Source organism: bacterium (genome assembly GCA_023145965.1).
Lineage (GTDB): Bacteria > UBP14 > UBA6098 > UBA6098 > UBA6098 > UBA6098.
On the sequence record JAGLDC010000029.1, the window covers coordinates 1 to 57,671 of the forward strand.

Below are 57,671 nucleotides of genomic sequence, written 5' to 3' on the forward strand. Positions count from 1 at the left end.
CATGCCCCGGCGTATCAATGAAATTTAAGTGAAAGACCTCCCCGCTGCGCGCCTTATAATCCAGCGATACGCTTTGTGCTTTAATCGTAATGCCTCGTTCTTTCTCAATATCCATTGAATCAAGCACTTGCGCCAACATTTCGCGATCAGACAAGCCGCCACACACTTGAATGAAACGGTCTGCAATCGTCGATTTACCATGATCGATATGCGCTATTATCGAAAAATTTCTTATCTGTTTATCAAGTTTCATATATTGCCTTTAAGTTATTTAATAACCGGCGATTGATTTTCGAAATCGAGTGCGAGGTCCGCGAGTTTTAACGATATCGCTTTCGATATTCCATGCTCTTGCATAGTTATACCATAAAGGAAATCTGTTGCCTCCATAGTCTTCTTATTATGCGTAATAAGTATGAATTGCGTATCCTGAGCAAAGCGACGTATAAGCCGTAGGAAGCGGTTAACATTCGCATCATCGAGAGGAGCATCTACCTCGTCGAGCATGCAAAATGGGCTTGGTTTAACCTTATATAATCCAAAAAGAAGCGACAGAGCGCACAGAGCCTTTTCTCCTTGAGAGAGTTTATTAATCGATAAGAACCTTTTCCCGCGAGGACGCGCTGCTATTTCAATATCGGCTTCCAAGACATCGACACCCTCTTCAAGTTTGAGATCAGCCTCGCCGCCTTCGAATAACTCTGTGAATATTTGACGAAAATTGAGTCTTGTTTTTTCGAAGGTCTCGAGGAATTCCTCCCGCGCGATATTATCAAGCCTGCGAATAGTCTTTTTTAGCTCCTGTCCGGCATCGAGAAGGTCTTTTCTTTGCGTGGTCATGAATTCGAATCGGTTTAGCTCTTCCTCATACTTAACCTCAGACTCAGGATCAACCCCGCCGAAATCAGCGATTCTTCCCTTTAAACGGTCGAGCTTGTTTCTCGCTTTCTGTTCTTCGACCTCAGACAGTTTCTCTTGGTGATCGATTTTTTCAATATCTATGGAGTAATCAGAAAGCAGGTTCTTTTTCAACCAACCGATTTGTATTTCTTGATCGTGTTTTTCCATGGTCTTTTCGTGAACAATCTTCTCCAAAGCTGTGAAGTTATTTGTTGTCTCCCGCAATTCGACATCGACCTTTCGAAGCATATCGTTGACCTCTCGTGCATCCTCCATGGTTTTGTTGAAGGAATTTTCCGCCTCTTCCTTTTCACCGAATAGCTTCCTAATCCGCTCTCGATGTTTCTCCTGAGAATTCCTATAATCACCGAGTTCAACCTCGAGTTGCTCTGCCCTCTGTTTCGCACGATTCACAGCCAAAGAAGCTTCTTTTCTCTGCAATTCCAACCTCTCCAATTCGCGCGATATACCCTCTATTACACCTTTCGCACGCACATATTCCATTTGGTAGTTTGTCGCAAGCCGAGTGCAATCTCGCACCTCGACCTCAGCCTTTTCCTGCTTCTCGAGCATTTTTTTAAGCTGAGCGTTTCCCTGTTCTGTTCTGGAATGAAGATCGGATAAGGAGCTTTCGTATCCCGTTATAGAAGCTATTGTCCTGTCTCTTTGGGCTATAAATTCCCCAATCCTCGAATCGGCATTCTTTATTGAACCTTCGAGTGTTCTAATATCGAATTCACGCTCCCGATGTTGTCTTTCGGCGCTATAGAACCTTTTTTCGCTTTCGCCAAGCAAATTTTTAGACTCATCGAGTTTTAATCTAGCTCTTTTCTCCTTTTGCATCGAGTCTTTAAGGTTTTCATTCGCCTGAAAATCGATTTTCTCTATTTCCGCGAGCGTCTTTCTCAGAGATTTTAGTTCTGTGAAGCGCGTAACCGGCGAAGTCTTGAGTTTTCCTATTTTCCTGATGCCCGGAGCGCGTAAGTAATCACCATCGACAGCTACAAAATTGTCCGATACTTCATCTGAGGAAAAGCCATCGAGTAATGAAAGAACAGCTTCAAAGCCCGTTTTCACAACGGCGGCATTAGATTGAGCTTTCGGGAGCTCTTCAAGCACTATTACTATCGCCGATGCTTTTGCCTTATTTATTATTTCAGCGACTAAAGCGGCCGATTTTTTGTCCTGCACCACCCATGCTCTCGAAAGATCGCCTAGCACCAGATCGATTGCCTGAGCGCTAAGCTCTGATGGTTCAAGCAGGTCTGCAACCTGCCCAAAAGCGCCTCCGATAGAAATTATTTTATCACGAATAGGCTTCGCAAGCTTACCCCTTTCGGCGTTTTCCTCGAGCGCTTTGAGTTTAGCGCGCAAGCCGCTAACCTCGCCACCGAGTTTACCAACCTCCTCGTAAAGCATGGATTTATTCGTTCTTATTTCGGCTAATTCTGATTGAGAGTTCTCGAAATGTGTTTTAGCTCCAACGTATTCTTCCTTAAGCTTTCCCTGTTGCTTTTCAGCTATCTCGAATTGCGCCTTTTTTTCTTCGAGAATTTTTATTTCTGAAGCAGATTTCTTTCTTGTCTGGTCAATTTGCCCATCGATTGTAAGAAGCTGCCTTTTTGCGGAATCGATGTTTGCCGAGGTTCTCGCAAAGGCTGATTCAGCCTTCCCAAGGCCACCTCGAAATTCGATTACTTCTTTTCGTAAAACAGAATAGCCCTTTTCAGAATCAGTCTGGCGCGCGATTAATTCGTCCGTTTTATTTTTGGTTTTTTCAAATTCGCTTTGCTTTTGTCCCAGAATTCCCGAGGTTTTATTTATTTGTTCAACAAGCTCTTTTTGATGCGTTTCTTGTGTTTTCGCAGTTAGATTCGAGGTTTCAATGCCACTTTCCGCATTGATAATCCTTTCCTGAAGAACCGCAAATTCTTTCTCGCCAGAGGCCATCTCAGATTCTATCTTCCTAAGCACCTCGCCGGTCTTTGAAACTTGCACTTCCTTTTCGTCTCGATCCACAGAGAGCACTTGACGGCGTGTCTCAAGTTCCGTCTTTTTCGCATGTATTACTGCTGTTTCTTCCTCTTTTAAGGACAATTTCTTTGCGATTTCCGAAAGCGAATTACTAATATGGTGATATTCATTATCGGCTATTTTTACAGCGAGACCAGCAGCGCGTTTTTTCAGCCTTTTCAAGTCTTGCGCACGGCGCATTTGCCGTTTTAGAAAATTCACATTATTCTCAACTTCGGTTATTATATCACCGAGTCGAGTTAGATCGTCCTCCGTGTTTTTGAGTTTACTCTCCGAGGCGCGGCGGTCAAGCTTATACTTCATTATTCCCGCTGCTTCTTCAAAAAGCGCCCTGCGATCATCCTTACGACCGGAAAGAATGCGCTGAATCATCGATTGCTCGATAAGGGCATAAACCGAATTTCCAATGCCCGTTCCCATTAAAATGGACTGGATATCCTTTAGGCGAACCTGCCTTCCGTTAACGAGATATTCCGAATCACCTGTGCGGAAATATCTGCGCCCAATAATCACCGTCTCCTCCATGGGATCATATGGAAGCAAACCCTTGCAATCTTTAAGCTTGATCTGGACTTCTGCCATACCCATAGGCTTCTGCTCACGTGTTCCCTCGAATATGACATCTTGCATCGAGGTAGAACGTAGTGATTTTACTTTTTGTTCGCCGATAACCCAGCGGATAGCATCGAGAATATTTGTTTTCCCACATCCATTCGGCCCGACAACAGCAGACAGTCCCTGACTGAACGAAAGCTCGGTCTTGCGTGCAAAACTCTTAAAGCCATGTATTGTAAGTTTCGCGAGAAACATCTATTTGCTGTCTTGGTTGGGCTGTTTCTTCCTGGGACGACGTCTTCTGTTTGTAGATTTTTGAGGCTTCTGTGAAACTTCACCATCTCGATTATTTTGACTTGTATTTCTAGGGTTCTGAGAAGAGGAATCCCTGTTTTGTTGGGAAGATTTCTCTTTTGAGTCGCTTTTCTTAAATCTACCGTGCGTATCGCTTGATGAGCGTCTTCTCGATGGGAAAATCTTGATGTGATTAGAATAAATCCAGCCTTTTTCGCCTTTTAATACCTCTACACGGTAAACACCGTCACCTTTTATTGGGAATTCGGCGGTCGAGCCTTCGGCGGTATCGACTACTTCGCCTCGGTAAACAAGGCGGATCGTCCCCGGCTCCGGCGCTTTTACCTTAAAGACTATACTTGGATGCCAACTCATAGACTCGCCCATATTAGCAGTGAATCTCTTCGATTCACACCAGAAACGAAATCCCCTAGCATTGCCCCAACGGTAATTAGAGAAAAATGCACTGGTTTGTTTCAGTGCGCTGATAAATTTCTTTTTAGCGGAATTAAAATCGTCTATAGGAAGCGGAGAATTGATTAAAACATGGGTTCTCAAAGATTGTAATTGCACTTTGTATGGGAAAAGTGTAAGCCTAATTGGACCTAATTTGTATGATGCTGCATGGGCATCGAGGGAACCTATGCCGAGTATCCTACGCTTCTCGGCGCTCTTGTCCCAGCGAGCAAGCGTCTGGGGTGAAGGCGTCCCGAGAATGCTTCTCGGATGCATGAGAGATCTAAATCGGGTGTTTTTATCGAGCCCTTCCAGCCACGCAGACATATGATTCCATACCTCAATGCCATCGAAGACATCGACACCCCACGCAGTCCAAGGATATGCGCGAACCTCGGGGATATCGCGAACCTCATCTGGGTGAGCAATTATGCCAAATCCACCCTCATCTCGGACGCGACGAACATATTCCGGCGCGGATAATCCTTTCGGTAAAACATTTTCGAGACCAAAAGCAAGGTAATGATTCTCGTCTTTTTTATCCTGAATTTCATAACCAACCATAGCAAGTAATCTTCCATGCCAGCCCTCGCAAGACTTATGTAGCATGGTCATATGATCGGTAAAGATAAGAAAATCCAGGTGGTATCTATCGGCTATACGGATAATCTCCTCATGGCTTTTACTGCCATCGGAATCCTTTGTGTGTATGTGTATAGCGCCAACATATTCAAATAGTTCGGGAAGTTTTGTCATTTATTATTTTTCCATTATTGTAGGTCCATATGGCGGCAAGACCGACAAGAACGATATCTGGATCGACCATGTGGGGAACGGCAAGCTCCGGCGCTATCCAAGCCGCTGAAGCACCGGTTAAAAGCATAAATGGATGTTCCCGGTGAAAGTCACAATATCTTTTATATAGATGTTCGATAGCTCCAACAACTGCGGATCGAATTCCCACAAGCATACACTCTTCTGTGCAGGCTCCGATATATGCTTCAGTGGGGTAATATTCAATTTTTTCTAGATTCGCCGTTCCGGAAGCAAGACATTCAAATGCGAGACCGTCACCGGGTAGAATCGCACCACCAACAAATATTCCACCCTCGCTAATAAGATCAGCAGTAACAGCTGTCCCCGCATCGACAATCATAATCGCTCTTTTTAAGGCTTTTCCATAGACATGATAAGCACCAACTGCAGCAGCAAGTCGGTCTGGGCCGAGGCTTAATTTTGGTTCATATTCTACAGTAATCTCGCTCGGAGTTTCACCCGACACTACCAGCAGAGGGTAATCCGAAAGCAGTTCTTTAACCGCTTTAACTGCATGCGGAACCGATGAACCCATCGTTATCCCATTCACTCGAGGATCGTTTGCAATCTTAACGATAACTTCAGCATTATTTTGCAATTCGGAAGTTGGGAAGTGCATTCTATGCACTATTTCATCCTCGACGGAGACTATAGCAAGCTTCGCCCTTCTATTACCTATGTCTATAGCTAATGTTGCCATATGCACCATAACCGGATAGCGCCGTTTCCGGTCTTATTATTTTAACAAACGTCGGCGCAACGCTTTAGCTTTATTATACTACTAAATTATAAATCACAAGTCAAGGTAAATGGGCGCTCGACATCGAACGCCCAAAGCTTTTTACCTAAGTAGAGTTATCGTTCCATTACACACAACCCGTCCATTCGATTCCACAACATAAAGATACAACCCTTGAGGCATCAGAAGCCCATTTTTGTCCCTGCCATCCCAAGCACGCCCGATTACATCCTCATAGTTGGTCTGAACCGAAAGCTCATAGCTTCTCACAAGCACATTCCGTATTGTGAAAATGTAAATCGTCGCGCCCTCGGTAGTCATATTCGGCCAATCGAAGATGGCTATCTCATTTATGTTGTCACCTGTTGGGCTGAATGGATTAGGCACAACCAAACATGGCGTCCACGGTTCAACATAGAAGATGTAATCCGCAAGATGAATATTTGGCCCGCAAAGGTCCGGTGCATCGCCGACAGACAGGCTAACATTGACTGTATCGCCCGCAATAAACTCGACTCCGTTCTCATCGGGCATCCAACGGATCTTCCCTCCGAGGCCGTCGGGCAACCAATCAAAGTCACTGTAGGTATATTCCTCGCCATCGATTACAAGGATAACCGTGTTGGGATCGACACCAGCAAGTGCATCATCGACATCAATGATAACCTGCTGCCTTAAGTTGCGCGTGTAACTCGATGCCGGCTCGTCCATCGAGCTGATCGGTTCGACTCTATCGATGTAGAATATCCACGAAAGCGGCGCATTGATGCACGGATTCCCGAAAATATCGTCCGCAACAAGCACCGAAGCATAAACTGTATCGTGGTCGTTCCATTCGGGATCGGGTTTATAAGTCAAATACGGATCGAGCCAGTCGATTTGATAATCCGATGTCCGATATGAAGTTCCATCGACGGAAAGCACAATAGTCGATTCGACTATCGGATATGCCGATACCAATTCGACTATTATCGATTCTGGATCGCATGCCGATATCGAGTCCTCGGGAACTCGAATTATTGTCGCAACCGGGCCGCCAGTATCCACAACGGGATAATCGCAGCAGTAAATCGTATCGTTCGGCTCGCAATAATCGACCGGGCCATCGGTCGTAACTACACAGAGCGTAACTGTATCGCCCGGAATAAGCGTTATCCCGCAGTCCGAAGGACTCCACTCGAACGAGAACGAACGCTGGCGCGTGGTCGCTGGACCAGAGATCGGACAAACCACACCATCGAGGGTAATAGCCGTGGAATCGGGCATTAACCCGGCGACATCGTCGGTAAGTGTTATGCTCCAGTTGTCGGTCATGCTGGGGATAATCGGCCTTCCGCACGGCGGATCGAGTTCCGTCAACAGCGGAGGTTGAATATCCACAAAGAACTCCCAACATATCGGCGACGGAAGAACCGCGCCGCAACTATCATTCGCTTCCGTCAGGCATACATGAACCGTATCGCCGTGGTTCCACAGCACCGAAGGCGTGAACACGAGTGAATCCGGCGACCACACAAGCTCGCCGTCGGCGACGGTGTAATCGACGCCGTCAACCTGAAGAACGATAGAGGACGGCACTATCGGACAATAAATATCCGTGAACGTAGATAGAAGTGGACACGACGAATTAACCTCGACTGTGCCGTTCCAGTTTGCACATTCAAAACCCACGCCAAGCGAAGAAATCAAGTAATTCATGCCGCTTACATCCTCGCAAGCGGATAGCCAACCGCATATTGCAAACAGGTTCCCGCCTCCATTCACGAAATCAGCAACAACAGCAGCATCAGAGGATGTGAAAACCCTCGCGCCGTCTATCCGGATGTTGCCTGTCATCAGAACATCTATATCATCGAGAAGATCTTCTGACAAAGGTGTTGTCGATGGCACCGCCGAGACTGTCCAGCCGTGAGCGGTAAGAGTATCCAACGCTCGACCATAATTAAGAGAACCGCTTGTGCTCGGCTGTCCTTCCGGCTGAGTCGGATCATAGTAATAAAGCGCCCTCCTCGTGGGCGTAGCGCCTATCAACCACTCCATGGAAGCCAGGAATAATTCTTTGTTCCTTCCCCAATCGAAATCGTGGCCATAATTATTCAATAACCAATACTCATCGAAATAGCCTATTATCTTACCGGTGTGGGATGTGTTACATCCGAACGCGCAACCACCGGGGCCATCAGCCCAAGCCTCACCACCAGCACCGTAATCGAACCAGTGCGCGCCAAAAGCCCATAGTTCAACTGTTTCCGGAGTAGAAACCGTATCTCCGTAAATGGTCATTACTATCTGTTGGTCGTCGCAGGCGGTTATGGTATTCGGCATCGGCTCGATTATCTCTGCGGTCACTATTCCTGTGTCCGTCGGGACTGTGTAATTGCAGCAGATGATTGTATCGTGTGGTTCGCAATACGCGATTCCGCTGTCGCCGGTGTGGACGCAGAAGCTGAAAACCTGCCCCGGCGAAAGCGCGAGCCCACCATCGAGCACCGGATTCCATGTAAATTCGGCGTTCGAGCCGGAGATAATCAACGCACCGCCGAGATCGTAATCGACGCCGTCGATGGAGACCTCGACCGACTCGATGAGCGCCGGGCCGTCCTCGAGGACGATATGGAAATCAGCGCCGGAGACGGCATCGATGCTCGAACCGCATGGCGGCGTCCACGTCGTCGGGATCGGCGGCTGAAGGTCGATTTCGAAAGTCCAGCAAAGCGGAAGAAGATCGGAGCTTCCGCCGCAGGTGTCCATAACATCGGTGAGACAGACATCGACCGTCGTGCTGTGAGCCCAATCGACCGGCGGGGTCCATGTCAGGATCGGATCGGCCCAATCGAGTTCGAGATCGGTAATATCATAATCGATGCCCTCGACATTAAGCACGATAGTCGTCGGGTCGACCGGGCAAAGTAAATCCACAACGGAAATTGAGAGAATTATCTCCTGATCCTCGCACGCCGAAATCGTATTCGGCAGCGGCTCGATTATCTCCGACGTAAGGCCGCAAGACGCGGTGAAAATAGTGAACGTATCGGCCATCGCGTTCGGATCGCACCAATCGGGCGAATCGGAAGCCGTTATATAGATGTTCACGGTATCCCCGCAATCGATTCCGAGGGCGGATATATCGATGGAAACCGTCGAATCGCCGTCCCAGGTAACAGCGGGATCGGTCAGAGAGAACGCCGTCCCGTCTATTATGAAGACCACGGAGGATTCGTCGAGACCGGAAAGCGAATCGAAGATGAACATATCGAGCGAAGTCCATCCCGCCGCGACAACCGTCGCGCCCGGAGCCGGATCGATTCCCCAAGCCACCGGCGGATCGAGATCGACGTAGAACTCCCCGCAAACCGAATCGGGCAGCCATACCGAGTCGATGTTCATGACCGCCGTAAGACAGGCTTGCACCGTCGTGCCGCTAGGCCACATCGGCGAAGGATCGAAGCGAAGCCTCGAAGCGCCATCCCATGTGAGTTCACCGTCGGCGGTCGTGAACGTTGCACCATTGACGCGCACCTCGATAGAGCTCTCGACGATTCCCGCCGAATCGACGATTAGCCAAACGATGGAATCGGGATCGCATGCCGTCCAGTCACCGTTCGGGACGTGTAGATATATCGCGCTCGGCACGCCGCAGGGACTGGTATAGAAAGCCGGGTTCGCCGATAATGCGGTATCGAAAACCGAAGTGAAGGTAGTATCCCCGGCACAGGCTATATAGACCTCCTCGCAGGAGGTGTATCCTCTGACGCCCCAGCCGTGCGTCTCGCCGCAGGGGAACGGCACGGACACGTGCGTGCTGTCTATCCGGCTGAACAGAGTTGCACCGTCGATATAGAAATCGTAGATCGCATCTATGCCGCCGGGTATGGGTTCCCACTCGAAATAAACGTCGCCCGGCGGGACTGGAACGCCGGTTGGCGAAATCAGGTTTATCGCCGTAATCGGCTCGTAATCGATAACGAACTCGACCGTGTCGTATTCGACGCATCCGATAGAGTCGATGACCTCGATAATAAACGTAACGCTCGTATCGGCGAATGTGTAATCGGGATTTGGAAGCGAGCTGAATTCCGTGCCATCGGTGAACTGCCAGCTATATGAATACGGCTCGATGCCGCCTGAAGCTACCGGATCGCAACCGAGCGTGATAGTCGCGCCGGGGCAGATATGGCCGTCCGGGCCGGCACCTATCGCCAATTCACTCAAGATCAAGAACACCGAATCCTCGGCAAAACACCACATCGAATCGTCCGTGACGACCACCCTCGCCCAACCGGTAGAATTAACCCAGCCGGTCGGGTTGCATTCGAGCGGATCGGCGAACATCGCCTCCGGCCACCAATGGCAACTATACGCGCCGCTTCCGCCGGTGACTATCGCCTCGAAATGAAGCGAGTCCGCCAAGCAAAGACCGGTATCCGGATAGGCAGTAACCGTTAGGTCGCAAGAGCTTACGATAAATATCCACGAACTATCGCCGACATTTGGGCCGCACCAATCGGGGCAGTCGGTCATGCGGGTAACATCGACATCGATTGTATCGCCCGAAGGGAGCGGCGGGATCATCACAATCTCGAAGCAAACAGCCGTATCGACACAACCGAAAGGCCCAAAGGCGTAGTCAATCCCGTCTAAAGTAACATAAACCGAGTCGAGACCGGAAAGATCGTCGCGGACGCAAATCGTTATCATGTCGGTAGTTGGAGGAATCTCGGAGCCGGGAACCGGCGAGATACTCACTATCTCCGGCGCGCTGCGGTCGATGTAGAATTCCCAGCAAACCGGCGCGATAAGCGGAACATCGTCTATGTTGATCGCGCTGTCGACGCAGACGGATACCGTTTCGCCGTCGGCCCACATCGTCGCGGGTCGGAAAACCAGCGTCGAATCGCCGTCCCATTCGACTTCGAGGTCGGTGGTGTGATATCGTATTCCGTTCACCGTCATGGAGATAGTGCTCTCGATGATTCCGGCAGAATCGATAATAAACGCGACTATCGAATCCGGGTCGCAGGCCGTCCAGTCGCCATCGGGGACGTGAACAGCCACAGGATATGGCTCGGTGCATTCGCTCGTATAGAAAATCGGGTCGCCCGACATCATCGTATCGATATAAACCGTAGTCGTTGTTTCGCCACAGGCGGTGTAAATTTCCATACACTCGTTATACGCGAGAATCTCCCAATAATGCGATTCACCGCAAGGGAAATCGACCGTCACATGCGCCGAATCGATGCGCGAAAAAATGGTCGTGCCGTCGAGGATGAAATCGTATAAATAGCTTCCGGGAGGCGTCACAGACCACTCGAAATACGCGCCGCCCACAGCCAAAGTCTCGCCGGGCGAGGGGGTAATCAGATCGAGCGTGGTCATCTCGGTGAAATCGATATCGAAAGTGACGGTATCCCATGCCTCGCAGCCGAGCGAATCGATAACGTGCAACACAAAGCTCTCGCCGGTCGCACCAAAGACGTGCGTCGGGTGTTCTTCGGTATATAATGGCGTTCCGCCGAGGTCGAGCCATTCATAGGTGTATGGCGCAAAGCCACCGGTCGCAACGGGAACGCAACCCAAAGGCACCGAATTAAATGGGCAGATCACGCCGTCGGGGCCGGCATCGGCGATAGGATCGGAGACGATAATGCTCGCAGTATCGCTCATTGAACAAGCCAGCGATTCGTCATAAACCGTTATAACATAATTAATTGTAGAATTGACGATCGCCGTCGGGTTCGGAATCGTCGCGTCGTCGAGGCCTGTGGCTGGATTCCACGAATAGGTTAAAAATCCGCTTCCGCCAACGACATCGACCGAAAGGCCGATAGTCCCGCCACCACAAAGGATCGTGTCGGGATAGGCTGTAACTTCGAGATCGCACGGCAACACCATAAACCACCAGCAGAAACTCGTGTCGTTCGGCGCACAATAATCGTAAGTCGGGGCGTCGTAAAGGCTGTCGAGACAGATAACCACGCTATCGCCGGCATCGAGACCGAGGCCGTCGAACGAAAGATATCCGCCATCCCATGAATACGTCCAACCCATTGCAGGGATTCCGTTTATCTCGATAGAGATACTATCGAACGACGCGGGATCGACCCCCGCCGGGGCATCCGAGATGAACACGCCGACGGAATCCGGCGAAGCAAACAGCACGCTTCCGTCCGGCGGAACCGGCGGATCGGGCATCGGCGGCTCGATATCGACAATGAAGCTGCATTCGGCGATACTACCTGTGCAACCTATCAGATTCGCAACATTTGTTAGCTCGAAAATAACGGTGCTGCCATGCGTCCAGGGCATCGATGGTATGAAACTAACGGTAGTCGAGTCAATGCCAAAATCGATAATGTCGATTTGTGGAGAGAGGGATGTATATGTCGAACCGTCGACCAATACTTCGATAGAAGAATGATCGATGGGCGAAGTTGAATCGGTAACCGTCCAAACAATCTCCTGGAATTCGCACGAGGTAATCCCATCACATGGACTCGGAATTTGAACCCAGCCGTAAGGTGAGGCAGCAACATCGATATAAACTGAGTCGTAATCTATACAGCCTAAGGAATCGACCACCATCACAACATATATGGTCGAAGAGTTGGGGCTAATCGAGGGATTCGCTTCGAATGAGCTAAATCCCGGCGGTTCCGAACTCCAGTCGTAAGTATATGGCGCAATGCTTCCGCTTCCTGTGGGCGAACCACCGATATAAATAGGCGCGCCGGAACACACAGCGGTATCAACTCCGGCATCGGCCACCGGCTGCACCGGATAGACGACAACGGTATCGATAGCGGAACAATAGGGATCGCCGCCATAGATATGAACTACATAAGTCGTAGTATCGACCGGCGACACGACAGGATTCGCGTCGGTGCTGAATGTCGTTCCGCCCGGATATTCATACCAGCTATAGGTATAAGGGCCGACGCCACCGGATGCGGTCGGGCTGCCGCCCAGCGTGACCGGGCTCCCGACGCAGATTCGCACGTCTGCACCGGCATCCGGAATAATCGGGCTGATTGTTATAACGACAATATCCGTCGCCTCGCATCCCAATGTGTCCGTTACGGTTACGGTAAGTGTTATTATCGTGTCTCCCCATGAAAAATCCGAGGAGAACCACGGGTTGGCCGCCGATGGATCCGAGAGGCCTCCGGCCGGAGTCCATAAATATGTGAGCGGACCGAAACCACCGGAGCCGGTTGGACTCCCGCCAAGTGGAAGCGAGGCCCCGGGGCAAATCGTGGTATCGCCACCGGCATCCGCCGAAGGATCGGAAACATAGACTGTCATAGTATCGCTGTCCGTCGCACTCGCGTCGTCAGTAACGGTTAAAATATATGTCGTTGTCGATGTCGGCGATGCCGTGGGATTGCCCGCCGTCGTGCTCGAAAGGTCGGTGCCCGGCGACCACGAATATATATATGGCGGGACTCCGCCGCCGGCCGGGGGGGTTCCGCCAATGGTCGCGCTGGTTGTTATACATATATATTTATCCGGGCCGGCATCCGCGATAAGCGGAAGCTCCCCCGCGAGATAATATGTGCAGCACCACTCGGTGTCGTTCTCGCAGGGCATACAGCCATCGGCCTCGACAAGGTCGTTTGCTTCGATACATATTTCTATCTCGCCGGTGAGGAACGCTAAACCCAGAATACCCGCACTATCCGCGCGAATCGTGCATGCAACTGCCCATCCGCCGAACCAGGACGGAGGATCGAGCAGATATGTCGTCGCGTCGAGATCGACCGTCCGGCTGAAATGCCCGGGGACAGGCGCATCAGGAATAAACGGAATATCATTAACTGTAATTCTCACCGAAGTCAAACTAGTCCAAAGCCCAACAAAATCGAGACCCGCAAGCTCGGATGCGTCGAGGTCACGGAGCATCAAATCGAGCGGGGTCATTCCAACGCCGTCGTCGTATAACAACGCAGATACAACGATATGATCGGTTGAGTCTAGAGTGCTGCCACAAGGCGGCGAGAAACTGACCGAACCATCGTGAGGCTCGCGCCACGCCGCATGGAGAGGCCAGAGAGTGGCGTCGTGGTGCTCCCAATATATAGGATGGGGAGGTTGAATATCAACTTTAAAATCCGTCTCGGGGAAAAAGAGCTGCTCGCAGCCCGTGGCATCCTCACCTGAAACACAAGCCATTTCTACCTCTTGAAGATGGCTCCAACCCGGAGCAGAAGGTGTAAAACGAAGCGTTCCACCGCGAATCCCGGAAGTCCAAGTGAGATTAGGAGATGAGGGATAACAATACGTTGTTCCCTCCACCTGGATACAAATAGTATTCGGATCCACACCCAAATATCCCTCATATTCGATTTCGATATACTGATCAACACAAGCTGTCCATAAGCCCGAATAGGGGGGGCAAATTATTCTTGCCTCAGGGCCGGGACAACCACAGTCCTCAACAAACAAACATCCGACAATAGAATCAACATAACTTCCGGATGTAACCCGAATAACAAAACAATCACCCCAACCGGAGCAACCAGGTATTTCTGTAATATCCCAGAGAAAAGTATGACTTCCGCTGGCGGGAATAGGACCATAGCTCTGTGGATTCGGCGAGTCGCCAACAGTGATACAAAAATCAGGAACGAGTTCGGCTGTCACGGGATTCAATACACTACCAGACGTATTTGTGATTGTAATGTCTATCTCCACTACATCGGCGATATCGTCCACAATCTGGTCGAAAACATCAGAGAGAGAAGAAGAACTGTAGTCGAACCACCTGCCGTAACTTGTGTCACAATAATCGCGAAAATCGTCCACGTCTCCGCAATCGGCGGTTAGCATATAAACCGTTCCGCCCCACGAAATAATCTGAGAAATAGTCGCAGATGCTGAAACGGTGCTCGCATCGTCGCATTCGTCAGTAATCAAAACAATTACGTGTTCGCAACCCGGTCTCCAATCAAAATGATCAATGGATTGGTAAATCGCGTCCGAATGATGCTCATACCCTCCGTCCCCGCTACGCGCCTCGTCGAGAATCGAAGAAAAAGTCGCAATATCCTCCAAGGTGGAGCCGTGAGGGAAACTAACCGTTTCCGAATATGTTACCAATCCAAATCGAGGGTCGAAACCTACCGCCGCAATATCGTATGCGAACCTGTCGATGTCATCCTGAAGGGAGTTGATGGTCCCGGCCATGCTGCCGGATGTATCGACGCAGAATACTATATCAACACAACCTACATCGTGGATACATTCAACAACCTCAGAATACCACCAATCCTCGGATGACGCTGTAGGCCTCATTAAATGAGTCTCGCGCCCCCCTTTGCCTCGAATGGTCGCTCCATCGATAACAAAAGGTTGAGCAAAAATTAATGTCGATAGCATTAAAATAACAAAAATATAACATGAATTTTTTAGCACATTATTCATAGGTTCCCCAATGTTTCAGTTTGGGCAATAATCAATCTATTATAAATAAATACAAGTTTTACACTCAGTCAAGCCTTAATATTTTTTTAGAACAATTTTCAGCTAGTTGAAAATGGAGTATATGTTCTTAGATTGAACCTTTTCTCGATTATTTCCGCCTCAACCCTGTTCGGAACGACTACAATAATTTTATCCTTTGGAATATCTGACAAAGAAAAATCTCCAATAAACCGCCATTCCTTTTCTTTACTCCAATCTACCTTGCTCCCGATGGGTTGAAAGTATTGTCTATTTTCTGGAGATAGCAAATCATATGCTTTTTCTTGACCATAAATAATTTTTCGAATTCCTTTTTCCCGAGCAACATCCATATCGATCGCTATTCCGTAAAACTCGAAAGAAAACCGCGATCGAGAGGGATTCCAATTCATCAAAGAAAGTGATTCCTTGGGATTAAGCGCCGTAAAAGATACATTTGGCATATGATTCCGAAAATTTCTTCTTGTTCCATAAATAACCTCGTCTGAGAGTATTCTAAGAAGAGAATTCAATGCGGACCTTGGGTATTCCTCATTCGAACAAGCTATAGCTCTGTAGTAATCGGCCTTGGATTCTCCCGGCCATGGTTCGGTGAAGGAGTGTGTCCAGTGCGTCAATTTTGGCCAAATATCCGGTAGTATAAAATCTAAATTTCTCTTTTGCAGCATTTTATGGATATTTCTTCTCTTCGATTTGATATATGGAATTGAAGAAGCCGAATTTATCTTACACCAGCCTCGAGCGCTTTTTTTAATCTCGCAGTCTAGGTTGCCTCCTCTTCGTATCGATATAGGGGAAATTTCGTCTGCTAGTTTAATTACCCGACGATCCCTCTCCACCCAGGTCATTTTAGGGTGTGTTATTGGGCAATTGGTTTTGTAAAAAGCGAAAGCTACACGCCTCTCGTCGAGTGAATATTCTGAAACAATATCGTAAACTATTTCCTGCTCTAAATCATCGGCATACAAAGGAAGAATCAGAATCTGCTTGCCTCCATAGTGACCGATAGCCCATGTTAAAAGATTCCATGTGTGCATTCCTATCGAGGAGAGAATAGTTCTATTTTCCCTGATATTGAAACGAACTGCTTCGAGGGTTTTAGAAACCCATAGGTCATTCCCCACGGGCATTTTTGTTTGTCGTGAATTTAGAATCGATACAAATGGCCGATTAAATGCCGGCCCATAATAGCTGAGAATCGAGTTATCTGTCTCCATATAATTCAATTTAACAACTGTTAATCATAACCGCAAGATTTTTAACCAGAATTATCTTGTCATACTAAATTTGACTTTTAAACATCATATCGATATACTTAGTAAATATAATATTCAATGTAATTTAGTATGAATACTTCAAAAGGTATAATTGTATTATTTGTTTTGGGGGTTTTGATCCTTGCGTTTCTTTGTTCCCGTGAACCCTCCAGACAGAATTCAGCAGAACCTAAGCAAGAAACAACCGATGAAGCTACTAATATGCTTAATGATGCTGCCGACATGCTTGAAAGTAAACCTATTACTTCAAGTTATCCCAAACCAAAAAAAAATCATTTAGGCTATGAAATAGCAGAAACCAAACCATCTTCGATTCCTTATGTGACTAAGGTAACAATCCCAAAAAGCCAACCAACAATTAACGAAATAAATTCTTCCAACACACAAGATTCACTATATGTAACCTCTCGCTTTCTAGGGGATAACCCTAAGAATGAAACAACAGAAAAAAATAACAGTCCCAATGAATCCGAGTGGAAAAGTCAATATTCTGATTATAAGGGTAAATGGACTAAAAATACGAATCAAACAACTAAACCGGAAACTCAAAAGCAGGAAGAAGACCTTAGTAGTTTCTATTCCGATATAAAATCTTGGGCAACCAAAAGTAGAACTGCAAATGAGGCAAGAGTCAAGGCATACAATATACGCCAGGAAGCGAATAAGCTCCGTGAAGATGCCGAAAACCTCACCGGAAACGAGCAAGAGATCATAAAACAAAAAGCAACGATAATGGAAGATTACTCTAAGCAGATTAATGCAACTCGAGGTAATTCGACAAAAATAAATTTATTACGCCAAAATGCCGAGGATAATCTCCAAGATAATTAACACAAATTGTTTAACCCCTCTAACAATCTAAATATACTCTACAATGTTTCACATGAAACATAACTTGCAAATACCCCATTTATCTTTATTTTGATTTGCTATGCTTAGTGGATTCGACATATTAGTAATTGGCGGAGGCCATGCAGGAATCGAGGCTGTTTTGGCGTCTGCAAAATTCGGACATAGGATTGGGCTCATTAATTTCGACCTCGAGTCCATAGGGAGATTAAGTTGTAACCCAGCAATAGGAGGAATTGCAAAGAGCCACGTTGTCCGCGAAGTCGATTGCCTTGGCGGTGCTATGGGTAAAATTGCAGATTTATCGGCAATACAATATCGCGTTCTGAATCGTAGTAAAGGCTATGCAGTTCAAGCCACACGCTCTCAAAATGAAAGAAACCTCTATCCCAAACTCATTCAAAAAGAAATCCTTAATAATCCAAATATCGAAGTGATTTATGGAGAGGCCGTTGATTTATCAATATCTAATGGCAAAATACGGAGTCTAACCCTCGATAACGGAAGCGTCTTAACCGCAAGAGTCATAATCGTTTGCACCGGGACTTTTCTCAAAGGAAAAATATTTACGGGTCCGTCATCGATACCCGCTGGAAGGCTTGGAGACCCTCCTGCAAACAGGCTTTCAGCCTCTCTTCGTGCCGAAGGTATCACTCTGAAGCGTTTTAAAACTGGGACTCCACCGCGTGTTCTTGCTGAATCGATAGATTTCTCAAAAACTATCCGGCAACATGGAGAAAAAGAATACCGTCCTTTTTCGATATTCACTAAAGACTTACTCCCCCTTGAAAATCAGGAGTTTTGCTGGATAACCAAAACAAATGACAGGACTATCGAACTTGTTAAAAATAATTTATCCCTTTGTCCCATGTTCGATGGAAGAATCGAGGGAACTGGCCCCAGATACTGCCCATCTATCGAAGTTAAAGTTATGAAGTTCCCAAACAATTCTTCACATACTATCTTTCTAGAACCCGAAGGTCATTCAAATCCCGAGATATATGTTAATGGCATATCCATGAGTCTTCCTGAAAAGCTTCAGTTGCAAATACTTAGGACTATTCCCGGCCTTGAAAATGTTTCAGTTTCCCAGTGGGCCTATGCTGTCGAATACGATTGTATCGATCCTCGACAACTTAATTCACAACTCGAATACAAAGGTATCCAAGGACTATATTTCGCCGGTCAGGTCAATGGCACCAGTGGTTATGAGGAAGCCGCTGGTCAAGGTTTATACGCAGGAATAAACGCCTCTCTTTTCCTAAAAGGCGAACCTCCTTTTAGGCTCAAAAGAAGCGATTCATATATTGCAATAATGATAGATGACATTATAACTTTAGGAGTAGATGATCCATATCGCCTCTTTACTTCAAGGGCTGAATATCGCCTTAAACTCAGAGAGGATAATGCAGTCTGGCGAATGTTACCATATTCCGATAAATATAATCTTCTCCCAAAAAATACAATAGATCACCTATCTAAACTAGATGCTTGCTATTTTGAGAAAAAGAAGCGCTTTCAAGATATCCGCATTCCATTTGAATTGAGAATTAATATATCTTCACCTAATAAACCCAGTGTTTATAATTATCTCAAACAAACTGGTAATCACTTTCAAGATTTATTCGATTCTGGATTCCTCAACCCTGATTTACCATTCGAGATACTAGAACGCATTGAAATAGAGGCAAAATATGAGGGCTTTATAACGCGCGAAGAAAAGCGTGTAAAGAAATATGACAAAATTCTTTCTACTTTTGTTCCTATTTCACTTGATTATTCCGATGTCGAGGGTCTTTCATCCGAGGCAGCCGAAAAGCTCTTTTCCAGAAAACCTCGAACTCTACGAGAAGCCTCAATCATCCCCGGAATAACTCCTGCGGCAATATTCGCATTATATGTCCATCTTAATAATAAAAACTTTGTTTCACATGAAACAATTAGTTAAATGCACACAGAAGAAATTAATACTTTTATCTCTTATCTGAAGGATTATCAAGCCGAATTGCCTCTCGAATTAATTGATAAGCTTACTATATTCGCCTCGTTAATCCATAAAAATAATCGCGCACTTAACCTCGTTTCAGACCACGACGTAAACTCCCTTTGGACAAGACACTTTCTCGACTCTCTAACACCTTTTCTCCTAGGCCTTATCAATAAACCCGCAGATATAATCGATATAGGTTCCGGAGCCGGTTTACCCGGAATCCCCTTAGCCCTTTTAAACCATCAATTTTCAGTCACTATGATCGATTCCAATAGCAAAAAAGCTCGATTCATCGAGCGAAGTATTCTCGAACTAGAAATTGATAATGCCAATATTATCAACGGCAGATGGGAAAATATCAACCGTAAATTCGATTACTGCCTCTCAAGAGCCGTTTTTTCAGGCTTTCCCCCGCTGGGTAAATTAGCCCAAATCATTCACTCACAAGGAAAATTAATCTTATTCAAAGGCAAGCAAAAACCAAATATAGAACCCGACGAAATAAATAATGCCGGCTTCTTAAATTCAGAATTTATTATACTACCAGATAAACTATTCAAAGGTAAATCCCTTCTTGTTCTAACAAAATCATAGGTTTCTTCTTCTAAGAAACCTAACTAAATTCTCTAATCTGAAATATATATTCTAAGGTGATTAAAGTGCTGGCACGGGCGGAGTCTTTGTGCTTCCGTTGGGATTTTTGAGCTGTATATTATCCAATAAATCTAATATCTTTGAAATAGCAAAAATCGTGACAGCACTTTCTACTGAAATAAAAGCCCTCTATTTTTCCAAAAATAATCTGCCATTGTTATCCATGCAAGAATTCCCACTAACGATATAGCCACACTTCCAAATCTATATCCTACAGGATTTCCTCCTATTGAAGCATATACCATGATCAATATCAAGCTTCCCATCTCGAGCAATGTCTTTGTTTTTGCAAGTTTACTGGGAAGTATTTTAACACCTTTACTTATTCCCCACAACCTAAAGCTCGTCATTATAACATCTCTTAATATAATTGCAATTACGGGTATAACAATAATATATCCCGCTGCTGCCACTCCTGCTAATGCAAACCCAGACAATAACTTATCCGCAACAGGATCTGCAAACTGCCCGAATCCGGTAACTAACTTATGCTTCCTCGCTAAATATCCATCCATCCAGTCAGTTATTGCTCCTATCCCGAACAATACACTGCCTATACCCATCCATCTTCCACCACTAAATATGGCAATAAAAACCAATGGCGCTAATATTATCCTTATTATTGTTAGCAAATTGGGAAGGTTCAATTTACTCCTCACCAAAACCATCTCCGAAAAGCTTCACAACCTCTCTCATTGCATCTTCCTGATCTTCACCATCGACCTCGATAGTCAATTTAGCGCCCTTCTGTGCTGCAAGAATCAGTACGCCCATTATGCTTTTTGCATCGACGGACAAATCTTCTTTTTTTATCGTGATTTTCGATTTATACTTGGCCGCTGTTTTAACCAGCATAGTCGCCGGTCTTGCGTGAAGTCCCAATTTGTTAACAATTTCAACCTCTGTGGTCAACATATTTTTTCCTCAAACATTCCTTGCGTATTTTGACCCCGGTAGCCTTTTTACAATGTCTTTCATTTCAAGCTCAGTAAGTATTCCCAGTATCGTCCTTATATCCAAATCTGCTTTTTTTGCCATATTATCCACAGTTACGCCTTCGAAATCCATTGCATCATAAATTTTTTTAGATATTCCTGTAAGCGATATCGCTTTTTCCTGAGATTGTTTTCTCGAATTCTCTTCCATAGCTTCGATTTTTAATGATGCAATAACATCTTTTGGTTCAAGAGCAGGAATTGCGCCATCTCGAATGAGCGAATTTGGAGCGGCTGAATTAGGCCTGTCGATATGGCCGGGAATTGCATATACATCACGCCCTTGTGTTGCTGCGTAATCCGCGGTAATAAGTGCTCCACTTCTCTTACGACCCTCTACTATCAATACCGCTTTTGAAAGCCCACTTACTATACGATTTCTTGGTGGAAAATTCTTCGGGTCAGCTTTCGTCCCAAGAGGATATTCACTAACAACAGCCCCGTTTTGAATTATTTCTCTATACAGCTTGGCATTTATAGAAGGATATACAACATCAACACCACAACCAAGCACCGCAATCGTGCGACCTCCGGCTCTTATTGCAGCGTCTTGTGCGTTGCCATCTATACCCATAGCCATCCCCGACACAATAGTCACGCCCTGTTTCACTAGGTATTGCGAAAAACGCCTCGACTGATCTATCCCATAACGCGTTGGCCTACGAGTCCCTACTATGCCTACCGCCAGCTCGTCTGTTTTTATAATCTCGCCCATAATATATAAAATAATTGGCGCATCGACAATTTCTGAGAGGTTTTCTGGATAGTCTTCATCTAATATAGTTATAGCTCGAGCCTTTGACTCTTCTATCTTTTCGATTTCTCTTTTAAGGTTTGTGTCCCTCTTTGGATCGTAATTTTTGAAGCCGTTCAAAGCCCTTTTATTTAAAACTTCCTCTAAAGAACCTGCATCTGCCCCAAATATTTTCTGCGGTGTTTTGAATTTATCCAGAAGCCTCCCGGCTGTTATTGAACCCACGCCGGAAATACTCTGAAGCGCTAACATCCAATAAAGGTTATCTTCCCTCATAATCGCCATCCATTTCGGCCTTTTGCTTTTCTATAATGGAATATCCAAGCTCCAGTAGCTCTTTTAATCCCTGACCCGTAATCGAGCTTATTATACTGCCCCCCATATTCTTTATTAATTCTATATTTTCTTCAGATGCAACATCCGCTTTAGTGCCCACCAAAACACTAGTTTTATGCGATAATATCCCAAGAGAATATGATTCAAGCTCGGTTTTAATCATCTGTGCTTTTTCTTGTGGATTATCAAAAAGATCTACAAATATAAATAACAGGATATTCCTTTCTACATGGCGTAGAAAATCAAGCCCTAAACCTTTGCCTTTATGGGCATCCTCTATTAAGCCCGGAATATCGCAAAAAATAACGCGCCTATTTCTATCGAGTTCTGCTATGCCCAGATTAGGCTCTATGGTAGTAAAAGGATATTCTGCAATTTTTGGTCTGGCTAAAGAAACTTTCGACAGAAAAGTCGATTTACCGGCATTTGGCGCACCAACTAAACCGATATCAGCAATTGTCTTCAGCTCTAAAAGTAATTCCCTCTCTTCGCCGGGCTGACCCTCTGTCGAATACTGAGGAGCTTTATTCGATGATGTTTTATAGCTCGCATTTCCTCTTCCGCCCTTGCCTCCTTTTGCTACAATATATTCACCATCTACTAAATCGGCTATAACCTTCTCTGATTCAACATCGTTAACAATTGTCCCCGGGGGAACCTTTATTATTAGGTCTTGACCATTAGCTCCGGTTTTATCCGAACCACCGCCACCAACCCCTTTTTTCGCTTTATATATGCTGATGTAATAGAAATCAATAAGAGTTGTCATCATCTTATCAACTTGAAGTATAACATTCCCACCTTTTCCACCGTTACCACCAGAGGGCCCTCCACGAGGGACGTGCTTTTCGCGGCGAAATGCTGTACATCCATTCCCGCCATTGCCGGCCTTAATCTTTATCTTAACTCTATCTATAAACACTATTTTCCACGTCCTTTTAGAGATACTTCGAGCAATTTTCTAAGATTACTCAGAGTGAGATTCTTTCGCAGATTTCCTCTAATTGCTAGAGATATTCCGCCCGTCTCCTCTGAAACTATAACCACAACAGCATCGGTTTCCTCTGTTAATCCTAATCCTGCTCGGTGCCTCATCCCAAGGGTTCTCTGATACCGGGGATTTTTCGTTAATGGCAATTCGCATCCAGCGGCTACGATAACATTATCCTCAATAATAACTGCACCATCATGAAGAGGTGTATGCGGTGTAAATATAGTAACAATAAGCTCAGTTGTTACGTTAGCTCCTATCTTTTTGCCAGTTTCTTCGTATCCCTTTAAACCCACATCGCGCTTAATAGCAATAAGCGCTCCTACTTTCGCGGAAGAGAGGACATCTGCGGCATTAACAATTGCTGCAATTATTTTTTTCGCTTCTGAAGAAACAAGCTTTCTTAAAAACGGTGCATTCCCAATCCTTGTTAAAACATTTCTAAGCTCAGGTTGGAACACAATAAGGAAAGCGATAATCCATACTGTTCCAAGTCGCGCGCTAAGCCATTTAAGTGAATTCATGTTAAGCCATGTCGAGACAAAAGCCATAACTAAAATTGTCGCTAGGCCAATTAGCATGGTAACCGCGCGCGTGCCTTTCATTAGCAAAAGAAAATTGTAAATAATAAAAGTCACAACAAGAATATCAATTATATCTATTAGACCGAATTCTATGAAGAATACCTTAAATAGAGTCACGATTTACCTCGCGTTCGAGAGTGCTGTGTTCCTTAATTGCTTCTACAACTGCGATTGTTTCATACGTCTCACTGATATTGTGCACTCTTAAAATATCCGCTCCCTCAATAGCCGCCCATGCGAAACTTCCGAGACTACCCAACAACCTTTCTGATGGCGGCTTTTTACCAATAATCTTTTCTATAAAACTCTTTCGCGATGTGCCTATCACTACTGGAAAACCCAACTTTTTTATTTCCTTTATTCCAGCAAGAAGGGTTAGATTATCAACTAATCTCTTGCCAAATCCTATACCTGGATCGACGTATATTTTCTCTTTATCAACTCCATTTTCAATAGCATATTTTGTTCTTTCTGATAAATACTCACAAACTTCATCTAAAACATCATCATAACATGGATCCACTTGCATTGTCCTTGGAGTCCCGAGCATATGCATAAGAATCACATCCACTCCTGAATCAGCAACAACTTTCACCATTTGGGGATCTGCTGTCATCGCAGAAATATCGTTCACCATCGAAGCTCCAGCCTCGATAGCTCTTTCGGCAACTTCACTCTTGTATGTGTCAATTGATATCTTTATCGGGGCTTTTTCTTTAACACCCATTATTACAGGTATAGCTCTTTTCATTTCCTCTTCAGCTGATACTGGGTCAGCCCCCGGCCTCGAAGATTCTGCTCCAATATCGATTATGTCCGCCCCTTGAATTGCCAACTGCATCGCTCTATCAATAGCGCGCGGGGGTTCCTTGTAAAGTCCTCCATCAGAGAAGCTATCCGGTGTTGTATTAACAACACCCATTAATTTTATCCTTAATGACCTTTTCATAAACACATACCCCAATCTAATATGGATTTTTAAATATATCGTTTATATTTAGGGTTTTCAAGGCAATTATGGCCCTATTCGATGGGGGTGCAATCATTATGGCTCTATACGGGGGGTGTCGTTGCTGCGCGCCAAAAGTTAAACAATTCACTAAACCAATAAATTTTCGCCTCTTTTGACGCGAAGCCGGGAGTCAGGCTGTTGCGGTATATAACGAATTAAGGCAGGATTTCTCATCGGCCTGCCTCCTATTTTTCGTTTCTCCAAAAGCTAGCTTTTGGAGAAGCGAAAAATCCCGACGCCCCCCTATTAATGCTTAGTATTGATATATTTATGCGGTTGGTTCAGGCGATGGTTCGCTTATAACATTTCCAGTATCAGCCTTAAATTCTTTTTGTGGAGTTGTTTGCTTCTCTTCTGATACATTATTTTCGAGATCCCTTTGTATCTCTTTGCCTTCGATAACAACATCGATATCTTCGCCAGAAAGTGACTCGAACTTGATTAAAGCTTCAGCAAGCAACTTCAGTTTGTCTATATTTTCCGAGAGGAGCTTTTCCGCGCGCTTAAGAGCGCCCTCCACCAAAGCTGAGACTTCTTGATCTATAAGCTGGTTAACGTTTTCAGAATGACTTGCTCTTCGGGAAAGCAATTCCTTTCCCAGAAATACTTCATCGCCGTCTTCCGTGTAATCGAGTGGCCCAAGCTTCTCACTCATTCCCCATTCGCAAACCATTTTTCTGGCTATACGCGTTGCTTGTTCAATATCATTATCTGCACCGGTAGTAGGGTCGTTGAAAATTATCACCTCAGAAGCCCTTCCGCCGAGCAAATGGACGAGCTTTGTCATAAGATAGCTTTTGCTATATAGCCGTTTATCGCCTTTTGGTAGATAATATGTAAGTCCTAACGACATTCCCCGAGGGATAATTGTTACTTTATGAACCGGGTCTGAACCGGGTAGAAGCTTCCCAAGAAGCGCATGTCCAGCTTCGTGGTAAGCGGAAATCGTCTTCTCCTCACCGGTAAGCATCATGCTTCGACGCTCGGTTCCCATCATGATTTTATCTTTAGCCTGCTCGAAATCCTCCATAAATACTTGATCTTTTTTTTGGCGAGCAGCTAAAAGAGCAGCTTCGTTTACAATATTCGCAAGATCCGCCCCAGAAAGCCCTGGCGTTCCAAGCGCTATAATTGGGAGATCGACATCTTTTGCAAGCGGAATACCACGAGTATGCACCCTTAATATTCCCTCTCTGCCTTTAACGTCAGGCCTCTCGATAACTACTCGACGGTCAAAACGACCTGCACGAAGAAGCGCCGGATCGAGGACATCAGGTCTATTAGTAGAAGCAAGAACTATTACTCCTACATTGGTCACGAAACCATCCATCTCGACAAGAATCTGATTTAAAGTCTGCTCACGTTCATCATGACCACCACCGAGTCCTGTGCCCCTCTGGCGTCCAACTGCATCAATCTCATCGATGAATACTATACACGGAGCGTTTGCCTTTGCGGTTTCGAAAAGGTCCCGAACACGACTAGCCCCGACTCCCACAAACATTTCAACAAAATCACTACCCGCAACACTGAAAAACGGAACCTCCGCCTCACCAGAAACAGCCCTCGCAAGTAAAGTTTTTCCAGTCCCCGGAGGACCTAAAAGCAAAACTCCCTTTGGAATTTTTCCACCAAGCTTTGAGAAGCGGCGCGGATTCTTAAGAAAGTCTATAACTTCACCAAGCTCCTGCTTCGCCTCCTCACAATCGGCAACATCACTAAAATTAACTTTGACCCTATCGGGCGCTATTCTCTTGGCCTTAGACTTCCCAAAATTAAAAACACCGTTTTGGTTACCCTGCATTCGTTTGATTATGAAAATATAGAAAATCGGTATTAGAAGCCATGGAAGAAGTGACAGGGCAATAGACCACCATTTATTCCCCTCCTCGCGAGCAGTAATCTTAACGCCTTTATCGTTCAACATATTCACAAGGCCGGGATCTTCAAAAGGTATATTCAACTCGAATTGCTTATATTCAAGCGTTTCGCGCCCTATGGATACCTTTTTAGGAAAAGCAAAATTGCCCTCTACCCTCTTTCCGATGAATTCAACCTCCGCGATGTTTCCGCTATCGACCTCGTTGATAAGATCGGTATAACCGAGCTTCATGACGGGGTTTTTTTCAGTATAGAAATATTGCGCCAATATTAAAACAACGGCAAATATCAATACAGATATAACAAGCCCTCTGCTTCTTTGTTTCCAGTTAGTAGGAGGCGGGGGAATAGTATTTCGTTTATCCTGAGGCATAGCCTAAAACACGTAATCTCCGTTTTCGAGTTTCTCTTTGCAATCCACACAATAAGGCGAATATGGTATTGCTCTCAGTCTTTCTAGTGGTATTTGAGCCCCACACTCGATACAGTTTCCAAAGGAGTTATTTTCAATTCTCTCGATTGCCTGTGTTATCAGTTTAAAAAGCCTATTTTCCTTGGATGCGAGCAGATATGCCTTTTCGTATTCAGCTGTCTCGGCTCCCATGTCTGCAGGGTGAGTTGTAAAGCTTGAAACCTCGCCTGTATTATCTTTCCGATTCTTATGAAGAATATTATCTTCAAATCGTCCTATCTCAGAAAGAATCTCTTCTCTCATTTTAACCAGCTTAGCCTTTATTCTCTCAATTTCCCTTGTTCTCATAGCACACTCCATAATGGTGTTAAAAATCAAGACCCTTCATAATACCCATTTTTCTCTATTTAGCTACTTTTCAAATCAATGCAACAATTTTTTGATCTGTATCACAATATTCTTGTCATCTAAAATCCATTCCTTCTCGAAATCTTTTTCTGTTAATACCCCGAAAACAATGGATTTAGCAAGAACTTCACCTTTTATCCATCCAGAATGAATAGATACCGCTGAACTCTTCTCATCGTCTAACAAGATACCGACTTCAATTCTGTCGGTAACCTCGAATCCAGCCTCTTTACGAGTGTTCTGTATCCTATTGACCAACTCACGGGCATAACCCTCTGAAATAAGGTCCTCATCGAGTTTTATATCGAGTGCAACTGCGACTTCATCTTCCGTAACCACAGAATAACCCTCGGCATCGTGTTCGGTTAATACCAAATCTTCGCTCGGTTTGATAGCAATTTCCTCGCCATCAAACACTAGATTTAAAAAATCATTCTCTAAAGCGTGTTTTATTGTGGTTGAATTTAACCCCGAGATGACAATTGCAAGTTCCTTCATTCGAGGGCCAAAACGCGGCCCAAGTGACTTGAAATTTGGTTTAGCTGAAAGATCGTAAAGCCCACTACTATCACATTTTTCTAACGACTTTAGATTGAGTTCTTTGAGCACAAGTTTATTTGCCCAATCGGGAAAATCAAATTTTCCCTCCATCGAAATAAGAAGCTTATTAAGCGGTTGGCGTATTTTTATGTTTGCCTTTTGGCGCGCGTTCCTTCCCATGGTAACTACACTTTCCACCAAAACCATGGCCTCGTCGAGTTCAAGTGAGATCACATTCTCGTCGAAAACAGGAAAATCTGCAAGATGGACGCTCTCGGGAATGCTCTCGTCACACTCCCTGAAACCTTGCCATAAAGCCTCAGCTGTTATCGGTATAAAAGGAGCTATAAGTTTTGTTACTGTCAAAAGAGCATTATAGAGCGCATGATATGCCGCCAATTTATCATCGGTCATCTCCGCACCCCAAAACCTTTTCCTTCCCAATCTGACAAACCAGTTGGAAAGCTCATCGACCACGAAACTCGATATGCGTCTGGATGCATGCGTGAGATTATACTCGTTAAGGTCATTATCTACATCGCGCAAAAGTCCATTAAGACGGCTTTCGAGCCAGCGGTCTGAGGCCGCGGGTTTACCCTCTCCCATCGATGGACACCAACCATCGATATTGGCATATAGAGTGAAAAAGTTGTATGTATTCCTCAATGTATCGAAGAATATCCTTTTCACTTCGGCAACAGCTTCGACATCAAAGCGTTTTGAAAGCCACGGCGAGCTATTCGAGATGAGATACCATCGCAAAGGATCTGCGCCATGATCATCGATAACCTTTATCGGATCGACAGCATTACCCTTGCTTTTAGACATCTTTTGACCATCTTTATCAAGCACGAGACCGTTAACGAGACACCGCTTATAACAGGATTTCCCCATCGCCATAACCGAGATGCTTAATAAAGTATAAAACCACCCGCGAGTCTGATCCACACCCTCGCATATAAACTCGGCTGGAAAATGCTCAGGTTCAAATTCACATGCGTTTTCGAAGGGATAATGCACCTGTGCAAAAGGCATAGCTCCGCTGTCAAACCAGCAATCGATAACCTCTGGAACTCGATGCATCTTCGCAGAACATTTTGGACATTTAAGAATAACTTCATCGATGCCCGGCTTGTGTAAATCCATCCCATCAGAATATCCATCAATGGCCATATTCTTTAATTCCTCGCGGGAACCTATAGCGTGTTCGTGCTTACATTCATCGCAAACCCATATAGGAAGGGGTGTTCCCCAATATCTTTCACGGGATATTGCCCAATCCACATTATTTCTAAGCCATTCGCCAAAACGCCCTTTGCCTATCTCTGGCGGAAACCACTCTATCTTTTCATTCTGGGCGAGAAGTTCTTTCTTGAAATCTGTAGTGCGTATATACCAACTTCCTCGTGCATATTGGATAAGAGGGCTATCGCAACGCCAGCAAAAGGGATAGCTATGGACAATTTTCCCTCGTGAAAAGAGAATTCCTCGTTCGGCAAGATCGTCGAGTATTTTAACGTCGGCGTCTTTAAAGAACAAACCAGCATAGGGCTCGGCACTTTTGGCTATCGTTCCGTTGGCCTCGACAAGCTGAACCATTGGAAGATCATACTTACGCCCCACTTCATAATCCTCTTTTCCAAATGCCGGTGCAATATGGACTATACCTGTTCCGTCTTCGGTGGTTACATAATCTGCAAGCACAGTAAACCAGGCCTTTTTATCGGGCTCGACGAATCGGAAAAGTGGCTCATAGCTGATTCCTGCAAGCTCGGAGCCGGGTTTCTTTTCGATTATCTGTGGGGGTGTTTCTCCGAAAACACTTTCGAGTCTTGATTGTGCAAGCCATAAAAGTTGGCCTTCATGCTCAACCTTAACATACTGAATCTTTGGATTAAATGCGAGGGCAACATTTGAAAGAAGCGTCCACGGTGTTGTTGTCCAGATAAGAAAGAACTCGTTTTCGGTATCGGCTCTCTTCACACGGACAGTCAGTGATGGGTCTTCAACATCACGGTAACCCTGTGCAACCTCGTGGTCGGAAAGGCCGGTTCCGCAACGGGGGCAATAAGGCAACACTTTGTGGCCTCTATATATAAGTCCATCGCGGAAGAATTTTGCCAACAGCCACCAAACGCTCTCCATATAATCGGCATTGCAGGTTATATATGGTTTCGACATATCGAGCCAATACCCTATGCGGCGTGTCATCTCCTCCCACTCGTCAACATACTTGAAAACACTGACTTTACAGGCAGTATTAAATTTATCTACGCCAAAATTTTCAATTTCGCATTTCGCTGAGATGCTATAGGCTTTCTCGACATCTATCTCGACCGGAAGGCCATGGGTGTCCCAACCAGCCTTGCGCTCTACCAACATTCCCTTCATAGTTCGATAACGGCACACAGTGTCTTTAAGTGTCCTGGCGAGAACATGATGAACTCCCGGAAGACCATTTGCCGTGGGTGGACCTTCGTAAAACACGAATTTTGGCATGCCTTGACTTTTTTCTAGGACTTTTTTAAAAATCTTTTTGTTATCCCAAAAATCGAGGGTTTCAGCTTCCAGTTGCTGTTGTTTTTCTTCCTTCGAGTATTCCCTGTATTTCTTTTGGTTATTCATAGTTCTTACCTATTGTGAATCGAGAGGGAGAACCTCTCTATGCTTTTTATATTCTATGTTAATCGTCGGTGTATTCGGCGGAACGACTAACTGCATTTCAGAAGAGTTAATTTTTTGGTCGTTAATATAAATGTATCCCTCGGACGGAAGAGAATCGACACTAATAGTTGCCAATTCCTCTTGCCTACGAAGAATAACCTCCCATCTCGCGCTATCGGCCAATGGGCGAATATCTCCCCAGAGGCCATCGATAAAATCGTAATTAGTATCCGATAAGCTAAAAAAACAATAGAATCCTATTGGTGGGGGTGGTGGCGATGGCTTGTCGATTGAAATATCAAATCCGACCGATGCCGAATCTTCCATACCCAGAGTAAGAGTGTGTTCTCTTCCTGCATCGACTGATACAATACTCTTCCAAGCCACGATAACCGGCATCACCGCAACTAAAACGATTAATATTACTTGCTTTATTCCCATAATATGAAATTGATTAAATTATTCATAATTTTTAGAGTATAAATTTTTTACTATTCATTCGCAACTCATATTTTCCTACAAAAATAGGTAATGCCAATGGTTTTTTAAATAAGTTTGACATTTAAAAAAGAGAATTTTATATTAGTTGTGAGAATACTCGATTGTATTTCATCGAGTTTAATGATCAAAATAAATTTGGAGGAATTGATGGAATTTAATATTGGGCACACAAAATTATCAATAATCCACGGAGATATTATTGAATCTGGCGTTGAAGCGATAACCAATGCTGCCAATAACAAACTCTGGATGGGAGGCGGCGTTGCCGGTGCAATTAAAAGAGCCGGAGGTGAGGAGATAGAAACTGAAGCTATGAAAAAAGGACCAGCCGAGATAGGCAATACAATCGTTACTGGTTCTGGTTCGCTTTCGGCCAAATATGTTATTCACTCTGTTGTGATGGGACAGGATCTCCATACCAACGCCGAATATGTTAAAATCGCCACCTCAAATACACTTAAGACAGCCGATGAGATCCCCGTTTTATCTCTGGCGATGCCTGCTTTCGGAACTGGAGTGGGGCATTTTCCTGCTGAGGAATGTGCAGAGATTATGGTAGATGAGATTGTTAATGGGCTTCTTAATTCCAAGAATCTTAAACTCGTTAAAATTGTTCTCAAAGATAAAGGCGCATTCGAGATATTTAAGACTGCTCTGGAAAACAAATTCCACAAAAAGCGCTGACAAGCACACTCTCGATGGCAACTCCTTATCAAATGACTCAAAAAAACTTAGAACGGCTTTCGGAGTATTTGCGTGCTTTAAAGGAATCGACCATCGAGGGCAAAATTTTTGTATCAAGCAGGGATATAGCCACCAAGGCCGGTTTTTCCGCCGACCTAGTTCGAAAAGACCTCTCAAAAGCTGGTTGCTTTGGGAAAAGGGGCATCGGTTATAATATTGACAAGCTATCGGACGAGATTTGCGAGATACTTGGAACAAACAGGCGCTGGAAGGTTGCTCTCGTTGGATTTGGTCAACTTGGGCAATCGCTAATCAACTACAAAGGTTTCGCTGAAAGCGGTTTTGATATCACCGCAATATTCGAGATCGATGATAAACTGATAGGCGAATTTTTCGAAGATATTCCTATTTATGATGCCACTCAGATGCCCGACATTTGCGAACGCGAAACTATATTACTTGCAGTTGTTGCGGTCTCCACGGAAAATTCTTACAAGGCTATCCAGCGTTGTTTCGATGCCGGCATTCGCGGTATCCTTAATTTCACAGACAGAACTGGTTTTATAGCGCCCCCACATGCGAAGATACGCAATGTCAACATTGCTATCGAGATGGAATCGCTTAGCTATTTTATCACTAAATAATAGCATAACCCATTTAAATCGATTCTCGGGGGCATTGGCAATCCTATTCGGATTAGCCGTTAGGCCGGTCTATCATTCTGGAACATATTAAACATTTTTCCTCCGGCCTCACGGCGGCTACAGGCCATACGTAAAGCCAGCTTTTCTTAGGGCCTTTAGTCCATGCCCCCTCATTACATAGGACAACAACACCTTTTAAAAATTTTAAATAAGACTTAATTAAGCACTTGACATCCAGAAAGTTATTTCTTATTATCCGAAACTTAACTTTTGTTGATGAATGCGTGAATAAACATACGCAGGGAGTCAGAACATGGCTTTTAAATACCTTTCTAAGAACGGGCTTAAGGAACTTCTCCATAAACTCGATGACTGGGGAGATCTTTTTTGGGTTGACGGCTCAGTAGAGGGAAAACCGAGGTTATCTAGAGCGACGAAAAAGGGAATCGATGAATATCGCCTTCCGCTTTTCCGTGGAGTCGAGCCTCTTAAATCTCTTATCATGCCTCCAAAGCAAAAGGTCGGCGAATATCCCGGAAATCTCGAAAAGGACATAGAGGTTGCACACAAAAAGCGGGCTATATTTGGTATTACACAGTGTGATTTAGCCGGCATTAAGGTTTATGACCGGGTTTTCCGCGACGATCCCGATTTTTTAGATCCATTTTACATCGAACGCAGAGAGGGATTATTCATCGTTACTATCGACTGTTGCGATGTTCACCCCAGTTGTTTCTGCAATCTCGTTAAGGGTAAACCTTATTGTGATACCGGTTCGGGGTTCGACCTCAATCTTACTCATGTCGAGAATGGTTTCCTTGTGGAAATCGGTTCTGATGCTGGAGAGCAAATACTCAAGGGCACCGGCGCGAGCGAAGCCACTGATTCGTTAAAGGCTGACAGGGACAAGACTCGTGCTCGGACGATGAAAAAGCTTGAGGAACAAAACGCACAATTTGTTACTGAAAAAACTTTTATTGAATTGGTCAGCGAAGCCAAAGATGAACCAGAAAGCTATCGGCACCACGGCTCTACTTGCGTTGAATGTGGCGCTTGCACCAATGTTTGTCCCGCTTGTTTCTGCTTTTCCATATATGACAACAGTGTCGATGGGGAACGCTATGAGCGTCTCATGACTTGGGACAGTTGTCAATTGGCGGGTTTTTCTCGTATGGCTGGAATGCTTAATCCCAGGCTCAGAGTAGCTCAAAGATTCATGCACAGATACAACCATAAATTTTTCCATTATCCATGGCGATACGATGGATGGCCTTCGTGCACCGGTTGTGGCCGCTGCATCGATAATTGCATGGGGAATATAGATATGCGAGCCACTCTTCGCGACCTTTCCGTCGATTCTGTGGCGGATATGCTTCCGTCCCCATCCCCTAAAAACCACGCTGAACGCGTGGCCGGTAAGTAGGAGAATTTTATGTCGGAAAAAATGAAAAACATCTACTATCCGATCGACGCAAAAGTCGTCGAGATTATCCCTGAGACTTCGACAATCAAGACTTTTCGTTTTAAGCTCTCTGAGCCGCTTAAATTCAGAGCGGGGCAGTTTGTTCAACTCACTGTCCCTGGTGTCGGCGAGGCTCCCTTTACTCCTTCGAGTGAACCAGGGGAATCGACCGATCTCGATATTACTATTCTGCGCACTGGAAGAGTTACCGATTGCCTTCACGACACTATCAAGCCCGGTTCTCCGGTCGGTATTCGCGGCCCTTTTGGTAAGGGCTATCCCATGGACAAGTTCAAGGGGCATACAGTTATGGTTGTCGGTGGTGGTGTGGGTTTAGCTCCGATGAGAGCTGGTATTTATGGGCTTTTCCAGAATATCGATGATTATAAGCGTGTTTCAATTAAATTTGGAGCTAAAAGTCCTAAGGATTTCTGTTTCACAAACGAATTCGACGCATGGTCCAAGAAACCTCATACCGACCTTAAGCTTACTATCGACCGTCCTTATCCAGGATGGACTGGCACTGTCGGTGTCGTAACAGTGCTTCTCGACGATCTCGATGTCGATATTAATGACACATATGTTATTAGTTGTGGCCCTGATATAATGCTCAAGTTCGTTACTTTGAAACTCCTCGACCTTGGATTCGACCCATATCATATATATCTCTCGATGAACCGCCGCATGAGTTGCGGTCTCGGCAAATGTCATCGTTGCAACATCGGGCCCTATTATATATGTAAGGATGGACCGGATATGTGTTACGGCGAGATAATGAACTACCCAAATGTTTTCGGTTGATAAAAAGGGGTAATGTATGCCCGCGTTTAAAACAAGATGTTTATTTTGTCCCATGCAGGACAGCTTTTTCATGATGGAATCTCCATGCTCCGAAGAAGCGGTTTGGGGTAGAAAATCAGCACTCTCTATCGAGTTCGATCCCGAAGTTACCAGAGGGCTTTGTGCACGTGGTAATTATTGCCAGGAATTAGCCTTCCATAAAGATCGCGCTTTACGCTCCAATATTGGCACAGAACCTCATGCGATGGATGATGTAGCTAGCTCTATATTTCATGCTCTCAAAGCTGAATCGCCAGACAGAACAGCGATACTTCTCGATGGCTCTCTCACGCTCGAGGAATCATCTAAGGCCATCGCTCTCGCCGAAAAACTTGGGACTAAACTTGTTGCGCTACTTCCCGCAGAGGACGTTGCAGTTGCACCTTTTAAAAACAGCTTTACCTTCGATGCTGTTTCCACCGCTACAACCAATATAGTGATAGGCGATGTTTTCACTATGAACCCGACTATAACCAAGCTTCTTCACGATGCCAGTGCTTTGGGGAGACGCAATATTATGGTTAATATCGATACAGTTCACAGCAGAACCGGCTGGTTTGCGCACCCTGAGTTGGTAGTTGGATTAGGTAAGACCTCTGTTCTCATCGAGGCGATTATTGCCTCGATCGGTGGTAAAGTTCTCGACGAGTTGCCGCTTAGCGACTTAGGTATTTCTATTGGCGATTTTTCTAGGACTGTCGATGCTATTAAATCCGCTGAGGGTAAGGGTAATATTATTTTCTCTCCCGGATGGCATTTCGTCGATCCATTTACAATCGCCTCGGCAGCTCAAAGGCTCGCGGAGCTTACCGGATTCGGTTTTGGAGTTCTTCCGGTCGCGACCAACTCTCGCGGAATTTATAGGCTTTTAGCCTCGGCTGGTTGCGACATTACAGGGACCTACAAAGCCCTTGCTTCCGGCGATATCGATGCTCTTCTTGCGCTCGATTGCGATCCGATTGAAGCCCTCCCAAATATCAAAATTCCTAAGGTTTTCGCATTAACCGGCCAGCTTATGAGCCATGGATACAAAAATGCTTCGCATTTCATCCCTTCGAGATATTTATTTGAGAAAACTGGTAAAATACTCGGAACAGAGGAGAATATTATCTCTCTCGATGAGGCTATCGATGGTCCTAGAGTCAAGGCAGTCGGCGATATCCTCGATGCTATTATAGGAGGTAAAGCGCCGGTTTTAAACGATCTTGAATCTATTGTTACCGATGTTGCCGAGGTTGGCACTAGTCCCATTTCCGGATCGGGCTCACCCGATGGTGAATTCATCGCTGTTGGAAATGGCAATGTTCTCCATCACGGCGATGGCAGATACACACGCCGGATGGATTTTCCAAATCTTCGCGCCCCTCTCGATACAGATGCTGTTGAGATACCAACGGCTATCGTGGAGAAACTCGGCCTTTCGGATGGTGATGATATAGAATTATCGAGCAAATATGGAACGGCCAAACTTAAAGCTAAAAAAGCACCTTGGCTCGATAACGATAAAGTCCTAATCCCCATGCACAACACAGTTGCACGCGGCCTATTCGATTGGGGTAATCAACCGGCTCTCACCCCTATTGGGGTTAAGATAAAAAAGTTATAAACGCTCGGAGCAATTTATGGAACAAACCCAAATAAAGACCGAAGAGCGCAGGGTAATAATCAACATCGACCGTTGCATTGGTTGCTCCTCGTGCAGGGAGGCTTGCTCTCGGACACATCAAGCGGACTTGAACCTTACGCAGGCTAAGGCCGAACCGGTCGCAGTTTTTCCGGGACACTGCCGACACTGCGAAAATCCGGCATGTGTTGCCGCTTGCCCGAAAGATGCAATTATTAAGGGCGAAGACGGCATTGTTCGTAGGTTCGCATTCCGTTGTATCGGTTGCAAGAGTTGTGCTATCGCTTGCCCGTTTGGCGCAATACAACCGGAACATCTTCGTGATGTAATCGCAAAATGCGACCTTTGCTATCAAAGACTCGAAGAGGACAAACTTCCGGCGTGTGTTACCACATGCGTTTCGGGGGCACTCACCTTCGAGAAACCGAAGGATGTAATCAACGGAAATCTCGCCGGTGCGCGCGTAAAAGCGAAGCCCGGAATGAGGCGCTGGTAAAAAGGGAGAATATCGATGCAAGTATTTTACTATCTTATCTTTCCCGGATTCCTCTTCGCTGCCATGGCGGGACTTTTAACTACGTGGTTCGACCGCAAGGTTACCGCGAGGGTCCAATACCGCGTCGGCCCACCGTGGTTCCAGAGTTTCGCGGACATTATGAAACTTATGGGCAAAGAGGTTATCCTTCCGGAAAACGCTAAGAAAACTGGATTCCTTCTCGCTCCTTTAGTCGCACTTGCCGCCTCGGTTCTTGTAGCGACCATGCTCGGTCTCAGCAACTGGAATTATGATTCTGGTTTCGTTGGCGACATAATAGTTTTCTGGTATTTTCTCGCCATACCTTCTACTATGATTATCCTCGGTGCTGGCGCTGCCGGAACTCCTCTCTCCGCAGTTGGTTCCTCGCGAGAGATGAAGCTTCTTTTAGGTTATGAAGTTCCGTTTGTTATAATTATTACCATGATTATCTTCAAAGCCGGTTCTCTTTCCCTCGGCGGGATTCTCTCATATCAGTTTGCCCATGGCCCTATACTCTATTCGATTTCAGGCGTCATCGGCTTCATTGTTGCCCTTCTTTGCGTTCAGGCAAAGCTCGGTCTCGTTCCATTCGATGCCCCAGAGGCTGAAACAGAACTTGGTGGGGGCGTGTTCTACGACTATAGTGGAGCTGCACTTGGCGGTTTCAAGCTTTCTAAAGCGATCCTTTTTTATGCCTTGCCCATTTTCCTTATCACTCTATTTTGGGGTGGTGTTAGAATCGACGGTGGCATAGGGATTCTTTGGGCTTTGCTCAAATATATATTAATCGTGGCTTTAATTACTGTAATAAGAAACACTAATCCGCGCCTTAGAATCGACCAGGCGGTCAAGTTCTTCTGGGGATGGATGACTATCCTCTCCGTGATCGCCTTCATTCTCAGCGCGAATGGCTTATAAGGACCGAAAAAATGGGACTTAAAACAGCGGCACTCAAAAAATCTATATGGGTCTTTCATGTGGCATGTAGCCCATGTAACAACTGCGATATAGAAATATTGGACCTTCTCACACCACGCTTCGATGTCGAAAGGTTCGGTATAATTCTAGTGGGAAGCCCTCGTCATGCGGATGCGCTTCTTATCACTGGAGTCGCAAACAGGCATGTAACACCGAGACTTATAGAAACCTATCGCGCAACATCCAAACCATGTGTTTGTTTCTTATTCGGTGCCTGTTCCTCTTATGGTAACTTCTTCAGAGGTGGCTATAATGTTCCTAGGAGGATTGATGACATTATCAAAGAAGAAGATCCGAACGCTATTATCGTTTACATCCCCGGATGTCCGCCGAAACCCGAAGCGATGATAGCTGGAGTCGTCAAGGCCCTGTCTGTTTTATAACAAGGCCCTGTCTGTTTTACAAGGAGATTATATGACCGACAAACAAAAATATGCAATTAAAGAGAAGGTCGAAAAAGCTGTAGGAAATCTTATTCTGTCTATAGATCAACCCAAGCCGAACAGGATATATCTCGTTGTTGATCAAAAGGATTTACCTGCTGCAGCTAAAATAATCTACGAGCAGCTCGATGGACGACTTGCAACAAGCACCGCTCTTGAGGTTCACGATGCTGTCGAGTTGATTTATCACTTTATGTTCGATAAGGATCAGGTTTTGTGTAACCTTAAAACCTTGGTTATGAAACCAGAGCTAAAGGTAGGTTCGGTCGGAGCTTTCCTTCCTGCTGCAGACTGGATAGAGCGTGAGATGTCCGAAATGTATGGAGTTATATTCGAGGGACATCCCGACCCGAGACATCTTCTTCTTCCTGATGGTTGGCCTGAGGGGAACTTCCCATATCGGAAGGACTATCCCCAGAATCCAGAGGGATTCACAGACGAAACAAAACCGGTTGTTTACTAGAGGATTTTATATGAAAAAGACTACTCTACCCATCGGCCCATTCCATCCTCTCCTCGAGGAGCCGGAGTTTTTCACCCTCTACCTCGATGGCGAAACAGTCACTCATGTCGATCTTAGAATCGGTTATAACCATCGCGGTCACGAGAAACTCGCCACAGGCCTTACCTGGGACCAGGTGCCTTTTTTGGTCGAGAGAATATGCGGTATCTGCTCTACAAGCCACCCTTATGCTTATGTTCTCGCTGTCGAAGACCTACTCGGCATCGAAGCGCCACCTCGTGGACAATTCATTCGCTCGCTCATCGGTGAGATGGAGCGTATTCACAGCCACCTTCTGTGGCTTGGACTCGCTGGTCACTTCATTGGCTATAATACACTTTGGATGTGGTCTTGGCGCTATCGCGAGGAGATACTCGACGCATGCGAATTACTTTCCGGAAACCGAAATCACTATGCAATGAACCGAGTCGGTGGGGCACGTAGAGATGTTTCTCAGAAGGCGCTCGATTTTACGATGAAGGCGCTCGATTCAAATGAAAAATCAACCAATATGTTCCTTGGCGCTATTGCCGACGATCCTGTTATTCATAAGAGGTTGAAAGGTGTTGGCGTGCTTTCAAAAGAGGACGCCATCGCCTATGCCGCCACTGGGCCAACATCGAGACCCTCCGGCGTGCCGTGGGATGTTCGCGTTGATGATCCCTATGACGCTTATGGCATCAGCCACGAAGCCGGTGCTTGGAAGGTTATCGTTACTGAAAACGGCGATGTTTTTGATAAAGCGGTTTGCCGTGTTCTCGAAATTTTAGAATCAATTTATCTTTGCAGATGGCTAATTGAGAACTTGCCCGATGGAGATATTCAAGTTGTTCCGGGTAATATCCCCGAAGGTGAGGGTTGTGGTCACCACGAGGCACCGCGCGGCGAGGTTTTTCACTATGTTCGTTCCGATGGCTCGAACAAACCTATAAGGCATAAAGTTCGCGCCCCGACCTTTGTGAATCTGCCGACCTATAAAGCGAGTTGCATTGGCGAAACGATTTCCGACGTCGCGCTTATCACGGCTTCTATCGACCCGTGTTATTGTTGCACAGAGCGTGTTGGTGTAGTTTCTCGCGGTAGCCGCAATTCGCTTACGCAAGACGATCTAGTTAAACTTTCGGTCGAGAGGACTCTCGAGATCGAGAAAAAGATGGGCGTTAAATCTATATTGAGCAAATTTCGGTAGAATGTAGGTTCGACCTATTGGGTCGTTCATACTTATCAGCTACTGCTGATCCCTACAATCGGAAATAAAGGACGCTTTTATGGAAACACAAATTATACATCTAGTGCTCGTGCCGTTCGTGGCCGGCCTCCTGTGCTTGATTCTACCAAAAGTCAAGTTCTTGAAGGAATTTATTGCCGGCGTGGCATCGATCTGGGTTATGTATATGTCTGCCATGATATTCCATGGTGGCGATTTTGCAGTCAAGCTCGTGGAGTATTCTGTTGCAGGAATGCCCGTATCGCTCGATCTCGTCGGAACGCCTCTTAGTAAAATGATAGTCCTTTTTATCAGCCTTTTCGGCGTTTTAGGAACACTTTATAGCTGGAAATTTCGCTCTGGCGAGAAAGGTAACCACCTTTATTACGCCTTATTCCTCTGGACTTTAGCCGTTAGTGATCTTGCTGTTCTTTCCGACAATCTTCTTTTCTTTGTGATTTTTTGGGAGCTTTCTACATTATTCTTATACGGCCTGATCAACTGTGGCCATCGCGATAAAAAAGCCGCCGCCGCCGCTAGCTTTCGCACTTTCGCTATTCTTGGCTTCTCCGAAGCGGCGCTTCTTCTCGGCGTTGTAATAATCTGGGTTCAATTTGGCACGATCACGATCTCTTCTTTGTCTATACCGACTTCAGGAACGATGGGTGTTCTTCTTTATCTTATGTTCTTTGCCGCCGCTGCGGCCAAAGCCGGCGCAATGCCGCTTCACGCTTGGGTCCCTTCATCTGCTGAGGGTGCACCTACGAGCATTATGGGTTTCCTTCCCGCTTCATTGGATAAGCTCCTCGGCATTTATTTCCTCGCAAAAATTTCACTCGAACTATTTGTCCTAAATTCCGGCCTTCAACTAATGGTCATGATCATCGGCGCCGTTACGATTCTCTTTGCTGTTATGATGGCACTCGTTCAGCACGACTTAAAGAAGCTTCTAGCTTACCACGCTGTGAGTCAGGTCGGTTACATGGTCCTTGGAATAGGAACCGGCAGCGTTATTGGTATTATAGGTGCACTTTTCCACATGCTTAACAATGCAATTTACAAAGCCGGTCTTTTCTATGGTGCTGGCATAATAGAAAAGCGTGCTGGAACGACAGACCTCGAGAAACTCGGTGGTCTCGCCAAATTTATGCCCCTTAATTTTATTGCCATGATGATCTTCGCTCTCGCAATCTCTGGTGTTCCACCCTTAAATGGCTTTGCCTCTAAATGGATGGTCTATCAAGGTTGTGTTGAGGCAGGAAGACCCGTTATGCTTATCATCGCTATGGTTGGAAGCGCCCTTACATTGGCTTCGTTCATCAAGGTTATTTATTCAACCTTCTTTGGAAGTAAACCAGACGCTATTAAAATCGAGAAAAAAAGTTCCTTCACATTTGCCATTCCTTTGGTTGTCCTGGCGCTTGCATGTATTGGTTTTGGTGTTTTCGCTTCTTGGCCGGTTAAAACCTTCTTTGCACCTGCAATCGGTGCAAATCTGAATGCCTTAGCCGATAGTGCTTTCTGGAGCTCTAGCCTCGCTACAGGCATGATCATCATCGGGCTGGCTCTAGGACTCGCTATTTATCTCTTTGGAAAGGCCTTTAAGCCAAGAGTTGCTCCTTCCTATTACGGTGGCGAACAGCTTCCGGTCGAGGATATCCGTGTTCCCGGAACCGGATTCTATGAGACCATTCAAAAACTCCCCGTCCTCAGGACGATTTACCGCGACAGCGAGGAGGGTGTTTGGGCACCTGACTTTTTCGTCGCTACAATAATAGATAGAATTATCGTTAAGGGTTTAAAAAGGATGCACACTGGTGTGCTTTCGACCTATCTTTCGTGGTGCATTATCGGATTAGTTGCGCTAATGTTTTTATTAATTATATAGGAGGCGAGCCGTGAACGCGCTCTTCCATGTTTTAATGTTGTTTATGTTATTAGGTGCCGCGGTGGCTATCGAGACTAAAAATATGCTTTCTTCGGTTATCGCCGCAGGAGCAGTGGGATTCGGCGTAAGCCTTATGTTCCTTTTTCTTGGTGCGCCAGACATTGCAATCACACAGGTTATTGTCGAGGTCTTAAGCCTGATCATTCTCATTCGGGCTACTACTTTCGCCGACAATCGCGCTATTGAACGCAAGATGGACAATTTCGCGACAGTCACCGGGCTTATCTTCATCGGTTTTTTAGTTATGGCCGCCGTTTGGGCTTTCAAGGACCTTACTCCCTTTGGCGAGCCTTTAATGAGGGTATCTAGAAGGTATCTCTCCGGTTCTGCCGCTGAGACCGGTGCTTTTAATGTCGTTTCAGGTGTGATTCTCGATTATCGCGCTTATGACACACTCGGAGAGGCTATTGTTCTTTTCACTAGCATTCTTTCCGCTTTTGTTATCCTGCGCCGTCGCGGCAAAAAAGATATCGAAGCACCCGATACCGAACAATTTGGAATCATCGAATAGGAGAAGATATGAGCAATATTCGAGAACTATCAAATGATGAATCCAGCGGGATGACGATCATAGTCAAGACCATTTCGCGTCTTGTGCTTAGTTTCATTCTCTTGTTCGGGTTCTATATTATTTTATATGGCCATATCACTCCCGGCGGAGGTTTTGCAGGTGGTGTTATTCTGGCTATCGCTTATGTCCTTTTAATGCTATCTTTCGGAAGCAAGGTTTCGCTTAAGAAACTTAGTAACTTCTGGTCGAGCATGGCCGACAACTTAGGGGCATTAGCTTTTATCATAATAGGTTTTCTTGGCCTGACTGGCGGATACTTCATTACAAATTTCATTTGGCACGGACACCCCGGCCAACTTGTCTCAGCCGGAATTATACCCCTTTGCAATATTGCGATAGCGATAAAGGTCAGTGCGGCGCTTTATGCTATCTTTATCGGCCTGTCCATTTACGGCCGTATCGTTACTGAGGAGGACAAATAATGGCTGGAACAAACAGTCTCTATATACTCAATATGGCGCTTATGGGGATGGGCATTTACGCTCTCATCGCAAAGCGACATATTATTAAGAAAATAATCGGCGTAGTCATCATGGAATATGCGATAAATCTCTTCTTGATCCTAATCGGATACAAAACTGATGGTATCGCGCCAATCCAGGACTCGTCCATCTCAGCAGCACAACTTGCTGTTAGGGCAGTTGACCCATTGCCACAGGCGTTCGTTCTTACATCGATCGTTATCGGCCTTGGAACGCTTGCCCTTATGGCCAGTCAGGCGATTAAGTTGTATGAAAAATATAAGACATTCGATATGTCTGAAATAAACCGCCTTCGCGGGTAGAAAGGGGATGCCGATGAACCACGTTCTACCGTTAATGGTCGGAATCCCGCTCGGTATGACGGTAATTAATTTGCTTTTAACTAAGGCGAACAAGAGAATAGCCGATGTTATAGCACCGTTAACCGTTTTAGTTACCGCTTTGATGTCATTCTATCTACTCGGTTCAGCCAAAGCCGCCTATTGGATGGGCGGTTGGTATCCACCGTTTGGGATAACTTTAGTCTATGACGGCTTATCGGCCATGTTACTCATTATCGTTAATACTGTTGCCTTCCTGTCTATATTCTACAGTATTTCCTATATGGAGAAATATACAGCCAAGCCAAAGTTCTATTCGCTATTTCTTTTGATGCTTGCAGGAATGAACGGTGTTGTCATCACCGGCGATTTATTTAACCTCTTTGTTTTCCTCGAGATAGCATCTATAGCGAGCTATGCCCTCGTTGGGTTCGGCGTCGAACATAAAGAACTCGAGGCTAGCTTTAAATATCTGATTCTCGGTTCTATAGCGAGCACGATGATCCTTCTTGGTATCGCGTTGACTTATGCAATGACCGGCACTGTGAACATGGCTGATGCTGCAATAATGCTTCAATCCATTCCCGCTTCCAAGGCTATGTCCTTCGCAGCAGGTGTTTTTATTATGGGATTCGCTCTTAAATCCGGTCTTGTTCCATTTCATGCATGGCTTCCCGATGCACACCCAAGCGCTCCAGCTCCAGTCTCGGCAATGCTTTCTGGTGTTCTCATCAAAGCTATAGGTGTTTATGCTATGCTCAGGGTCATTTTCAATGTCCTTGGTCCTACACCAATCAATCTTGAGATAATGGTAGTTCTCGGCTCGTTGTCTATGGCTGTCGGTGGCTTCCTAGCACTCGGTCAGTTCGATATTAAGAGAATGTTAGCATATAGCTCTATCTCACAAATAGGCTATATCGTTATGGCTTTTGGCCTTGGAACACATCTTGGATTCGTTGCCGGCTTATTCCACATGGTTAATCACTCTGCTTTTAAGAGCCTTCTTTTCCTTTCAAGCGGCTCTATCGAACATGCTACCGGCACTAAGGATCTTCGTAAACTCGGTGGTCTTTCCAGTAAATTACCGATTACGACAACTTCTACTCTTGTTGGTGCTCTATCTATATCCGGCGTTCCGCCTTTTAACGGCTTTTTTAGTAAACTTTTAATCATTATAGCCTGCGTCTCAGCGGGGCGTTGGTTCCTTGCCGCCCTCGCTGCGGCTGTTAGTGTTATCACGCTTATCTACTTCCTAAAAGCTATGCGCTTCAGCCTCTTTGGAGAGCTTTCCAAAAAAATGCAAAATATACGCGAGGTTCCTTTCCCGATGGCTTTTAGCCTTATCGCCCTCTCAGTTATCTGCCTCGGCATTGGTATCGCTTATTTCATCGGGCCAACCTTTAACGACCTTTTCCTTGAACCTGCCGCCGCCGTTCTTTTAGATGGTCTTAAGAACAACGCTGCAAATTATATTTCCACGGTATTAGGAGGATAGAATGAGAGCTATTATTCAATTTCTTGTCCTGATGATCTTATGGCTCTTGATAACTTGGAGCCTTCAATTCGCGGACGTTATTGCTGGTGCCGTGGTTTCTATTATTGTTATTGCTTTAATGGGCAACATGTTTATTCAAAAAGCCGTTCGCATCCTCAACCCTGTTCGCCTTTTTTGGACGATCGTTTACATTCCCTACCTGCTTTGGTATATTCTTTGGGCGAATATCGATGTTGCATACAGGGTTATCAATCCTTCGATGCCAATTCGTCCCGGCATAGTTCATTTCAAGACAAGTCTAAAAACAGATATGGGTAAAACCTTTCTCGCAAACTCCATTACGCTCACCCCCGGAACTCTCACTGTAGATATTGTGGACGACGAGTTTTTCGTTCACTGGATCAATGTTAAATTCGACGGCGATTCCAAAAAACAGGGTGAAGAGATAGCCGGCAAGTTCGAGCGTATTCTCAGGAGGATATTCGAATGAGTGTTTTGATGATGATATACATTTGGGCGCTGGTTATCGGTGCATTTTTATGTCTATACCGTATAGGTATGGGGCCAACCCCACCGGACAGAACTGTTGCTATCGATATACTCGGCACCCTCGTAGTCGGTTTCTGCGCTTTTTTAAGCCTTTTCACCGGCAAGGATTTCTATATGAATATCGGAATATCGTGGGCGCTTTTGGCCTTCGTCGGCACAATCGCCCTTGCGAAATTCCTCGAGAGGAGAAGCTTCGATGAGTGAGACTATCGGATATATTTTAATATCAATCGGCGTGTTATTCGATGTTCTCGGATGTGTCGGTTTAGTCCGACTTCCGGATGTCTATAACCGCCTTCAAGCCGCCACTAAATGCGTTACTCTAGGGACGTGCATGATCCTTTTTGGCGTTTTTATTATCAGCGGTTTTTCCGCTATGGGAATCAAGGCACTTATCTGCATGTTCTTCATTCTCATAACTAATCCCACAAGCGCCCATGCTTTGGCAAGGGGCTCCCACAAGGCCGGCGTGCCGTTATGGCCCGGTTCCGTTACAGATGAATACCAGAAAGCTCAGGAGAAGAAATCATGAGGAAACCCAAGCTCAGAGAGTTGGGCGAGGCAATAAAGGCTATCGTTAAAGGACCTTATACTGATAAATTCCCGTTCAAACCTGCGAACATAGCTGAGGAATACAAAGGCTTTCCAGAATTCCAGGAGGATGGATGTGTTCGTTGTGGTGGATGTGTTCAGATATGCCCTGTTAAAGCCATCAAGATGATCGACGAGCCTGAAACCGGAAAACGGATCATGTTCCGCGATTACAGCCAATGTATTCAGTGTGGTCAATGCGCTGAATATTGCCTTACCAGTGAAGGTATAGTCATGACCACCGAATGGGACAAGACCACTCTCGACCCAACAACTATCCATGAACAGGTAGAAGATGATTTGGTCTTTTGCGAGTCTTGCGCTGCGGTTATTACCACTAAAAAACACATGGATTTCATTATCGAGCGACTCGGTGAATTAGCATATTCCAATCCTTCGCTTGTTATGCACCATAATTATCAGATGGGTCTTGCGGACAAAGATGCCGGTAAAAACCATGAGGGTTTCTGGCGCGAGGATTATATGCGTATTCTCTGTCCCAACTGCAGACGCAATCTCGTGTTCAAAGAAGAGTGGGGCGGATAAACAAGATTCGCTGTTATTGGACTATAAAACCTACGGGGAGCCGCATTTCGCGCTCCCCTTTGTTATTCCCTTCTTTTAAAATAACCAACTATCTTTAAATCTGCAATAATTTCTCTTATCTTTCTCGTTATTTTCATTTTAGTTATTTGTATATTTATCCTGAATACTTCGATATTCTCTTTACTCTTGCAAATTTTCTTTCTCTGACTATATTCCACCGCTTATGTTCGATTCGCTTAATATTATTGGTAGCCATTTAGGAACTGTTTTGGTCGGTGTCGGCAACGACATTTCCGGCGACGATGCCTTCGGCCCAGAGCTTGCAAGGAAACTAAAGCCCTATCTCGGCAAACGCGCCATCGATGCTGGTCTCGCCCCCGAAAACTGGACAGGCCCGATAATTAAACTTGCGCCGTCAAAACTTATAATCGCCGATGCGGTTGCTTTCGACGAAAAACCCGGTAAGATACACCTCTTTAAACCCGAGGAACTTATCGATGGCATCCCCGCGACACATGGCCCCGGGCTTGGCGCGTTCATTGCGTATATTCGAGATAGATTACCCGATTGCGAAATCTCGATTCTCGCGGTCCAACCCGCCAAAACCGGACTTATGGTGCCAATGAGCAACGAGGTGATTGACGCGATAGAAAAGTTAGTCGATGAATTAAAGCTCATTCTTAGTAAAGAAGAAATTTAGTCTGACATTCCCGCGAAAGCGGGAATGTCAATTTAGAGAATAACCATGCACGAATTATCTATAGCGCGCGGAATAATGGCAAACCTTCGGCCCTGGCTCGACGAGCAGGATGATCGACTTAGATTAAACGAGATCGTGGTCAAATGCGGCCCTTTCCGCGCTGTTGTGCCAGATGCTCTCGAAGCCGCATGGGATGTTGTTCGCAAAGAACACAATAAAACCCTTCTATCACAGATTACTATCGACGCAACTGCAATAGCAGTCTCCTGCGGCGACTGTGGTTATTCATTTAATGTGGGAAGGCCTGTCTTTAAATGTCCGAAATGCGAAGGGGATAATCTTTCATTTTCCGGCGGAAATGAATTATATATAGAAGATATAAAAACAAAGTTGGAGGAATAATATGTGTGAAACCTGCGGATGCGGCCAGCCCGATAAACCTGAACCCACAATCAAAAGCCCTATCGGAAAGGACCTGCTTTCAAGCAACGATAAAATAGCAAAACATAATCGTGAACATCTTCGCCATATAGGCGCGTTTATGGTGCATCTCACTAGTTCCCCCGGAAGTGGCAAAACGACATTGCTCGAACAGACCGTCGAACGCCTGAAAGGCAAGTTGTCAATAGGTGTTATCGAGGGCGATGTCGCTACGGAAAACGATGCCGACCGTATGCGCGCGCTCGGGGTGCCCTCGCAGGCTATAACAACCGATGGTGCATGCCATCTCAGCGCACGGCAGGTTCATCACGCCCTTCATCATCTTACCGAAGATGGAGATTTCGACCTTATCTTTGTGGAAAATGTAGGCAATCTCGTTTGCCCGGCTGATTTCGACCTCGGAGAGGATTACCGCGTGGTGCTTGTCAGCGCGACAGAAGGCGATGATAAGCCCGAGAAATACCCGCCGATCTTCAGGCGCGCCGATGCGCTGGTCGTAAGCAAAATCGACCTTTTACCGCATGTTGAATTCGATGTCGAGAAAGTGAAAAAACACGCACGTGTCATAGCGCCTAGACTTCGCACATTCGAACTGTCGTCCAAATCCGGCAATGGCTTGGACAAATGGGTAAATTGGTTATTGAGTATTGTGCCGGCTAAGAAATAATTATTTCAAATACACGATTCTCTTTGTGATCTCAGAATTACCGGATGACGCTCGCACGAGATAAATTCCGCTGCCGATCGATTCGTCGGGTTGCCAGATAAATTCGCCATACCCGTCATTGCGAGCCCGAAGGGCATGGCAATCTCCTTCTGTTTGCGGCAAGATTGCCACGTCGGGCGTTGCCCTCCTCGCAATAACGTCCACCCGCCTGCCGGCGAGGTCGAAAATCTCCACGCGTAGGGGCACCTCTACGCCATCGAGGGAGATCGTTACCGCAAAATTAAAGGGATTAGGATAGGCCGAAAGCGAAAATTCCCCCGGTAGGGCAGTTTCCTCGATAGCCGAAACATCGATGATTCTTATAGGGGTGTCGTTCTTGTCGTTCGCAAAGTCATATTTCAAGCTGCTTATGCGGACATAGCAGTTATATACATGCCCATCGATATCGGGCACATTCCAGATATAGAAACCCCATGTGGTCGAATCTACTATCGATATCCAGGGGCCATCGGGACCAACAAACGAATACTCTATTTTAACCGCATTAAAGCTCGGTATGCCTGATTTTTCCCAGCGGAGAATGCATGTATTGTCGTCCTCGATGGGCTCGTCGCCATTGGGATATGTAAGCTCGATTCCGGGGCCGGGATAGGTTTGATAATGCAGGGAATAATATCCATATGTCGTATCACTTTCGCCCCTGGTCATCAAATAATAAACACCGTCCTCCGACGGAAGGAACTCTATACTAAAATGCTCGTTTATTGCTGTCCCACCACTCGACACGAGAGGCGCAGAACTGCAAGAGCTATATATCTCAGCGTAGGTGTTCGAATTACCTGAAGCATAAAAGGCATATGTGCTCTCTCTTGAGGCCGAGAACATGAACCAATCGCGGTCACCTAAGGGATATACAGCATCTCTAATAGATTGTATAGCTGGCTCCGGTGATATATACATCGCTTCAGTGCAGGCATCCGGGGAATCGGTGCGAGGATCTGTTTCGATATTCAAAACCCCATAATTGATAATTGAATAACCGACAGGCATACCCGAAGGAAGCGAATACCAGTTGTCGTAACTTCCTCCCCAGCCCATGTTAAGGTGATAAAGGCCGGTAGTATTGTAACCATCGCAGTTAATAGCGTGGCCATCCTCCCAACCCGCTTTATAAATCGCAAGTTGTGCCGGGCGACCAGCAATCATGTCGTCACGAAGGACATTAAGGAAACCCGCGGCATCGCCTGAGAACTGAAACGAATTCTTGTATCCCCATTGATAATTATAGTCTTCGCCATCAACATTTGCCCCGGTGCCGTAGGAGCTGTAATTCGATTGAACACTCACCCCTGCTGCGAAAGAAAGCGCAGCTTTAAAATGATCCGAAGGATGTGGGCCGAGATATGTGTTATACTCTATAGAGTCTATCGAGGCCGTGGTGGCATCTATCGCGATATAAGGTGGTTCCCATCCAGAAGTATAACTATCGTCTTCGGTGAAGCGCACAAATGGAGGATATTCCCAATAGTTTAATATCTGAGCCATCGAGGTTGCTGTGCAACCCACTACTGAACGGCCTCCGGATGATGGATCGATAGGGCAATAAGTATTGAATGGGGAGGTTTGCTCCCAATGTGTATCTAACAATGGCCCATATATTTCCATGGTGCTTAGATGTCTCCTAAGTTCCATGTCTGAAGAAAGAAATGCGCGCCACATAGCATTATTTTTCTCGATCACCTCTGATGAAGTAATTTTAATTGCCTCGAACCTCATATTCATATCGAGAATAATCATATGAAATAGCACATTGTTTGAGGATGTATCGAAATCGAAGTTGGTCTCGTTTGAGTATGAAATTAGCGGTTCGATATCGCTATTCGCTGACACAACGATAAAACCCCGAGGCGAAAGTTCGAATACATAGGCTAAAGTTATCGTATCTTTTGTCAGAAATTTAGTGGCTTTTATATCCTCACCGTTAGCGTTCGCATTGATATATGTCCGTGCCACACATTCGGCATCGTCCATTACGATTGTTGCTGCGAAAGCCGGAACTAATACAAACAAAAGACTAGTTATAATAACTCTTCGCACGATTCGTCCTTTCAAATAATTGATTACTTAACAGTAATAAAAGAATTCTTGTTTGCAACCGCAAGTTTTGCACCTTCAATATTTTTGGAGAGGCAAATTTTTCTGTTTCTGAATACAGTAAAATAGCTATATTGGATAAATGGTGGATGTAACTGAAATTTTATCTCATTTTAAAGCTAATTTATCAGCATTCGACCTTGCTGGGAAAAACTTACGAGTAGCTATTTCTGGTGGCTCGGATTCCGTAGCCCTTTTATGTTTGCTAAAAAAAGCATTGCCTAACACCGAGATCAAAGCTCTTCATATCGATCATGGTATTCGCCCTGAAAGCAAGAAGGAAGCCGAATTTGTTAAGGAACTATGTGCAAGGTTTAGTATTCCGCTCGATATCCGCGAAGTTTTCGTTGAAAAATTTACGAAACAATCTACCCTCGGCCTCGAAGAGGCCGCGCGTAACCTTCGATACTGCATCTTCGCGGAATACACTGCATTAAGCGAGATAGTTGCCACAGCACATACTGCCGGAGACGTCATCGAAACCATGCTTTTCAATCTTGCCCGTGGAAGCGGGCCTCGTGGTCTTTCCGGGATACCTATATCCCGAGATGGCATCATCCGACCATTATTAAATTTCTGGCGGCGCGATCTTCAGAAATGGCTTAAATCAGAGTCCATCGATTGGATAGAAGACAAATCAAACCTCGACCTGCGCTTCAGCCGTAACCGCATTCGCTGGATGCTTATTCCCGAAATGAGGCGCGTTTTCGGGGAATCCGTGGTATATAGGCTTCGCCGTGAGGCAGATATTTTTTCATCTTGTAGCAAGTTCCTCGATTCATCAGCTCTAAAACTATTCCAAAAGGCGCGTATTATCGCTTTCGATCAAATCCTGATTATAGATTCTAAAATTGCCCTCGAAACACAATGGGGATGGGGAGAGATACTGCGCCTTTGCTCTATCGAATTAACTAATCCAATCCCTTCTATAGATTTTGCCAACGTCTCTCGTCTATATAAAACTGCCAAAGCATCTCGCATGGGAAGGCGTTATCCCGTTTCGGGGAATCTTCATATCGAAGTTGACGGAAATCTTATATTTGTTTTCAAGGAAATACCACAAATTCGGGAAATCGAAGCATTTATCGATTCACGAATCGAATTACAAAATGGCATGGGGGCCTTGAATATATCGAAAAATCGCCCCGGAACAGTCGTGCAATACGATGGTAAACCTTTGTCCATTCGTCCTGCTCAATCAGGCGATGAAATTAACTCCAAACGAAAACTTAGGCGCTTTTTATCAAAAAAAGGCATACCACGTCTATTGCGAGATACAATGCCCATAGTCTTTTCCGGCGAAACTCCTATATATGCGCCAATAATTGGCGCGCTGAAACCAGAACCCGCTTTGTTTTCATTATTTATCGATTATGAAGGCCCGTTGAAAAACATCTTTCTCAATAAAAGGAGCATCAATGGAAAACTATAAAATCCACAAGCTTATCGACCAAATGGCTATTAAAACACGCATTGCCGAAGTCGCGAAACAAATCGAGAACGACTACTCCGATACTAATCCAATTATCGCTGTTGTCCTCAAAGGCGGCTTCATCTTCGCCGCCGATCTCGTGAGGAATATCAATACCCCATTCACTATAGATTTCATTGGCGCTTCGAGTTATATCGGGACAAAATCCTCAGGTGATATTAAGATTACGAAAGACCTCAATACTCCAGTCGGAGGAAGAAACCTTATCCTCGTCGAAGATATTGTGGACACTGGCCTCACTCTTTATAATCTATGTAAAACCCTACAACAACGCGAACCACTCTCTATTAAAATCGCAGCACTACTCTTAAAAAATATCGATCGCCCTTTCGACCTACCTGTTGATTATTATGCCTTCGAGATACCCGACAAGTTCGTGGTCGGCTTCGGTTTAGACTATAATGAAAAACACCGCGGGTTGCCATATGTGGGCTATATCGAGCCCTTTGAATAATTCTAGCTGGTTTTCACGCTTTGTATTAACAATACAAACCCCCATCCCAAGGGCGTCGGACTCCTCGGCCCTCGGCCTCGAAGCCCAGCGAGAGGCCGGTCTATAATACTCCTTTATTTTGACCATTTTCGCTCCGGCCTCTCGCAGGTTTGTTCGCCGACGAAAAGCAAGCTTTTCTCCCGACAAACAAACCCGACGCCCCCCCTATAAGGTCGAGCACGCTCGACCTTATAAAAATAACTACACAGAATATTCTCAGGCGCGCTGGCGCGGGAAAGGGGCGGTGGCTTGATGGGGATTTTTGCGCAAGAAAAGCTAACTATTAGGTTATAATTCTCGGTATAACAAAAATCGTGACAGCGCGAAGGAGGGGAAAATCGGGATTATTCCACCATTTTGGTATTTCCTAAATTAGTAATCGAGATAAACACATTCTCTTAAACAATAACTTTGAGTAAACTGTTTAAGTTCTTTATTGACATTAAAATAAATTTGTTTATCTTCTATATAAAGTCCTCCAATGCACAGGGTTTAGGTGGATTGAGTTTTAACCGTTTCCAAATATGAGAAATACTAAATCTTCGCAAAAGAATTCAGGGCACTCTATTCGAGGTATAATCGCTTCAATTATGCTCGTTTCTTTCGCATTATGGCTCTTCATGTCTATAGTTGGCGCACCACCAGCTTCATCCGAATTAAGCAATGTTGGTTTCAATAAATTTGGTGGTCCGGTGGGGGCCTTCGCGGCCTCTCATTTGGTAGCCACCTTCGGCTATCTATCGATTTTTATTTCTGCACTGATAATCCTTGTGGCTATTGGACGAATATTTCAAATACAAGTGAGAAAAATCGCTGTCCTTGGGGGGGAGATAATTTCCGGTCATGCAATCTTAGCCTGTCTCTTGGGACTGCCCGAAAGCGGGCTTTCGATGAACATAGTTGGGAATTATGGTCTCACACTTTCTTCGACTGTTAAATCCGTGTTTGGTGGTTTGGGTTCCTATATTTTCATGATTTGTCTTTTTCTCGGATTCATCGCCGTGCTGACTCGCCTTGATATTCGGGGTTCTTTTCAATCGGCGGGCAAGGGTATTTCAGGGATAATAATTTGGCTTTCGGCAAGAAAAGAAAGACGATCAGCTCGCAAAGAAGCCACGCGCGAGGAAATTTTTGCCAAGTATTCAAACAAGCTGCGTGAGAACCATAATCCCGGAGGTATAACTGGAAGCCTTATCCCTGGCGATCTCTCACATCCTGAAAATTACACCGAACCAGTAGCCTCTATTATCAATGAAGATCAGGAAGTAGAACCAAACGCAAAAGAAACGCCCTCGAATTACATGGAGTTCATTCCACCTCCTATTCGAAGAAATGCAAAAACATTCAAAGAAAACCGCGATTTTGCCCCAAAGGAAATAGAGGCTATACCACCCCCTCCTTCTGGTCACCTTGATACAATAAATCCTAAGACTTTACATGAAACCATCCCTATAAAAAAGAAATCTATCCCGCAACTTAAAAACCCGTTCTTAAGTGACGAACTGGAAACAGAAGATAAACCTAAACCCATCATCTCTCAGGAACCACCACTCCCTGAACCAGTTATCTCGAATGAAAAATCCCCGGAGATAGCCTCCATTTATGAAAATATGCCCATCGAAAAGGCAAAATCTCAGCACAATCAATCAAAAAAAATATCTTTATTGCGACCTTATAAATATACTCCTCCTCCTCTAAATATTCTCATCGACCCAGAACCAGATCCCGAAAGTGTGTCGGATGGCGCTCTTCATAAGCAATCCCAGAGGCTCTTGGAAACCCTTCGAAGCTTCAATGTTGATGGCGTAATACGCGAGATATGTCCCGGGCCGGTTATCACTAGATTCGAACTCGAGCCTGCAGTGGGAGTTAAGGTCAGTCGAATTTCCAACCTTGCAGATGACATTGCGCTCGCGCTGAAGGCAAAAGACATTCGTATTGTCGCACCAATCCCCGGCAAAGGTGCCGTGGGTATCGAGGTGCCTAACGACAATAGCCAAATCGTTCGAATAAAATCGGAAATCTCCAGTGATGATTTTAATAATAATAAATATTCCCTTCCGCTGGCTCTCGGGAAACGCGTCGATGGCACCCCTGCTATAGCAGACCTCACAAAAATGCCGCACCTCCTAATAGCTGGAGCTACTGGAAGCGGTAAATCAGTTTGTATCAACTCGATTATCACTAGCATCATTTATGCAAAAAGCCCAAAAGAAGTTCGCCTTATCCTGATCGACCCAAAACGCCTCGAACTATCGGTTTATAAAGGCATACCACACCTCGCTGCACCCATCGTGGTAGAACCAAAACATGCGAGCATTGCCCTTAACTGGGCTACCGAGGAGATGGATTCGCGATACAAGCTTTTAAGTGAAGTTGGCGTTCGCTCAATCGCCGACTATAATACATACATCGATGCTCACAAAGAACGTGAAGACCTTTCAAAATTGCCATATATAATGGTTATTGTCGATGAAATGGCAGACCTTATGGTTACTGTAGCGAGTGAAATAGAGGAGCCTATTGCGAGGCTGGCACAAATGGCGCGTGCTGTGGGCATTCATCTTATTATCGCTACGCAACGCCCCAGTGTAGATGTTATCACCGGCCTTATCAAAGCGAATTTCCCAAGCCGTATAGCCTTCAAGGTTCGTAGCAAGATCGATAGCCGAACAATACTCGATATAGGTGGTGCGGAAAGGTTACTCGGAAAGGGTGATATGCTTTATCTTCCTAGTGGATACGCCGAAGCCATCCGAATTCACGGTTGTCTTATAACAACAAATGAGACCGAACGCGTTGTGAAATATCTGCGCACCTTTCCGAATCCATTCCCGGATAAAATACTCGACATGGAAAAACAGGCGAATACTATCGCCGCTCAAGTCGATCAAGACGAACTATTTTGGGAAGCTGCAAAAATCATTGTTATGTATCAACAAGGTTCAACGAGTTTCCTACAGAGGAAACTCCGTGTTGGATATACCCGCGCAGGTTGTATAATAGACCAACTCGAGATGGCTGGTATTGTTGGGCCATTCCAAGGATCGAAAGCAAGAGAGGTTTTAGTTAAAGACCTCGATAGCATAGACGAAATGAAAGAATCAGGAGTATCTGTATAAAAAAAATTAAAAACTAAATAATAACTTTGACAAGATAATTTTTATTTATTATATAATCTAATTGTGAAAAGGTGTTTTTTTGGGGTATCATTCTTATGGCGATGACAACGAGGGCTGAAAAATGAATTTAAACGATTTTCTCCTATCTGTAATAAAGAAAGGAGCGAGCGATATTCACTTCAAGGTAGGTAGCCCGCCTGTTGTTAGAATATTCGGCGAATTGATTGTAACAAAATCGCCGCCCCTGCGTCCTCAAGACACAAGCGCTCTCGCCTTTACTTTCCTCAATGAATCCAGCGGCAGGCACTTCTCCTCTTTTACCGAGATAGATACGACCTATTCTATCGAGGAACACGCCCGCTTCAGGGTCAATATTTTTAAGTCAAAAGGCCATTTCTCTATAGCATTAAGATATATACCCATGGTCATTCCCGAGATAGAAAAACTCGGCATTCCTTCCGTTGCCGGCGATATGGCTCTCGAGCCGCGTGGTCTTATTCTCGTGACAGGAGTCACCGGTAGTGGGAAATCCACTACACTTGCAGCAATGGTTGATCACATAAATAAAAATAAACGCCGTCATATCATCACTATCGAGGATCCTATCGAGTTCATTCATAGCGATATAAAAAGTGTTATCAACCAACGAGAGGTCGGTGTCGATTCACCTACCTTCATGGCTGCTATGCGGGCTGCAATGCGCGAAGACCCCGATGTTATTCTCATTGGCGAGCTTAGGGATCAGGATGCTGTCTCGACAGCTATGCGCGCCGCAGAAACCGGCCACATGGTTCTCTCCACTTTCCATACGGTTAACACAAAAGAAACTATTAATTCGATAATTAGCTTTTTCCCCGAACACGAACAGGTGCAAGTTAAAGCCAAGCTCGCGGCCAATCTTCGAGGTGTTATCTCCCAAAGACTCATCCGTAAAAAAGATAACACCGGCAGGGTCTTAGCACCAGAAGTGATGCTTGTAACCCAAACAATACGAGCCTGCATCGTCGATGAAGAAAAGCGCGAGGATATTCCTTATTATATCTCTCAAGGTTCCAGCGAATATGGTATGCAGACCTTCGATCAGGCGGTCATGAAGCTTTATAAAGCGGATTTAATCAGCTATGAGGATGCTCTCGCCAATGCCAGCAGCCCCGCTGAGTTCGAGCGCGCGCTTCAATTCGGTTAATCGATATGATAAAGATTAAAAAGCCTTCGGACGCACCGCCACCTAAACCCGGCGGTTTCGTGTGGAAATTTCTAGCAAGTTTTTTCGGAACCGGTTTCTCTCCTGTTGCACCAGGGACTGTAGCCAGCGCGGTGAGTTTCGCTATACTATGGTTTATTCCTAACGATATTTGGCCTTTCTGGATGGCTACAGTAGCGCTGTGTTTTTTAGGTGTGCCAATTTCATCCAAGGCAGAGGAATACTGGGGCAAAGACCCATCTAAGGTTGTCATCGACGAGGTCGCTGGTTGCATGATAACTGTTCTATTTCTCCCTAAAACTCTGGTTTTGTGGGTTATAGGTTTTTTGGGTTTCAGGTTCTACGATATATTAAAACTCCCTCCCGGGCGGGCCGCAGAAAGACGCCTTCCAAAGGGATGGGGTATCATGACCGATGACATAGTCGCCGGTATATATGCCTTTATTCTCGCTCATCTGTTCAACCTGCTTTTCCCAAAGCTGGCAATATGGACACCATGGATTTCGTGATCATTGCCATAGGCGATGAACTGCTTTCCGGCAGGACTATCGACACTAATTCTGCATGGCTATCTTCGCAAATCGATAAACTTGGTTTTCAGACTACCTGGCACCTCACTGTTGCGGACAAGATTGATACGATAACCGAAGCTATCACTCGCGCAAAAAGGCGCGGCAGTGTGTGCATTCTAAGCGGTGGCCTCGGCCCCACAGTGGATGATGTAACTATCGAAGCCATCTGCAAATTCTTTGGTCGAAAGCTCTTAACTGAAGAATCTATCCTCGATGAGATAAAGGAAAAATACATCGATAGAGGCCTACCCCTTCCGAAAAGCGGTATTCCGAATGAAGCGCTTATTCCAGAGCGAGCTACCGCGCTCAAAAATTCTGT

48 protein-coding genes (1 of these 48 running past the window's edge) are annotated in these 57,671 nt (G+C 45.4%); 31 read left to right on the forward strand and 17 right to left on the reverse strand.

Going from position 1 to position 57,671, the window contains the following annotated elements:
- The 6 genes from KAH81_03010 to KAH81_03035 all read right to left on the reverse strand — a co-directional run.
- A partial coding sequence (locus tag KAH81_03010) for an elongation factor 4 (protein ID MCK5832618.1) occupies positions 1-253 on the reverse strand: 253 nt, incomplete at its 3' end.
- Positions 254-267: 14 nt separating this feature from the next.
- Positions 268-3,744 carry a chromosome segregation protein SMC gene (gene smc, locus KAH81_03015; GenBank protein ID MCK5832619.1) on the reverse strand — a complete coding sequence of 1,159 codons (3,477 nt, stop codon included), beginning with the start codon at positions 3,742-3,744 and terminating at the stop codon, positions 268-270.
- Positions 3,745-4,995, reverse strand: coding sequence for a histidinol-phosphatase (locus KAH81_03020; GenBank protein MCK5832620.1), 1,251 nt, complete (start codon positions 4,993-4,995; stop codon positions 3,745-3,747).
- On the reverse strand, positions 4,970-5,755 hold the full coding sequence (locus KAH81_03025; protein ID MCK5832621.1) for a type III pantothenate kinase: 786 nt from the start codon (positions 5,753-5,755) through the stop codon (positions 4,970-4,972). The genes KAH81_03020 and KAH81_03025 overlap by 26 nt, the downstream gene beginning before the upstream one ends.
- Before the next feature lie 141 nt (positions 5,756-5,896).
- On the reverse strand, positions 5,897-15,217 hold the full coding sequence (locus KAH81_03030) for a VWA domain-containing protein (protein ID MCK5832622.1): 9,321 nt from the start codon (positions 15,215-15,217) through the stop codon (positions 5,897-5,899).
- A 98-nt stretch (positions 15,218-15,315) separates the two neighbouring features.
- Positions 15,316-16,473 (reverse strand): hypothetical protein, encoded by a 1,158-nt coding sequence (locus KAH81_03035; protein MCK5832623.1) that lies wholly within the window; start codon positions 16,471-16,473, stop codon positions 15,316-15,318.
- Between the two features lie 129 nt (positions 16,474-16,602).
- Here KAH81_03035 and KAH81_03040 point away from each other — a divergent pair, with 129 nt between their 5' ends.
- The 3 genes from KAH81_03040 to rsmG all read left to right on the forward strand — a co-directional run bounded on the left by KAH81_03040 (position 16,603) and on the right by rsmG (position 19,966).
- On the forward strand, positions 16,603-17,364 hold the full coding sequence (locus KAH81_03040; GenBank protein ID MCK5832624.1) for a hypothetical protein: 762 nt from the start codon (positions 16,603-16,605) through the stop codon (positions 17,362-17,364).
- Between the two features lie 100 nt (positions 17,365-17,464).
- Complete coding sequence (mnmG, locus tag KAH81_03045) at positions 17,465-19,330, forward strand: tRNA uridine-5-carboxymethylaminomethyl(34) synthesis enzyme MnmG (GenBank protein ID MCK5832625.1); 1,866 nt, start codon at positions 17,465-17,467, stop codon at positions 19,328-19,330.
- Positions 19,331-19,966: a 16S rRNA (guanine(527)-N(7))-methyltransferase RsmG gene (rsmG, locus tag KAH81_03050; protein ID MCK5832626.1), complete on the forward strand. Its 636-nt coding sequence runs from the start codon at positions 19,331-19,333 to the stop codon at positions 19,964-19,966.
- Between the two features lie 170 nt (positions 19,967-20,136).
- Here the strand turns inward: rsmG and pgsA are convergent, their stop codons facing one another.
- From pgsA to KAH81_03100, 10 genes are all read right to left on the reverse strand, one after another.
- On the reverse strand, positions 20,137-20,688 hold the full coding sequence (pgsA, locus tag KAH81_03055; GenBank protein ID MCK5832627.1) for a CDP-diacylglycerol--glycerol-3-phosphate 3-phosphatidyltransferase: 552 nt from the start codon (positions 20,686-20,688) through the stop codon (positions 20,137-20,139).
- Positions 20,675-20,941, reverse strand: coding sequence for an HPr family phosphocarrier protein (locus KAH81_03060; protein MCK5832628.1), 267 nt, complete (start codon positions 20,939-20,941; stop codon positions 20,675-20,677). The genes pgsA and KAH81_03060 overlap by 14 nt, the downstream gene beginning before the upstream one ends.
- 9 nt (positions 20,942-20,950) lie before the next feature.
- Positions 20,951-22,051, reverse strand: coding sequence for a DNA-processing protein DprA (gene dprA, locus KAH81_03065; protein ID MCK5832629.1), 1,101 nt, complete (start codon positions 22,049-22,051; stop codon positions 20,951-20,953).
- The gene (gene obgE, locus KAH81_03070) at positions 22,038-23,036 is read right to left on the reverse strand and encodes a GTPase ObgE (GenBank protein MCK5832630.1); all 999 of its coding nucleotides are present in this window, start codon (positions 23,034-23,036) and stop codon (positions 22,038-22,040) included. Before obgE ends, dprA begins: the two co-directional genes overlap by 14 nt.
- Positions 23,033-23,803, reverse strand: coding sequence for a diadenylate cyclase CdaA (gene cdaA / locus KAH81_03075; protein ID MCK5832631.1), 771 nt, complete (start codon positions 23,801-23,803; stop codon positions 23,033-23,035). The genes obgE and cdaA overlap by 4 nt, the downstream gene beginning before the upstream one ends.
- Positions 23,790-24,635, reverse strand: a complete 846-nt coding sequence (gene folP / locus KAH81_03080) for a dihydropteroate synthase (GenBank protein ID MCK5832632.1) — start codon at positions 24,633-24,635, stop codon at positions 23,790-23,792. The genes cdaA and folP overlap by 14 nt, the downstream gene beginning before the upstream one ends.
- Positions 24,636-24,966: 331 nt before the next feature.
- Complete coding sequence (ftsH, locus tag KAH81_03085) at positions 24,967-26,952, reverse strand: ATP-dependent zinc metalloprotease FtsH (GenBank protein ID MCK5832633.1); 1,986 nt, start codon at positions 26,950-26,952, stop codon at positions 24,967-24,969.
- 3 nt (positions 26,953-26,955) lie between these two features.
- On the reverse strand, positions 26,956-27,339 hold the full coding sequence (locus KAH81_03090; protein MCK5832634.1) for a TraR/DksA C4-type zinc finger protein: 384 nt from the start codon (positions 27,337-27,339) through the stop codon (positions 26,956-26,958).
- Positions 27,340-27,414: 75 nt separating this feature from the next.
- The gene (locus tag KAH81_03095) at positions 27,415-30,564 is read right to left on the reverse strand and encodes an isoleucine--tRNA ligase (protein ID MCK5832635.1); all 3,150 of its coding nucleotides are present in this window, start codon (positions 30,562-30,564) and stop codon (positions 27,415-27,417) included.
- Between the two features lie 9 nt (positions 30,565-30,573).
- Positions 30,574-31,044, reverse strand: a complete 471-nt coding sequence (locus KAH81_03100; GenBank protein ID MCK5832636.1) for a hypothetical protein — start codon at positions 31,042-31,044, stop codon at positions 30,574-30,576.
- Positions 31,045-31,251: 207 nt separating this feature from the next.
- On the opposite strand from KAH81_03100, the gene KAH81_03105 reads away from it, so the two are divergent.
- The 22 genes from KAH81_03105 to hypB all read left to right on the forward strand — a co-directional run bounded on the left by KAH81_03105 (position 31,252) and on the right by hypB (position 48,315).
- Entirely contained in the window at positions 31,252-31,788 is a 537-nt protein-coding gene (locus KAH81_03105; GenBank protein ID MCK5832637.1) for a macro domain-containing protein, read from the forward strand.
- 32 nt (positions 31,789-31,820) lie between these two features.
- Positions 31,821-32,432: a redox-sensing transcriptional repressor Rex gene (locus tag KAH81_03110; protein ID MCK5832638.1), complete on the forward strand. Its 612-nt coding sequence runs from the start codon at positions 31,821-31,823 to the stop codon at positions 32,430-32,432.
- Positions 32,433-32,745: 313 nt separating this feature from the next.
- Positions 32,746-33,855 (forward strand): 4Fe-4S dicluster domain-containing protein, encoded by a 1,110-nt coding sequence (locus KAH81_03115; GenBank protein MCK5832639.1) that lies wholly within the window; start codon positions 32,746-32,748, stop codon positions 33,853-33,855.
- A 9-nt stretch (positions 33,856-33,864) separates the two neighbouring features.
- Positions 33,865-34,695 carry an FAD/NAD(P)-binding protein gene (locus KAH81_03120; GenBank protein MCK5832640.1) on the forward strand — a complete coding sequence of 277 codons (831 nt, stop codon included), beginning with the start codon at positions 33,865-33,867 and terminating at the stop codon, positions 34,693-34,695.
- Between the two features lie 16 nt (positions 34,696-34,711).
- Positions 34,712-36,340, forward strand: a complete 1,629-nt coding sequence (locus KAH81_03125; GenBank protein MCK5832641.1) for a hypothetical protein — start codon at positions 34,712-34,714, stop codon at positions 36,338-36,340.
- 16 nt (positions 36,341-36,356) lie between these two features.
- Positions 36,357-36,854, forward strand: a complete 498-nt coding sequence (locus KAH81_03130) for a 4Fe-4S dicluster domain-containing protein (GenBank protein MCK5832642.1) — start codon at positions 36,357-36,359, stop codon at positions 36,852-36,854.
- A 15-nt stretch (positions 36,855-36,869) separates the two neighbouring features.
- Positions 36,870-37,793 (forward strand): NADH-quinone oxidoreductase subunit H, encoded by a 924-nt coding sequence (locus KAH81_03135; protein ID MCK5832643.1) that lies wholly within the window; start codon positions 36,870-36,872, stop codon positions 37,791-37,793.
- A gap of 11 nt (positions 37,794-37,804) precedes the next feature.
- The gene (locus tag KAH81_03140; protein ID MCK5832644.1) at positions 37,805-38,236 is read left to right on the forward strand and encodes an NADH:ubiquinone oxidoreductase; all 432 of its coding nucleotides are present in this window, start codon (positions 37,805-37,807) and stop codon (positions 38,234-38,236) included.
- A gap of 31 nt (positions 38,237-38,267) precedes the next feature.
- Positions 38,268-38,759, forward strand: a complete 492-nt coding sequence (locus tag KAH81_03145) for an NADH-quinone oxidoreductase subunit C (GenBank protein MCK5832645.1) — start codon at positions 38,268-38,270, stop codon at positions 38,757-38,759.
- Between the two features lie 10 nt (positions 38,760-38,769).
- Positions 38,770-39,987 carry a nickel-dependent hydrogenase large subunit gene (locus KAH81_03150; protein ID MCK5832646.1) on the forward strand — a complete coding sequence of 406 codons (1,218 nt, stop codon included), beginning with the start codon at positions 38,770-38,772 and terminating at the stop codon, positions 39,985-39,987.
- 79 nt (positions 39,988-40,066) lie between these two features.
- Positions 40,067-41,893 (forward strand): hypothetical protein, encoded by a 1,827-nt coding sequence (locus KAH81_03155; protein ID MCK5832647.1) that lies wholly within the window; start codon positions 40,067-40,069, stop codon positions 41,891-41,893.
- Positions 41,894-41,903: 10 nt separating this feature from the next.
- On the forward strand, positions 41,904-42,464 hold the full coding sequence (locus KAH81_03160) for a DUF4040 domain-containing protein (GenBank protein ID MCK5832648.1): 561 nt from the start codon (positions 41,904-41,906) through the stop codon (positions 42,462-42,464).
- A gap of 8 nt (positions 42,465-42,472) precedes the next feature.
- Positions 42,473-42,946 carry a hypothetical protein gene (locus KAH81_03165; protein ID MCK5832649.1) on the forward strand — a complete coding sequence of 158 codons (474 nt, stop codon included), beginning with the start codon at positions 42,473-42,475 and terminating at the stop codon, positions 42,944-42,946.
- The gene (locus KAH81_03170) at positions 42,946-43,308 is read left to right on the forward strand and encodes an NADH-quinone oxidoreductase subunit K (protein MCK5832650.1); all 363 of its coding nucleotides are present in this window, start codon (positions 42,946-42,948) and stop codon (positions 43,306-43,308) included. The genes KAH81_03165 and KAH81_03170 overlap by 1 nt, the downstream gene beginning before the upstream one ends.
- 13 nt (positions 43,309-43,321) lie before the next feature.
- A complete protein-coding gene (locus KAH81_03175; protein ID MCK5832651.1) occupies positions 43,322-44,821 on the forward strand; it encodes a monovalent cation/H+ antiporter subunit D family protein in 1,500 nt (499 codons plus the stop codon).
- A gap of 1 nt (position 44,822) precedes the next feature.
- On the forward strand, positions 44,823-45,311 hold the full coding sequence (locus tag KAH81_03180) for a Na+/H+ antiporter subunit E (GenBank protein ID MCK5832652.1): 489 nt from the start codon (positions 44,823-44,825) through the stop codon (positions 45,309-45,311).
- On the forward strand, positions 45,308-45,574 hold the full coding sequence (locus KAH81_03185; protein MCK5832653.1) for a cation:proton antiporter: 267 nt from the start codon (positions 45,308-45,310) through the stop codon (positions 45,572-45,574). The genes KAH81_03180 and KAH81_03185 overlap by 4 nt, the downstream gene beginning before the upstream one ends.
- Positions 45,567-45,902, forward strand: a complete 336-nt coding sequence (locus tag KAH81_03190) for a Na+/H+ antiporter subunit G (GenBank protein ID MCK5832654.1) — start codon at positions 45,567-45,569, stop codon at positions 45,900-45,902. Before KAH81_03185 ends, KAH81_03190 begins: the two co-directional genes overlap by 8 nt.
- The gene (locus KAH81_03195; GenBank protein ID MCK5832655.1) at positions 45,899-46,507 is read left to right on the forward strand and encodes a 4Fe-4S binding protein; all 609 of its coding nucleotides are present in this window, start codon (positions 45,899-45,901) and stop codon (positions 46,505-46,507) included. The genes KAH81_03190 and KAH81_03195 overlap by 4 nt, the downstream gene beginning before the upstream one ends.
- Before the next feature lie 223 nt (positions 46,508-46,730).
- On the forward strand, positions 46,731-47,207 hold the full coding sequence (locus KAH81_03200; protein ID MCK5832656.1) for a hydrogenase maturation protease: 477 nt from the start codon (positions 46,731-46,733) through the stop codon (positions 47,205-47,207).
- Positions 47,208-47,252: 45 nt separating this feature from the next.
- A complete protein-coding gene (locus KAH81_03205) occupies positions 47,253-47,609 on the forward strand; it encodes a hydrogenase maturation nickel metallochaperone HypA (GenBank protein ID MCK5832657.1) in 357 nt (118 codons plus the stop codon).
- A gap of 1 nt (position 47,610) precedes the next feature.
- On the forward strand, positions 47,611-48,315 hold the full coding sequence (hypB, locus tag KAH81_03210) for a hydrogenase nickel incorporation protein HypB (protein MCK5832658.1): 705 nt from the start codon (positions 47,611-47,613) through the stop codon (positions 48,313-48,315).
- On the opposite strand, the gene KAH81_03215 is transcribed toward hypB, so the two are convergent.
- Positions 48,316-50,412 (reverse strand): C10 family peptidase, encoded by a 2,097-nt coding sequence (locus KAH81_03215; protein ID MCK5832659.1) that lies wholly within the window; start codon positions 50,410-50,412, stop codon positions 48,316-48,318. It abuts the gene before it with no gap.
- A gap of 139 nt (positions 50,413-50,551) precedes the next feature.
- On the opposite strand from KAH81_03215, the gene tilS reads away from it, so the two are divergent.
- From tilS to KAH81_03245, 6 genes are all read left to right on the forward strand, one after another.
- Complete coding sequence (gene tilS / locus KAH81_03220; protein ID MCK5832660.1) at positions 50,552-51,901, forward strand: tRNA lysidine(34) synthetase TilS; 1,350 nt, start codon at positions 50,552-50,554, stop codon at positions 51,899-51,901.
- Complete coding sequence (gene hpt, locus KAH81_03225; GenBank protein MCK5832661.1) at positions 51,888-52,415, forward strand: hypoxanthine phosphoribosyltransferase; 528 nt, start codon at positions 51,888-51,890, stop codon at positions 52,413-52,415. Before tilS ends, hpt begins: the two co-directional genes overlap by 14 nt.
- A 563-nt stretch (positions 52,416-52,978) precedes the next feature.
- Positions 52,979-55,576 (forward strand): DNA translocase FtsK, encoded by a 2,598-nt coding sequence (locus KAH81_03230; protein MCK5832662.1) that lies wholly within the window; start codon positions 52,979-52,981, stop codon positions 55,574-55,576.
- Positions 55,577-55,697: 121 nt separating this feature from the next.
- Positions 55,698-56,762 carry a PilT/PilU family type 4a pilus ATPase gene (locus tag KAH81_03235; protein ID MCK5832663.1) on the forward strand — a complete coding sequence of 355 codons (1,065 nt, stop codon included), beginning with the start codon at positions 55,698-55,700 and terminating at the stop codon, positions 56,760-56,762.
- Between the two features lie 5 nt (positions 56,763-56,767).
- Positions 56,768-57,289, forward strand: coding sequence for a phosphatidylglycerophosphatase A (locus KAH81_03240; protein ID MCK5832664.1), 522 nt, complete (start codon positions 56,768-56,770; stop codon positions 57,287-57,289).
- Positions 57,277-57,671 carry the 5' end (the start) of a CinA family nicotinamide mononucleotide deamidase-related protein gene (locus tag KAH81_03245; protein MCK5832665.1) on the forward strand. 874 nt of this gene lie beyond the right edge of the window, so only the first 395 of its 1,269 coding nucleotides appear in the window; it begins with the start codon at positions 57,277-57,279; its stop codon lies off the right edge, out of view. Before KAH81_03240 ends, KAH81_03245 begins: the two co-directional genes overlap by 13 nt.

Bases quoted from the DNA above. Each gene is read 5' to 3' on its own strand.
- smc (MCK5832619.1), bottom strand. From the start codon at position 3,744: ATGTTTCTCGCGAAACTTACAATACATGGCTTTAAGAGTTTTGCACGC.
- KAH81_03020 (MCK5832620.1), bottom strand. From the start codon at position 4,995: ATGACAAAACTTCCCGAACTATTTGAATATGTTGGCGCTATACACATA.
- KAH81_03025 (MCK5832621.1), bottom strand. From the start codon at position 5,755: ATGGCAACATTAGCTATAGACATAGGTAATAGAAGGGCGAAGCTTGCT.
- KAH81_03030 (MCK5832622.1), bottom strand. From the start codon at position 15,217: ATGAATAATGTGCTAAAAAATTCATGTTATATTTTTGTTATTTTAATG.
- KAH81_03035 (MCK5832623.1), bottom strand. From the start codon at position 16,473: ATGGAGACAGATAACTCGATTCTCAGCTATTATGGGCCGGCATTTAAT.
- KAH81_03040 (MCK5832624.1), top strand. From the start codon at position 16,603: ATGAATACTTCAAAAGGTATAATTGTATTATTTGTTTTGGGGGTTTTG.
- mnmG (MCK5832625.1), top strand. From the start codon at position 17,465: ATGCTTAGTGGATTCGACATATTAGTAATTGGCGGAGGCCATGCAGGA.
- rsmG (MCK5832626.1), top strand. From the start codon at position 19,331: ATGCACACAGAAGAAATTAATACTTTTATCTCTTATCTGAAGGATTAT.
- KAH81_03060 (MCK5832628.1), bottom strand. From the start codon at position 20,941: ATGTTGACCACAGAGGTTGAAATTGTTAACAAATTGGGACTTCACGCA.
- dprA (MCK5832629.1), bottom strand. From the start codon at position 22,051: ATGAGGGAAGATAACCTTTATTGGATGTTAGCGCTTCAGAGTATTTCC.
- folP (MCK5832632.1), bottom strand. From the start codon at position 24,635: ATGAAAAGGTCATTAAGGATAAAATTAATGGGTGTTGTTAATACAACA.
- ftsH (MCK5832633.1), bottom strand. From the start codon at position 26,952: ATGCCTCAGGATAAACGAAATACTATTCCCCCGCCTCCTACTAACTGG.
- KAH81_03090 (MCK5832634.1), bottom strand. From the start codon at position 27,339: ATGAGAACAAGGGAAATTGAGAGAATAAAGGCTAAGCTGGTTAAAATG.
- KAH81_03095 (MCK5832635.1), bottom strand. From the start codon at position 30,564: ATGAATAACCAAAAGAAATACAGGGAATACTCGAAGGAAGAAAAACAA.
- KAH81_03100 (MCK5832636.1), bottom strand. From the start codon at position 31,044: ATGGGAATAAAGCAAGTAATATTAATCGTTTTAGTTGCGGTGATGCCG.
- KAH81_03105 (MCK5832637.1), top strand. From the start codon at position 31,252: ATGGAATTTAATATTGGGCACACAAAATTATCAATAATCCACGGAGAT.
- KAH81_03110 (MCK5832638.1), top strand. From the start codon at position 31,821: ATGACTCAAAAAAACTTAGAACGGCTTTCGGAGTATTTGCGTGCTTTA.
- KAH81_03115 (MCK5832639.1), top strand. From the start codon at position 32,746: ATGGCTTTTAAATACCTTTCTAAGAACGGGCTTAAGGAACTTCTCCAT.
- KAH81_03120 (MCK5832640.1), top strand. From the start codon at position 33,865: ATGTCGGAAAAAATGAAAAACATCTACTATCCGATCGACGCAAAAGTC.
- KAH81_03125 (MCK5832641.1), top strand. From the start codon at position 34,712: ATGCCCGCGTTTAAAACAAGATGTTTATTTTGTCCCATGCAGGACAGC.
- KAH81_03130 (MCK5832642.1), top strand. From the start codon at position 36,357: ATGGAACAAACCCAAATAAAGACCGAAGAGCGCAGGGTAATAATCAAC.
- KAH81_03135 (MCK5832643.1), top strand. From the start codon at position 36,870: ATGCAAGTATTTTACTATCTTATCTTTCCCGGATTCCTCTTCGCTGCC.
- KAH81_03140 (MCK5832644.1), top strand. From the start codon at position 37,805: ATGGGACTTAAAACAGCGGCACTCAAAAAATCTATATGGGTCTTTCAT.
- KAH81_03145 (MCK5832645.1), top strand. From the start codon at position 38,268: ATGACCGACAAACAAAAATATGCAATTAAAGAGAAGGTCGAAAAAGCT.
- KAH81_03150 (MCK5832646.1), top strand. From the start codon at position 38,770: ATGAAAAAGACTACTCTACCCATCGGCCCATTCCATCCTCTCCTCGAG.
- KAH81_03155 (MCK5832647.1), top strand. From the start codon at position 40,067: ATGGAAACACAAATTATACATCTAGTGCTCGTGCCGTTCGTGGCCGGC.
- KAH81_03165 (MCK5832649.1), top strand. From the start codon at position 42,473: ATGAGCAATATTCGAGAACTATCAAATGATGAATCCAGCGGGATGACG.
- KAH81_03170 (MCK5832650.1), top strand. From the start codon at position 42,946: ATGGCTGGAACAAACAGTCTCTATATACTCAATATGGCGCTTATGGGG.
- KAH81_03175 (MCK5832651.1), top strand. From the start codon at position 43,322: ATGAACCACGTTCTACCGTTAATGGTCGGAATCCCGCTCGGTATGACG.
- KAH81_03180 (MCK5832652.1), top strand. From the start codon at position 44,823: ATGAGAGCTATTATTCAATTTCTTGTCCTGATGATCTTATGGCTCTTG.
- KAH81_03185 (MCK5832653.1), top strand. From the start codon at position 45,308: ATGAGTGTTTTGATGATGATATACATTTGGGCGCTGGTTATCGGTGCA.
- KAH81_03190 (MCK5832654.1), top strand. From the start codon at position 45,567: ATGAGTGAGACTATCGGATATATTTTAATATCAATCGGCGTGTTATTC.
- KAH81_03195 (MCK5832655.1), top strand. From the start codon at position 45,899: ATGAGGAAACCCAAGCTCAGAGAGTTGGGCGAGGCAATAAAGGCTATC.
- KAH81_03200 (MCK5832656.1), top strand. From the start codon at position 46,731: ATGTTCGATTCGCTTAATATTATTGGTAGCCATTTAGGAACTGTTTTG.
- KAH81_03205 (MCK5832657.1), top strand. From the start codon at position 47,253: ATGCACGAATTATCTATAGCGCGCGGAATAATGGCAAACCTTCGGCCC.
- hypB (MCK5832658.1), top strand. From the start codon at position 47,611: ATGTGTGAAACCTGCGGATGCGGCCAGCCCGATAAACCTGAACCCACA.
- tilS (MCK5832660.1), top strand. From the start codon at position 50,552: ATGGTGGATGTAACTGAAATTTTATCTCATTTTAAAGCTAATTTATCA.
- hpt (MCK5832661.1), top strand. From the start codon at position 51,888: ATGGAAAACTATAAAATCCACAAGCTTATCGACCAAATGGCTATTAAA.
- KAH81_03230 (MCK5832662.1), top strand. From the start codon at position 52,979: ATGAGAAATACTAAATCTTCGCAAAAGAATTCAGGGCACTCTATTCGA.
- KAH81_03235 (MCK5832663.1), top strand. From the start codon at position 55,698: ATGAATTTAAACGATTTTCTCCTATCTGTAATAAAGAAAGGAGCGAGC.
- KAH81_03240 (MCK5832664.1), top strand. From the start codon at position 56,768: ATGATAAAGATTAAAAAGCCTTCGGACGCACCGCCACCTAAACCCGGC.